The sequence below is a fragment of the Collinsella sp. AF37-9 genome (genome assembly GCF_003475115.1).
Lineage (GTDB): Bacteria > Actinomycetota > Coriobacteriia > Coriobacteriales > Coriobacteriaceae > Collinsella.
The window spans coordinates 1-43,271 of record NZ_QROQ01000022.1 but is presented as its reverse complement, the minus strand read 5'-3'; the positions used below and the strand labels follow the sequence as shown (position 1 = coordinate 43,271).

The window sequence follows — 43,271 nt, the reverse complement described above, 5'->3', positions numbered from 1 at the left end:
CGGCCCGCGCTGCATGAGCATGCCCTTCTGGCGCGAGGACCTCTAAGTCTTTCCGTTTCCGGTGCGGTCCCCCTACAACCGCACCGGCTTCGCTCGTTAAACGGGCAACACTAATACTTACGTAATTCATTTCTTCGAAAGGAATCGAACCATGGGTGTTAACCTCTCCGGCCGTAGCTTCCTCAAGCTTCTCGACCTCACCACCGAGGAGATCGAGTACCTGCTCAAGCTCTCCAAGAACTTCAAGGACATGAAGCGCGCTGGTGTTCCGCACCGCTATCTCGAGGGCAAGAACATCGTTCTGCTCTTCCAGAAGACCTCCACTCGTACCCGCTGCGCCTTCGAGGTCGGCGGCATGGATCTGGGCATGGGCGTCACCTACCTCGATCCTGGTTCGTCGCAGATGGGCAAGAAGGAGTCCATCGAGGACACCGCCCGCGTTCTCGGCCGCATGTATGACGGCATCGAGTTCCGCGGCTTTGCCCAGGACGACGTCGAGGAGCTCGCTGCTAAGTCCGGCGTGCCCGTCTGGAACGGCCTGACCACCGAGTGGCACCCCACCCAGATGCTCGCCGATATCCTGACCGTCCAGGAGAACTTCAACTACGACATCAAGGGCAAGACCCTCGTCTTCATGGGCGACTGCAAGAACAACGTCGCTCGCTCCCTCATGGTTGTCTGCTCCAAGCTCGGCATGAACTTCGTGGCCTGCGGCCCCGAGGAGTGCATGCCCGCTGACGACGTCATCGAGGCCTGCAAGCCCATCGCCGAGGCCAACGGCTGCACCATCAAGCTGACCACCGACGTCAAGGACGGCGTCACCGGTGCCGACGTCATCTACACCGACGTGTGGGTCTCCATGGGCGAGCCCGACGAGGTCTGGGCCGAGCGCATCGCTCAGCTCACCCCGTATCGTGTTACCTCCGAGGTCATGGCTATGGCCAACCCGGGTGCCATCTTCCTGCACTGCCTGCCCAGCTTCCACGACACCAACACCACGATTGGCGCCGAGAAGTGCGAGCAGTTCGGCATCACCGAGCAGGAGGTCACCGACGAGGTCTTCGAGAGCCCCGCTTCCAAGGTCTTCGACGAGGCCGAGAACCGCATGCACACCATCAAGGCTGTCATGTACGCTACGCTCAAGTAAGAGCTTCTAGCATCTCGCTCGGGGTGCATTGCTGCGCACCCCGAGCGCTTTTGTCTGGTAAAAATCTCGCACTGAGCGACATGCACGGCACGGAAGAGCCGCTTCGGGCGAGATCAGTAAATGATTTATGAAGGGGGGATGAGAACTATGACTGAGACCGCTAAGAAAAAGCGCGGTATGCCTTCATCGTTCACCATTCTTCTTGCTCTGCTGGCAATCGTCGCGGTTGTTACCGTTATCGTCTCCGGTACGTCCGGTGGCGAGGTTACCGCTGCCCGCCTGAGCGATTTCTGCACCGCCCCGGTCAAGGGCTTCGCTGACGCTCTGCCCGTCTGCCTCTTCGTTATGATCCTCGGCGGCTTCCTCGGCATGATGACCGAGACCGGCGCCCTGGACAACGGCATTGCCGTTCTGGTGCAGAAGCTTAAGGGCAACGAGATCATGCTCGTTCCCGTGCTGATGCTCATCTTCTCCCTCGGTGGTACCACCTATGGTATGTGCGAGGAGACCGTTCCCTTCTACGCCCTGCTCGCCGCTACTATGATGGCTGCTGGCTTCGACCCCATGGTCGGCGCCGCCACCGTCCTGCTCGGCGCTGGCTGCGGCTGCCTCGGCTCCACGGTTAACCCGTTCGCCGTCGGCGCTGCCGTCGACGCTCTGACCGGTGTTGGCATTGAGGTCAACCAGTCCATCATCATCGGCCTCGGTGCCGTCCTGTGGATTGTTACCACCGCCATGTCCATCTTCTTCGTCATGAGCTATGCCAAGAAGGTCAAGGCCGACAAGGGTTCCACCATCCTTTCGATGCAGGAGCTCAAGGACGCCGAAGAGGCTCACGGCAAGGCTGCTTCCGAGGTTAACAAGGAGGTTAAGCTCACCGGTCGTCAGAAGGGTGTTCTGATCGCCTTTGCCTTCACCTTCGTCGTCATGATCGTCGGCTTCATCCCGCTGGCCGACCTCAACGAGGGCGTCGCCAACTTCTTCGATGCTGGCGCTGTCTATGACGCCGACGGTAACGCCATCGTTCAGGGCTGGTCTGCCCTGATCACCGGCCTGCCCATTGGCCAGTGGTACTTCGACGAGGCTTCCACCTGGTTCTTCCTCATGGCTATCCTGATCGGTATCATCGGTGGCCTGTCCGAGAAGCAGATCGTCAACACCTTCATCACCGGCGCTGCCGACATGATGTCCGTTGTCCTCGTCATCGCTCTCGCCCGTGGTATCTCCGTCCTCATGGCTAGCACCGGCCTCGACGTCTACGTCCTCGATGCTGCCGCCAATGCTCTGGCTGGCCTGTCCGGCGTGATCTTCGCTCCCATGAGCTTCCTGGTCTACTTTGGCCTGTCCTTCCTGATCCCCTCGACCTCCGGTATGGCTACTGTCTCCATGCCCATCATGGGACCGCTGGCTGTTAAGCTCGGCTTCTCGCCCGAGGTCATGGTCATGATTTTCTCCGCCGCCATCGGTGTCGTGAACCTGTTCACCCCGACCTCCGGCGCCATCATGGGCGGTCTCGCCCTGGCCAAGATCGAGTGGACGACCTGGCTCAAGTTTGCCCTTAAGCTCATCGTCGCTCTCTCCGTCGTCTGCGCCGTCATCCTGACCGTCGCCTGCGTGCTGCTCTAAGTACCCAATGGGTACCCCACGGAAACCTTGACGATCCTGTAGAGGATCACCTGGTCATCGTCTGTCCGGTGGGGTAAACCCACCGGTAGACTCCTACCTTTAGCCCCCTCCCGTTCCGTGCGCGGGAGGGGGCGCTCTTGTGTTCCGGCGTTTTACCAAACGCCGGAACCACTCGACGCTGCAAGCCCGCCAGAGCGGCAATCTGACGTTCAATCGTCGGGCATGGCCAAAAGGCCTATGCCCTCCTCTTTCACGTCACCTTGCTCGCTCTGGCGGGCTTTCGCTGACTTTTGCCCCACCTGCGGCGCTGCCATTGTTGCTGCAGGGGGACAGCTTGCTCGCTCTGGTGCCTGTTCGCTGTCCGTTCTCTGCCCGCAACGTTTCTGCTGTTGGTGCAAAGGGGTCAGATTACTTTGCGCCAAAAGGGGAAGTTGCGGTGGAATAGTTCCTGTTTGGCCGTCTTGAGGGGTTAAACGGGAACTATTCCACCGCAACTTATCGATGGCGTGTTTGGTTGGTGCCCGTTGGCTGCTTGGGTGTTGGGAAGGGTCTGCTCCGTTATAATCGCCTAGAACATTAAATGGAAACGGGACGGGAGCCATATATGCGCCAGGGTTTCGACAATGCGAAGTATATCGAGCTGCAGGCTGCTCACATTAAGGAGCGCATCTCGCAGTTTGGTGGCAAGCTCTATTTGGAGTTTGGCGGTAAGCTGTTCGATGACTATCATGCGAGCCGCGTGCTGCCGGGTTTTGAACCGGACAGCAAGTTCCGCATGCTCAAGAGCATCGCCGATGATGTCGAGGTTATCATCGCGATCAACGCGAACCACATCGAGAAAAACAAGGCTCGTGGTGACCTTGGTATTACCTATGACGAGGATGTGCTGCGCCTGGTTGACCTGTTCCGCGGCAACGGCTTTGCCGTCGCGGCTGTGGTCATCACCCAGTACGCTGGCCAGCCTGCTGCCGATGTGTTCCGCAACCGCCTGAACGCGCTCGGCATTCCCGCCAAGCTGCACTATCCCATCGAGGGGTATCCGCACGATGTCGATCTGATCGTGTCCGACGATGGCTACGGCAAGAACGAGTTTGTCGAGACCACGCGTCCGCTCGTTGTCGTGACGGCACCCGGCCCCGGCTCGGGCAAGCTTGCCACCTGCCTGTCTCAGCTCTATCACGAGCACAAGCATGGCACGGCCGCCGGCTATGCCAAATTCGAGACCTTCCCGGTTTGGAATCTGCCCCTTACGCATCCGGTCAATATTGCCTACGAGGCCGCCACGGCTGACCTCGACGACGCCAATATCATCGATTCGTTCCACCTTGAGGCCTACAACAAGACCACGGTCAACTACAACCGCGACGTCGAGGCCTTCCCGGTAGTTCGTGCCCTGATGGAAAAGATCCTGGGCAAGAGTCCCTACCAGAGCCCTACGGACATGGGCGTCAATATGGTTGGCTTTGCCATCACCGATGACGATGCCTGCCGCGACGCTTCCAAGATGGAGATCGTCCGCCGCTACTTTACCGCGGTCGAAAATGTGCGCCGTACCGGCGTGGGCGATGAACAAGTCGACCGTCTCAAGATTATTATGAAGAAAGCTGGCATCGATAAGAACTACTCACCGGCGCGCTCGGCGGCCCTCACCAGGGAGCAACTGACGGGTGGTCCCGTGGGTGCCATGGTCATGCCCGATGGCTCCGTGGTGACCGGTAAGACCTCCACGCGCCTGGGCGCCGCAAGTTCGCTCATTATGAATGCACTTAAGCATGTCTCGGGCGTCGACCTTGAGCTCGAGGTCATTAGCGATGAGGCGATCGAGCCCATCAGCAAGCTCAAGACGCATTTCCTGGGCAGCAAAAACCCGCGCCTCCACACCGACGAGACGCTTATGGCGCTGTCGATCACCTCGGCCACGAGTGAGACGGCCGCTCGCGTCCTTTCAGGCCTGGAGCAGCTGCGCGGTTGCGATGCCTTCTTTAGCGTGATTATCTCGCCGACGGACGAGACGGTACTGCGCAAACTGGGTATCAACGTGTGCTGCGAGCCCAAGTTTGAGCGCCGCGGTTTCTTCCATCGCTAAGTTTGAAGCACCGCGGTAATTGCATTGCATTTTGGCCGTATCGGGTTAGCGCCCGGTACGGCTTTTTGATCAATAAAGCGCCTATTTCGGCGAAAAATAGCCGTTTACCTGCCTAGAAACAATTTGAGCGGTATACAATAACCGTAACTGTTTCATCCTTAGCGGGATGCCGCATGATGGATATTACCTGCCATCGTGAGGTGTGTCGGTCGCGCACGGCGCGTTAGATGCTCGTGCTCGGTTTGAGGAGGCTGCTATGGCGGGCAAGGGTCGTGCGAGTGTCAACGATATGAAGCGTGTCGAGGTGCTGGTGTTGATGGAGATCGACCAGCAAACCGAAGACAATGGCGGGCCGTATGGTTTCTCGCGCAAAACGCTTGCCGAGCGCGTGGGGGTTTCGCCGTATCGTGCCCGCGCCGCAATCGATCGCTTGGATTCCGAAGGCATGATTGATGTCGTCTCGCGTTATAGCGACGACGGCGGTCAGCTTGCAAATGGCATTTGCCTCACCGAACGTGGCGAGTGGTATCTTGAGGGCGTCCGTACCGGCATGCTCGTTCAAGAAATGCTTGAGGACGAGGTTGCTGATCGATAGCAGCGTGTAACCCTTGCCATAACAGCGCCGCCTGGGAAACCGGGCGGCGTTTTGTTTCAAGATTGAGAAATGCAATCGCACGCGAGAAAAATTGCGAACGGTCCGCGGCGCGAGTATTACAATGAAGACCCGTAAGATGTGGATAAACAACTTCTACGGGAAGCGCAGGTAACTCAATATGACCAAGCATGTGTTCGTGACCGGTGGCGTAGTTTCGTCCCTGGGCAAGGGTATTACCGCGGCCTCGCTGGGCCGTCTGCTCAAGTCGCGTGGCTACAAAGTAACGATGCAAAAGGCCGACCCGTATCTGAACGTCGACCCCGGCACCATGAGCCCGTTCCAGCATGGTGAGGTCTTCGTTACCGAGGATGGTTACGAGTCCGACCTGGACCTGGGTCATTACGAGCGCTTTATTGATGAGAACCTGACCCGCGATTCCAACTTTACGACTGGTGCCATCTACAAAAGCCTAATCGCCCGTGAGCGTCGCGGCGACTTTTTGGGCGGTACCGTGCAGGTGATTCCCCACGTCACCAATGCCATTAAGGACAAGTTCCGCCGCATCGAGGAGCAGACCGGCTCCGATGTAGTCATCACCGAGCTGGGCGGCACGATCGGCGACATCGAGTCCCAACCGTTTGTCGAGGCCATCCGTCAGTACCGCAAGGAGGCCGGCCCCGAGAACGTCTGCTACATCCACGTGTCGCTCGTTCCCTATATCGCCGCCGCCCACGAGGTCAAGACCAAGCCCACGCAGCATTCCGTCAAGGAGCTCCGCAGCTTTGGCATCCAGCCCGATATTATCGTGCTGCGCTCCGACCACCATATCGATGACGCTATCCGCGGAAAGATCGCAAGCTTCTGCGACGTCGACACCGATTGCGTCTTTACCAACGAGGACTGCGCGAGCATTTACGATGTTCCGCAGCTGCTTGCCGAGCAGGACTTTGACCTGCGCATTTGCGAGCGCCTGGGTCTGGATCCGCGTGAGCGCGACATGAGCGAGTGGAACGAGTTCCTGCGCAAACAGAATCACGCCAACCATCACGCCGACAAGGTGAAGATCGCCGTCGTGGGTAAGTACACGCAGCTGCCCGATGCGTACCTGTCGGTTATCGAGGCCCTGCACCATGCGGGCGTCTTCTACGATCGCCATGTGGACGTCCAGCTAGTCGACGGCGAGAGCCTCGATGGGCAGAATGTCTCCGAGGTTCTAGGCGACGCCTCGGGCATCCTGGTCCCCGGCGGCTTTGGCAAGCGCGCCCTGGAGGGCAAGATCCTCGCGGCCGAGTTTGCCCGTGAGCACAAGATTCCGTATCTGGGCATTTGCCTGGGTATGCAGGTGGCCGTGTGCGAGTTCGCCCGCAATGTCGTCGGCCTCGCCGGCGCCAGCTCCTCTGAGTTCGATCCGGATGGCCCGTATAGCGTCATCGACCTGATGAGCTCGCAGGAGGACGTGACCGAGAAGGGCGGCACCATGCGTCTGGGTGCCTATCCGTGCAAGCTTGCTGCCGATACCCTTGCTCGCGAGGCATATGGCGAGGAACTCGTCTACGAGCGTCACCGTCACCGCTTTGAGTTCAACAACGCCTTCCGCGACCAGCTCGAGGACGCCGGTTTGGTTATCTCGGGTCTGTCGCCCGACGAGCGCCTGGTCGAGATGGTCGAGCTGCCGCGCGACGTGCATCCGTGGTATGTGGCAACCCAGGCTCATCCCGAGTTCAAGAGCCGCCCGACCAACCCGCAGCCGCTGTTCCGCGAGTTCGTACGCGCTTCGATTGGCCAGCATGAGGGTGTCGACCGTCTGCAGGTGACGCCCATGAACCTCGCTACGGACTAAGGGTGCCGGCGAATAAGGAACATACCGAAGCTACTCCCTCGTCGCTCGCCGTGGCGGCGGGGGAGTATCTCGATTACCTCGCGGTCGAGCGGGGCTTGGCGCGCAACACGATTGCGGCCTATCGTCGTGACCTGACGACGTACTGCGCCTATCTGGAGCGGGTGGGTATTGTGTCTTTTGAAGAGGTGACCCGTCAGATCGTGGAGGGCTTTGTCGCCGATCGCCGCGACGGAGGCTATTCCGACGCCTCGGTGGAGCGTGCGCTTGCTGCCGTGAAGGGCCTGCATGCCTTTTTGGTGCGCGATGGGGCCGTGGCCCAAAACCCGACGGCGGCGTTGCGCCTGCCTAAAAAGGCTGAGCGTTTGCCGGAGTATCTATCGGTGGAGGATGTCTCGGCACTGCTCGATCAAGACTTTCCCGAGGGCGAGATGGGACTGCGCGACCATGCCATCTTGGAAGTGCTCTACGGATGCGGTTTGCGTGTGAGTGAGCTGGTTGGGCTCGATGTGGGCGATATCCATATTGACGATGGCTTTGTACTCGTTCGCGGTAAGGGCTCAAAGGAACGCCTGTCCCCACTGGTGGGAAGCGCGGCGCGAGCTCTGACGCTCTATGTAACTGAGGGACGTTCTCGCTTGGCGGCCCATGCCCGCGGAACCGAGACCTCGGCGGTCTTTTTAAATAAGAACGGACGTCGCCTGTCGCGCCAGGCCGTGCATGCGATATGCGAGCGGTATGGGCGCCAGGTGGGGCTGGTGGGGCTCCACCCCCATACCTTGCGCCACTCCTTTGCCACCCACATGCTCGCGGGCGGTGCCGACCTGCGTGTGCTGCAGGAGATTTTGGGCCATGCCGATATTTCGACCACGCAGGTCTACACGCATGTCGACCGAACGCAACTGACCGAGGTCTATCTGGCGGCGCATCCGCTAGCACATCGCTAGCACATCGCTGACCTGCATATTTATAAATACTAAAGGGGACGGGCCCCAGATTGCCGAGACGCACTTTTGCGCGCATGGGCAATCTGGGGCTCGTCCCATTTTTCGCTAGACACCGACGCGGCGGTGGGCCGTGTGTACCGTGGGTGGGGGAGTTTGGGGGCGATGTGAACGGCGTGTAAAGGGACGTAAAAATCGCCTCAAGGTCAACTTGAAGGTTGAGGTTCGCGGGCGTGGTTCTACAGGTGGCATCTCGCCTTTGCTGCAAACACAACATATTGTGTTTTCGAACATATGCTCGGGGGTGTTTTACAACATATTGGGGGTGGAATGATGGGGAGGGGTGGGGGAAGGGGTGGGGAAAGGTGTTGAAAAATGGGGTGGTTCCCCATATTATTGATGACGTCGACAGGCGGGGTGGTTCCCCGCGTACGTGCCATCTGAGTAACCGAGGGGAGGGCGCACATGGGAATGACTGGTGCATACGAGCGCAATCTCGATGCAAAAGGTCGTCTGTCCCTGCCTGCACCCCTTCGCGAGGAGCTTGGAGAGCACGTTCGCGTGTTCAAAGCCCTGGATGTCGATGCTCTGTACGTGTTCTCTGCCGAGGCCTTCGATAAGTGGGTCGAAGGACTCTTCGCGGGTCGTGAGGGCCACGAGGGTTTTAACCCGCGTGACATTAACGACCAGAAGCTCATGAGGGCGATCAACAAGCGCACCACGTCGATGGATGTGGACAGCGCCGGTCGTATCGGTCTTTCCGAGTCTCTCCGCAAGCAGGCGAACCTCGACCGCGAGGTCACGGTTGTGGGCAACTACGACCACCTTGAGGTTTGGGATCGCGCCGCGGCCGATGAGGACGATGACGATGAGGCCCTGCTGGACCTCTTCTTCTCGTAAGGGCAAGGCACGGGTAACGGATGGAGCGTGGGATCTTGACACAAGAATATCGGCATGAACCTGTCATGCTCGGCGAAGTGCTTGAGTCGCTGCAGCTAAAGAGCGGCTCCGTCGTCTGCGACTGCACCCTTGGCGGTGCCGGCCATTCGGTAAAGATGGCCGCGCAGGTGGGGGAGACCGGCCTTTTGCTCGGCGTCGATCAGGACGACATGGCCCTCGAGGCCGCTGGCGCCCGTCTGGACCGCGAGGTTCCCGGCGTTCCGCACCAGCTGCTGAAGGGCAACTTCGGAGACTTGGACGAGCTGCTTTGCTCGGCCGAGGTGCCCGGGGTCGATGGCTTCCTGTTCGATTTGGGCGTTTCGTCACCGCAACTCGATATCCCTGGCAGGGGCTTTTCGTATAACGAGGACGCCCCATTGGACATGCGGATGGATCCGGGTAATAACACCTTAAACGCAGCTGAGGTCATCAACACCTATAACGAACACGACCTCGCCCGGATTCTACGCGTCTACGGCGAAGAGAAGTTCGCCTCGCAGATCGCGCGCGAGATCGTGCGCCGCCGCGAGCAAGAACCGATCGAAACCACCGGCCAATTTGTCGAGATCATCAAGGCGGGTATCCCGGCTGCCGCTCGTCGGCATGGCGGACACCCGGCCAAGAAAAGTTTCCAGGCCATTCGCATCGAGGTCAATCACGAACTCGATGTGCTCGAACGAGGGCTTGATGCCGCCACCAGGTGGCTCAACCCGGGCGGACGTATCTGCGTCATCTCGTATCACTCGCTCGAGGACCGTATCGTAAAGAACCACTTTAAGGAGATGAGCCAGGGGTGCACGTGTCCGCCGGAGATTCCGGTGTGCGTGTGCGGCAACGTGCCGATACTCAAGGTCATCACCCGCAAACCCCTGGTTGCCCAGCCTGATGAGGTTGAGCGCAACCCTCGGGCGAGATCAGCCAAAATCCGCGTGGCGCAGCGTCTGTAGGCGCGACCGCGCGATATTGGACCTCCCGCTCGCACCATAAACGAAGCTTAAACACACTACCAACGTACTCGGGATGGGAGGCGGCATATCATGGGCTACAACACTTCAAGCGCAGCACTCGCCTATGATATGAACGCCATGCCCGCCTATCGTGAGACGCCGCAGGCCCCCGTTGCTCCCCGTGAGCAGCGCACGCCGCGCTTTGATGTCTACACGGGCGCGGGCCGTCAGGCAAACCAGGCGGTAAGCCCGGTTTTCATGAGCGTTCTTAAAACGTTTTGCATCATTGCGGCTATCTTCATGACGATCGGCGTCGCCCGCGTGGCGCTCGCCGGCGTTACGGCCCAGGTGCTCAACAGCAATGCCGAGCTTACCAGCACGCTCGAAAAGGCGACCGATGAGAGCTCCGACCTGGAGGTCATGCATTCGGTCTATGGTGCCGACACGCGCATTCGCGACCTTGCGGGCGCTTATGGCATGGTGGAGCCCAGCGAGAGCGTTACACTTGACTTTTCGCAGGATGCAGCCGCGGGCGCCAACGCGACCGCGACCGCTCAGTAGCAAGACGGTAGCTGAGTATGACAAATGACTATCGCCGCGGTTCCGATGGGGGCCGCGGTTCTGGACGTCCCTCGTCGCGGGGACGTTCTGGTTATCAAGGAACGGGTCGGCAATCTTACAACGCCGGGCGGTCCCGTGGCAACGACCCGGCGTCGCGACTTCGCGGCTCGGGCGGCCCTCAAGTGCATAACACCAGGTCGCGCAAGAGTTCGTCGACCGAATGGCTCACAGGCGCGCCTCTGCCTCGCCGCAAAGCCGTCATGGGCTTCATCGGGCTTGGCTTGGGCTTGGGCGTCTTTCGCCTTGCCGACTATCAAATTGTCGAAGCCGATAAACTGCGCGAGCGTGCCGATGCGCGCCGCCTGCTTGCGCAGACCCTCTATGCCAAACGCGGCACCATCTACGACCGCAACGGCAACGTGTTGGCGTCGTCGGTCGAATGTCGCAACATCGCCGTGAACCCGCAGCTTGTCGAGGATGTTGACAAGACGGTGTCGGCGCTGGTCAAGGCAACTGGAATCGATAAAAAGACCTGCCGCAAGCTCGTTGAGTCCGATGGAACCTGGGTGTATATCAAGCGCCAGGTGGACGAAGACGATGTTGCGGCGCTGGAGAAGAAGAACCTGCCCGGCGTGCTTTTTGAGCAGGCCATGAAGCGTGTATATCCATACGGCAATCTGGCATCGCAGGTGCTGGGTGTAGTGAATGTAGACAACGACGGCTTGACGGGTCTCGAAAAGCAATACAACAAGCTTCTGACCGGCACGAACGGTTCTCTCGTACGCGAGCGCGCGAGGGACGGCAGCTATATCGCGGGCGGTGCCTATAAAAAGGTGGCTGCGGTCGACGGCGTTGATATCGTGACGACGCTCGACGTCAATATCCAGCGTGCGGCCGAGGATGCCCTGGCAGAGGCAGTTGAGAAGACTAAGGCCAAGAACGGCTCGGCGCTGGTCACCGATCCTACGACAGGAGAGATCTTGGCAGCCTGCTCGTATCCGACCTACGACCAGACCGATTTGGAAAACGCCAAGACCGAGGATATGAACCTGCGCCTGGTTACCGACGCCTACGAGCCCGGCTCGGTCTTTAAGACGCTCGTGGCGGGCGCCGGCTTCGACTTGGGCGTCGTGCGATCGAGTACGTCGTTTGAGGTGCCGGCGAGCATCAAGGTGGGCGACGATACCGTCACCGATGCCGACAAGCGCGACTATGCCATGACCATGGATGTGCGCGAGATGATGCGCCGTTCGTCCAACGTGGGCTTTGTCCTGGTGGGGCGCAAGATCGGTGCCGACGACTTTGCCGCCTATGTGGACAAGTGGGGCATCGGTCACAGCTCTGGTGTAGATTTTCCGGGCGAGAGCCTGGGCATCGTCAAGGAGCGTGACCAGTATGACGGCGCCACGCTGGGCTCAATGAGCTTTGGACAGGCGCTGTCTGTCTCGCCGATTGAGATCGCACGTGCCGTGGGCGGCATCGCTAACGGCGGCGTGATGATGACCCCGCACTTCTATAAGTCCAGCAAAGGCGACGAGAAGGACTGGGGCGAAGGCGAGCGTGCGATTTCTGAGGATGCAGCATCCCAGGTGACATCGTGCATGCAGACGGTCGTGTCTGAAGGCACGGGCGTTGGCGGCGCAGTTGACGGCTATGACGTGGCGGGCAAGACCGGCACGGCCGAACGTGCCGACGAGAACGGCGGCTACCTCAAGGAGAACTACATGTCGTCCTTTATGGGCTTTGCGCCGGCACAATCACCCAAGGTGCTGTGCTATATCACGCTCGACGGAACGCCGAGCGGCTCAGATGCCGCTGCGGTGCCGTTCCAGTCCATTATGGCCAACGCGCTCGACGTGCTGGGCATCCCGCGCACGAAGTAGGGGGTTACAATCTTTGGGGCATGGTTTGTTGTCCCATATGAGGGGTGTTCACATGCCCTGCACCACGCATGCGCGGCGCTGGGATACAATACGCCGATAGCATTATTAGGTTTACAGGGGAGCTGCAATGATAGAGATCGCCGTCAACAACCTCGCGGCCGCAACAGGGGCCCGAACCGTGACGGGAGAAGTCGATCGGGTATGCCGCGGGTGCGTTATCGACTCGCGCCAGGTCGAGGAAGGGACGATTTTCGTCGCCTTTCCCGGTGAAAACGTCGACGGCAATGATTTTGCTTCCCGTGCCGTCCAGTCGGGTGCCGGCGCCGTCGTGATGACGCGTGAGCCCGATGCCGAGTTGGTCTCGCTGGCGCAGGACAAGGGATGCGCCATCCTGCTGACCGATGATCCCGAGGAGTTTCTGCTGCGTTTGGCGCACGCGTATCGCCTGGAGCTTGGCTGCCTGGTCGTTGGCATTACCGGTTCCATCGGCAAGACGACGACCAAGGACGTGCTCGCCGCTGTACTCGCCAAGCGCTATCGTGTCTGGGCCACCAAGGGCAATTTCAATAACCTGATCGGCATGCCGCTCACGGTGCTTTCCGCCCCGGCCGGTACCGAGGTCCTGGTGCTCGAGATGGGCATGAACCATTTCCACGAGATCGAGCGCCTGTCCCAGTCCGCCAATCCCAACCTTGCCATCGTGAGCAAGATCGGCACCTCTCACATCGGCATTTTGGGCAGCCGCGAGAACATCGCCCGCGCTAAGGCCGAGATTGTCCAGGGTATGTGCGCCGCCGGCGACTTCTTGCCGCTGCTGGTTTTGGGCGGTGAGGACGACTTTACGCCGTTCATTCGCGATACGTTCGCCCAGCCTGCTGGTATCGATGTGATGCTGGCCGGCGTCTCGGACGATGATGAGGTCCGCGCCCGCGAAGTTCGTGTTGATGACGAGGGCCGTCCGGTCTTTACGCTCGATTTTGGTCAGGGCGAGACAATCGATACCATGCTTGCTATCCCCGGCGTGCAGTCCGTTCCAAATGCCGTTAAGGCCGCCGCGGTTGCCTATCGCCTGGGCGTGACGCCCGAGCAGATCGATGCTGCCTTTAGGGGCCTCACAATCACCGGTCACCGCCAGGAGATCAAGCGCGCCAAGAGCGGTGCACGCATCATCGATGACTCCTATAACGCCAGCGCCGAATCGATGGCAGCCGGTCTCGATCTGCTGTGCTCGCTTTCGTGCACGGGGTCTCGCATGGCGATCCTGGGCGAGATGGGCGAGATGGGCGATGAGGCTCCTCGCATGCATGAGCTCGTGGGCGCCTATGCCGCCGCCAAGAAGCTCGACATGCTGGCGTGCGTGGGTGGTGAGCTGGCCCAGCTTATGGCCGATGCCGCGCGCATGATGGGCATGGACGAGGACCGCATCCAGGTGTTCTCCGATTATCAGCAGGTGCTCGACCGCATGGGCGGCGCGCTTGAAAAACATGATGTTGTACTGGTCAAGGGTTCCCGCTTTGTTGAGCTCGACCGCTTTGTGGAAGGTGTGTGCTAGCCCATGTTCGGCAATCCCTCGTATCCAACGTATCAGGCTTTTTTGGGGCTTGGCATCGCCGCCGCCATTGCGCTGCTGCTCATGCCGTGGTGGATCAAGCTGCTCAAGGTCGAGGGTATCGGCCAGCAGGTTCGTGCCGACGGCCCCAAGCGTCATTTGGTTAAGCAGGGAACGCCCACCATGGGTGGCGTTGTCATCCTCATCGCGATCTCGCTGACCTGCCTGCTGATGGGCAAGCTCACCACCGAGCTCGTGCTCGTGCTGCTCGCCACGCTGGCGACCGGCGTGCTGGGTCTGATCGACGACCTGACCTCCGTTACGCATGGGCGCTCGCTCGGTCTGACGCCTCATGCCAAGATGATCGGCCTAACCATTATCTGTGTCACCTTTACGGTACTTGCCGTCAACTGGTGCGGCGTCGCCCCCGAGATTCGTTTTCCCGGTGGGTTGACGATCGACCTTGGCGTGCTTTCGACCACCATCTGCGGCTATTCGTTCCCGTGGCTCTATATTGTCTTTTGCTGGCTGATGATTGCCGGTCTTTCTAATGCCGTGAACCTGACCGATGGCCTTGACGGTCTTGCTGGCGGCACCTCCATGATCGCCATGCTCGCCATGGCTGCCATGGCGTTTTTGCACGGAGACGTGAACCTGTCCATCTTCTGTACCGCGTGTGCCGGTGCCTGCTTGGGCTTTCTGTGGTTCAACTGCTATCCGGCGAGCATCTTTATGGGCGATACCGGCTCGCTTGCTCTGGGCGCCGCGTTTGCCTGCACGTCCATCATGACCAACACCGAGGTCGTCTCCCTCATCATCGGCGGCCTGTTTATCGTTGAGACCCTGTCGGTCATGATTCAGGTTGTCTACTTCCATTTTACGCACAAGCGCGTCTTCCTTATGGCGCCCATCCATCATCATTTCGAAAAGAAGGGCTGGGCCGAGACCAAGGTCGTCATCCGTTTTTGGATTATCGCTGCGGCCTTTGGTGCCGTTGGCCTTGCTCTGTTCTTCCAGTTGGGATAGTGGTCTTTCATGCCTCTTGCTGATGTCTTTAGCCTGCTCGTTTTGGGTCAGGGCAAATCCGGTCTCGATGTCGCCCGCTGGGCGCTGGCACATCCCGAGCGCGTAAGCGCCGTTACCGTGTATGGCGGCGGCACCTCTGAGCCCAATGACGCCACGCGTGCGCTCGAGGCTGCTGGTGCGTCGTTTGTCTATGGGACCGAACAGGTCGAGGGCGCCTATGACGTATGCGTGACGTGCCCGGGCATCTCGGAGTTCTCGGGCTTCTTTAAGGCCGGGCGCGAACATGCCGCTCAGATTATGGGTGAGCCAGAGTTTGCCTATCGCCTGTCGCCCGATAACTGGATTGCCATCACGGGCACCAACGGTAAGACGACCACCACGTCGCTGACTGATTATCTGCTCAAGGCTGCCGGCGAGGCCAGCGTAGCTGTCGGCAACATCGGCGAGCCGCCGGTCAACGAGATTGACGGCCGAGCCCACAACGAGTGGTTTGTGGCTGAGCTCTCGAGCTATCAGATTGCTACGACCACCGAGCTCCACCCTCGCGTGGCAGTGCTGCTCAACATCACTCCCGACCACTTGGGCTGGCATAAGAGCCATAAGAACTATGCGCTTGCCAAGATCAAGCTGTTTGACAATATGGGCGATGACGATCTGGTGGTTGTCGACGTCGAAGACGCTGGCATTCACGAGTTCGATGAGTACATCTATACGCCGGGTCGCCGCATCTGCAAGGTCGCTTTTGACGAGCCCGAGGGTGCAGACGCCGCCTTTGTGCGCGACGGCAAAATGGTCGTGCGCCTGAAGGGCGTCGAGACCCAGCTTGTCGCCACGTCCGAGCTCAAGATCTCGGGCCATCACAATGTCATCAATGCCTTATGTGCCGCCACGGCTGCTCTGGCCGTCGGTGCCGATGTCGATGGTGTCCGCCGCGGTCTGGCCTCGTTCCAGCCGCTCGAGCATCGCGTGGAGCCGTGCGGCGAGATTGACGGTGTGCGCTACGTCAACGATTCCAAGGCGACCAACACCGACGCGGTCGAGAAGGCGCTGACGGCATTTCCCGATGACGACGTGATCTTGCTGCTCGGCGGCCACGATAAGGGCACGCCGCTCACGGACTTCGCGCGCGTTGTTATGGATAACGTGCGCTCGGTCGTCTGCTTTGGCGATGCGCGCGAGCGCTTCACCGCCGCTATGGACGAGGCCGATGTCGATGGCGATGTGGATATCGCCCAGGCGGATGACCTACGCGATGCCGTGGACGTTGCCCGTTCGCTGTCGAGCCGTGGCGACGTGATCTTACTTTCTCCTGCCTGCTCTTCGTTCGATGAGTTCTCGGGCTATGAGGAGCGCGGCCGCGTGTTTAAGGACTACGTGGCTCAGCTTGCCGCTGCAGCGAAATCGCAAATGGAATAGGGGTTGCCGGTGAGAGAGGAGAGCCCCCGACAAGGTATGAGGAGGCCCGACTCGGACCGTGCTTCCTCGCGGCGCAGCACACCGCGTTCCGGTCGTGGCAGGCAGTCGTTTAGCGAACGCTATATTGCCGGCGTTCCCGCCCGCATCATGCGCCCCCGTCTGATATTTATGGCCTGCCTGTTTACTTTGGTGTGCTTTGGTCTGCTGATGGTGTACTCGGCGTCTTCGGTCGAGGCGCTGCACGAGAATGGCTCGGCGACGTTTTTCCTGGGTCGACAGGCCGCGTTTGCCGTGGTTGGTGTTCTGGCGCTGATTGCCATCGTGCGCGTTTTGCCGGACAGCTGGTTTGGGGAGGATGTGCTTAGGATCTTCCTTATCGGCATGATAGGGCTACTGTTTCTGGTGTTCTTGGTGGGCAGCGGCAGCCGTGGCGCCACGCGCTGGCTCAACATCGCCGGTATTCAGTTCCAGCCTTCCGAGTTTTTAAAGCCATTTGCCATTGCGTATTCGGCCATCATGCTTGATCGCTTCTTTTCGCCCGGTGGCAACATCAACGAATTCCTTCGCAAGATGGGCATCTACCTGGGTATTTCGCTCTTTCTGATCTTTATCCAGCCCGATTTCGGTACTGTCCTGATCATCCTGTTGACCCTCATGTGCATGGCGTTGTTTGCGGGTCTCGACCCCAGATTTATCATCGGCGTGCTAATCTTCGGCATTCTCGTGATCGTGATTGCACTTGTCGCAGAGCCGTACCGTATGGTGCGTATTCAGGTTGCCTTGAACCCTTGGGCTGACGAGTATGGTGACGGCTATCAGGCCACGCTTGCCATCATGGCCTTTGCCTCGGGCGGTCTGTTCGGCCGTGGCATCGGCAACTCAACCATGAAGTACTCGTATCTGCCCGAGGCGCACAATGACTACATCCTGGCCATCATTGGCGAGGAAGTCGGCTTTGTCGGAACCGTGCTGTTCTTCTTGGTGTTTGCGATGCTGATCTACTCGGCGTTTCGCATTGCCGAGCAGGCGACCGATCGTCGGGGCGCGCTTATGGCGTCTGGCTCCGCGGTCATTCTCGCGGTGCAGTTTTTGATTAACGCGCTGGGCATCCTCAACGTGTTTCCCATGACGGGCAAACCGTTGCCGTTTATTAGCTACGGCGGTTCATCGATTATTGTGTCGCTTATGCTTGCCGGTCTGATCCTGCGCGTTTCGTACGAGAGCGCCCGTCGCGATGAGTACGACCGTCGCCGCGAGAGCTTTGCCGTTATGGATGAGAGTACCGCCGGCGTAGCCCATGTGCGCGGTGAACGACCTTCGCGTAGCGGCTTTACCGTTCTGGATGGTTCTACATCCGAGCCGGCAGCTCGTCCACGTCCGCGGACGGCTCCGCAAGGTCGTCCTCAGCGCCCCAGCCCTCGCAGCGCGGGCGGCGGATATAATCGAATCGATTTGAACTCGGACCCGTCGGCTCGTCTACGCACCGACGACCAGGGACCGCGTGTACGAAGGGACTACCATGACCGATAAGATGACCGTTGCTATTGCAGCCGGCGGCACGGCGGGACACATCAACCCCGCGCTCGCCTTGGCCGAAGAGCTGCGTGATCGTGGCCACCACGTTGTGTTCGTGGGCCAGTCACGCAAGCTCGAGGGTCGTCTGGTCCCCGAGGCTGGGTTTGATTTTGTGCCCATTACGGTCACGGGCTTCGACCGCTCCCGTCCTTGGACGGCGCTGACCTCCCTGTGGCGTGTCAACAAGGCCAAGCGTGCGCTCACCAGTCATTTCTCAAAGGTCGGCAAGCCCGATGCCGCCATCGGTTTTGGTGCCTATGTCGAGGTTCCGCTGCTGGGGTGGTGCAAGGGCGCAGGCGTTCCGTATCTGCTACATGAGCAGAACTCTGTTCCGGGCCTGGCCAACAAGATGATGAACTCCCACGCCGCTCGCGTGTGCATCTCGGTGCCGGCAGCGCGCTCGGTCTTTGAGCGCGAAGGTGACCCTGACCACGTGCTCATGACCGGCAACCCCGTACGTCGCTCGGTGATCGAGGGCGATCGCGCTCGTGGCCGCAAGGCACTTGGCGTTCCCGAGGACGCTACGCTGCTGCTCGTCTTTGGCGGTTCACTTGGCGCCCAGCACCTCAACGAGCGCGTGACTTCGCTCAAAAACGAGCTGCTTTCGCGCAAGAACCTCTATGTGTTGCATTCGACGGGTGCCGACGGCTTTGAGGAGACCGAGCGCGCTTTGGCGCTGACGCCCGAGGAGGCGAAGCGTTACCGCGTCCAGCCTTACATCGACAACATGGGCGATATGCTGGCTGCTGCCGATTTGGTGCTCTCGCGTTCGGGTGCATCGAGCGTGGCCGAGATCGCTGCGCTCGCCGTGCCCTCGATACTCGTGCCGTATCCGCATGCGACGGCCGACCACCAAACCACCAATGCCCGTTATCTGGTCGACGCCGGGGCCGGCGTGCTCTGTGCCGATGCCGATATCGACGGTTCTGCCTTTGCCGATGAGCTGCTGCACCTGGTCGATGACGCGGCAGAGCGCGACGTCATGCGTCAGGCGGCGCGTGGTCTGGCTCAGGATAGGGCCGCCGCTCTTCTGGCCGATGCGGTAGAGGGTTTGCGTTAGTTAGACGGGATATCGTCGGTCGCCCTCGCGCTGATGCGGTAGGTGCGGTACAGTTAACGGGTTACAGGCAGTGTTTACGCAAGGAGTACACGAGCACATGGCTGATTCCCAGACTGCAACCTCCGCGCCCGAGTTTAAGAGCGCCCACTTTATCGGTATCGGCGGCGCCGGCATGAGCGGCATCGCCCTCGTTCTGCACGAGCGCGGTTATGCCGTTACCGGCTCCGACCTTAAGACGTCACGTTATATCCGCCAGCTTACACGCGCTGGTGTGAAGGTGCATGTGGGCCATGAGGCAGCCACGATCGACGAGGTCAAGCCCGACGTGGTTGTTGTCTCCACCGCTATTCCGGAGTCCAACCCTGAACTCGTGCGCGCTCGCGAGCTTGGTATTCCCGTGTGGCCCCGTGCCAAGATGCTCTCTGCTTTGGGCCACGGCTACACTACCGTCGCTGTTGCCGGCACGCATGGCAAGACCACCACGTCTTCGATGTGCGCCACCATGCTCGACCGCATGGGTCTGGATCCGAGCTTCTTGATCGGCGGCATCGTCGAGGGCTATGACACGAACGGCAAGAACGGCTCGGGAGACTACTTTGTCGCCGAGGCCGACGAGTCCGACAGCTCCTTCCTGTTCCTGAACCCCAACGTGGTCATTGTGACCAACGTCGAGGCCGACCACCTCGATCACTACTCGGGTATCGAGGAGATCGAGGCAACTTTCGCCAAATTCATGAGCCTGGTGGGCGAGGACGGCACCGTCATCGTCTGCGGCGAGGACCCGCATCTGGTCGAGCTCGCCAAGTCGACGGGCCGTCACGTGCTTTCCTACGGCTTTGCCGAGAGCAACGCCATCGTCTGCGTGCACCCGGATGTCAAGGGCATCCAGAGTGACTTTATCGTTCGCTTTGAGGACGGCACTGAGCACGCTGTGGAGATCAAGAGCAATCCCGGTCGCCACAACATGCTCAACGCCACGGCCGTGCTCACCGTCGCCCATGTCCTGGGCCTTGACATCGACGCCGCCGCCAAGGCGCTCTCGAGCTTTGAGGGCGTCCGCCGTCGCTTTACCCACGTGGGCGATATCGATGGCATCACCGTGGTCGATGATTACGGCCATCACCCCACCGAGATCAAGGCGACGCTTGCCGCCGCTTCGTCGCTGGGCTACAAGCACGTCGACGTCGTGTTCCAGCCGCACCGCTATTCGCGTCTGCAGGCCCTGTGCGACGACTTTGCCGATGCATTTGCCAATGCCGATAAACTGCTGCTGATTGATGTGTTCTCGGCTGGCGAGATGCCCATTCCGGGTGTCACCTCTAAGATGCTCGCCGATACCGTGCGCGCCAAGCATCCTGGCAAGGAGGTCGTGTACTGCTCCAGCCGTCTTGAGCTCAATCAGGAGCTCGAGCAGATGGTGGGCGAGGGCGACCTGCTGCTCACCATGGGTGCCGGCGACGTTACGACCGTCGGTCCCGAGTTCATTGAGTATCTGACTGCCAAGAAAGACGCTTAAGTCTAATGGGTCTGTTTAACGCCGTCATGGCGCTCTCGGGCATGATCGACACGGATGTGATCGAGGACGAGCGCCTTGCGCGTCATACGAGCTATCGTATCGGCGGCAAGGCCGACCTCTTTGTGACGTGCCATAGCTATCATGCCCTCCGCCGCGCCGTGGCGGTGCTCGATCGCGAGCAGGTGCCGTGGGTCATCATCGGCAAGGGCTCCAATCTGCTGGTTGCCGATGGCGGTTATCGCGGTGCCGTCATTTCGCTCGGACGTGAGTTTCAGCGCACGGTTGTTGCCGATGACGGTTGTACGCTGACGGTCGGTGCGGGCGTGATGTTTGCGCGCCTGGTCAACGATGCCCTGTCGCGTAGCCTCTCGGGCCTTGAGTTTGCCGTTGGCATTCCTGGTTCGGTCGGCGGTGCGATATCTATGAATGCCGGCACACGGACCGAGTGGATTGGCTCGCTGGTTGAGGATGTCGTAACGTTTGACCCGGCATCCGGTATCAAGCATTATGCGGGGTCCGAGATCACTTGGGGCTACCGCGAATGTAGCCTTCCCCGCAATGAGATCATCCTCGAGTGCGTGTTCAAGCTTAAACCGGCGCCCAAGGCCGACATTCGCGAGCGCATGGAGCGGTACCTGACGAGGCGCAAGCGTACGCAGCCCATGGGTCGCGCATCCTGCGGGTCTGTCTTTCGCAACCCGCCCGATGCGAGTGTGGGCAAGCTTATCGAGGATTGTGGATTAAAGGGTTTTTCGATTGGCGGCGCGGAAGTTTCGCCCGTTCACGCTAATTTTATCGTTAATAACGGAACTGCCTCGGCCGATGACGTTGCCGCGGTTATTAGACATGTGCACGGAAAGGTGAGGGAGGCGTATGGCATCGAGCTCAGACCGGAAGTTAAATTCCTCGGCTTCTAGAGCATCGAAACCCACCTTCCGCCGCGCCGGAGGGCGTTCCGGCGCGCCTGCCAAACCTCAACGCAATACCGTCGCGCACTCTAAGTCTGTCGGGCATGCTCGACAGACCAGTCGTCCGGTCGTCGGCTCGCAGCTCGGTAATCGTCCGGCCGCAAAAAAGTCCTCGCGTCCCTCGACGACGTCAAAGCCTGTTATGGGCGCCAAGCCTGCCCGTCCCATGGCAGCTCCCAAGCCCTCGACGGGAACTAAAGCGGCGCGTCCAGGTCGCACGCTGGGCGCATCGAAACCGCGCTCGCTGACATCGGTGCCGGCTACCGCCAAGAAGCCTTCGAGTAAAAAAGGTTTCAACCCGTTATCTTCACTTGGAGCGATGGCAAATAAAACATCAGACGCCGCTTCTGTCGTTACAGGCAAAGGCAAAATCGTGGGCGGCGTTCTGGCCGTCTTGGCCGTGCTCGTCGTCGTTGCCATCGTGGTGATCAACTCTGGACTGTTTACTGCCACTGATATTCAGATTCAAGGCAGCGAGCATGTGACGAAGCACGATGCTATCCAGCTGATCGACTTGCCCGAGGGAACGTCGCTTTTTAACGTCGATCCCGACCAGATTACCGAGGATCTCAAGCAGAACCCGTGGGTTTCGGGCGTGGATGTCCAACGCCAGTTTCCCCATACGCTTATCATCACGCCGACGGAGCGTAAAGTTATCGCCATTGCGTATATCAGCTCCGACGACCTTGCCTGGGCTATCGGAGACGATGACACCTGGATCGCCCCGCTGTCGACGTCGGTCGAAGTGGACGACCAGGGCAACGTCATCACGACAGGGCAGGGCTCAAATACCTTGACCGGAATCGATGCCGCGCTGGCGCTCGCCAAGCATTATGGCGCGGTGTTGTTGACTGATGTCTCGGCGGATGTCGCTCCGGTTTCCGGCCAGGCGGTGAACTCCAAAGCCGTTAAGGCCGGCCTGGATTATGTGCGTGGTTTTTCGAGCGAGTTCTTGGGACAAGTCAAGGATATTTCCACGCCTTCGGTCGAAGCCATCTCGGCAAACCTCAATAACGGCATTGAGGTGTCGCTGGGCGATTCGGACGATATCGCCAAGAAGGAACGCGTAGTCACCAAGTTGCTTTCGCAGGTAGAGGGCGTAACGTATATCAATGTGCGCTCTCCGGGCAACTACACATTTAGGAATGCTCCGACCTCGTAGCGCTGGTTGATGCTTTGTTGAGGGGCCATACCACGCCGTTTATCTGGTTTGTTTGGTTTTCACGGTCAATTATTTGACTGATACGTTCATAATGTGCAAACATAATACAGTTTACCTTTGCATTTACTTTCAACCTGAAGGTTAATGTGCGCAGGGGTCGACCCATGCTATGGCTATAACCTTTGTTCGGAGGACCGACATGCACGAGACAGAGATCAACAACTACCTTGCCGTCATTAAGGTGGTCGGCGTCGGCGGCGGCGGTACCAACGCGGTCAATCGAATGATCGAAGAGGGCATCCGCGGCGTCGAGTTTGTTGCCATCAACACCGATGCTCAGGCACTCGCGATCTCTGATGCCGATATCAAGGTGCACATCGGCACCGACCTTACCCGCGGCCTGGGCGCCGGCGCCAATCCCGAGGTTGGCCGCAAGGCTGCCGATGAGTCCCGCGACGACATCGCCGAGGCGCTCGCTGGCGCCGACATGGTGTTTATCACCTGCGGCGAGGGCGGCGGCACCGGTACCGGCGCTGCTCCCATCGTTGCCGATATCGCGATGAACGAGGTCGGCGCACTGACCGTCGCCGTCGTGACCAAGCCCTTCACCTTCGAGGGCCGCAAGCGTAAGAAGAGCGCCGAGGAGGGCATCAAGACCCTCTCCGATTGCGTCGACACCATGATCGTCATTCCTAACGATAAGCTGCTCGACATCGCCGAGAAGAAGACCACCATGCTCGAGGCCTTCGCGATTGCCGATGGCGTCCTTTCCCAGGGCACCCAGGGCATCACCGACCTCATCACCGTCCCCGGTATCATCAACCTGGACTTCGCCGATGTTAAGACCATCATGAAGCAGGCCGGTACCGCCATGATGGGTATCGGTACCTCTTCTGGGGATACTCGTGCCGTCGACGCTGCCCAGCAGGCCATCTCCAGCCCGCTGCTCGAGAGCTCCATCGATGGTGCCACGCGCGTGCTGCTCTCCATCGCCGGTTCCAAGGACCTGGGCATCCAGGAGATCAGCGACGCCGCCGACGTTGTCGCCAACGCCGTCGACCCCGAGGCCAACATCATCTTCGGTACCGTTGTCGACGAGTCCCTGGGCGATCAGGTGCGTATCACCGTCATCGCTACGGGCTTCTCCGACTCCAACGTCAACCGTCAGGATGAGCTCTTTGCTGCTCAGCAGTCTCAGAGCAAGGCCGCTGCCTCCGCTGAGCCGCAGCGCACCGCTCCGGCTGCCAGCCCGGCTCAGGCCGCTCCGACCCGCAACGTCGGTGGTACCGAGCTGCCCAACTTTGGCAACGACCAGTTCGAGCTTCCCGACTTCCTGAAGCGCGGTAGCTTCTAGTTCGTTTTTCTCAACGACCTGCACGGGGTGTGTCCATTTGGATGCGCCCCGTTTTGTTTCTCGTTTGTAAACGAAAGCCTCCAATCTCCTTACGTTCCCTTTACGTTTGGTCCCTACCGCTGCGGGTATCCTTTTAAGGAAGTATGACAGCCGTATAAACGCGGACTGCGCGGCGACGCCGCGGTACTTGTGTTATTAGGAGGCTTTAGTATGGCAGCACGTGCGGACAGGGTTTCGCGTGTCGACCATGATGGAGTTACGTTGGTGGAGGGCGCGACATCCGATGTCCGCTTTGCCTTTACCGAGCGCACCGGTGGTGTTTCCGAAGATGCGTACTCCTCGCTCAACCTGGGCTCGCATGTAGGCGATGACCCCTTTGCAGTTCAAGAAAATCGTCGTCGAGCGCTCGAAGCTATGGGCGCCACTGAGTGCGAGCATAATCTGCTCGTGCCCAATCAGGTACATGGTGACCATATCGTTACGGTGACTTCGAACGGCGCCGACGATCTTGAGGCTGTTCGCGAGCAGATTGCCGAGGGCTGCGATGCCATCGTCTGTACGGCGTATAACGTGCCCGTGCTGCTCTGCTTTGCCGACTGCGTTCCCGTGGTGCTGGTGGCCCCCGGCGGATTTGCCGTGGTGCACTCCGGTTGGAAGGGCACGATTGCACGTATTTCTGCCAAGGCGTGCCAGGCGCTTTGCGATGCTGCCGGCTGCGATGCGAGCGACGTTTCCGCCTATATCGGGCCCCATATCCTGGGTGACGAGTACGAGGTTTCCCAGGAGCTCATGGATCGCTTTGCCGCCGAGTTCTCTTGCATCGATGCGAGTACCTCTCGCATGCTCGATCTTTCCGCTGCCATTTGCGAGGCGCTGGTAGATGTCGGTGTCGACGCGGATAATATCGTGGATACCCAGCTTTCGACCGTGCGTCAGAACGACCGCTTTTATTCCTACCGTAACGAGGACGGCACCTGTGGGCGCTATGCCGCGATCGGCGTGATGCTATGAGAAAGATCGTATCGGTCCTGAGCGCCGCTGTGCTTACGCTTACGCTGTGCGCCTGTTCTTCGGGATCTTCTACCTCTTCCATTACCGTGGCCGGCTCCACGACCTGCCTTCCTATCGCCGAAATTGCGGCAGAGGGCTTTAAGGAGGAGACCGGCATCGACGTGCTCGTTTCCGGTTTGGGCTCTTCCGCTGGCATCGAAGCCGTCAGCGCTGGCACGGCCGATATCGCCAGCTCCTCCCGTGGACTCAATGCCGACGAACAGGATCTGGGCCTGACTCCCATCGTCATTGCCCACGACGGTATCGCGGTCATCGTGAACGAAGACAACCCCGTCGATAACCTCTCGACCGAGCAGCTCCGCGATATCTATGCCGGCAAGATCACCAACTGGAAAGAAGTCGGTGGCGAGGACCTGAGGATTCAGGTTATCAACCGAGATGAGGCGTCTGGCACGCGTGAAGCCTTCCGCACCATCGTGATGGACGGCACCCCGTTCGATCGCCGCTCCGCCGTTCTTTCGGGCACGGGCCAGGTGCGCGACGTGGTATCTCGTTCGAGCGGGGCTATCGGCTACATTTCGCTGGGCTTCGTCGATAGCCTCAACGCCAAGACCTCGGTCAAGGCCGTCTCGGTCAATCATGTTGAGGCGTCCGAGAAGACGGTCGCGAGCGGCGGCTATCCCATCTCACGCGACCTTTACTTCTTTGTGAAGGGTGCGCCTTCGCAGCAGGCGCAGGATTACATCGACTATGTGACGTCCGAAAAGATGGACAAGCAGATTCGCGAGGCGGGCTTTATCCCCGTCACCAACGACGAGAAGGGGAGTGAGTAGCATGGAAGCACAGGAAAACTCCCAGACCGAGCAGAATGGTCAGGCGCCCAAGAAGCGCGAGCTGGCGCTCGTATCGCGCAGCACCTATATCAAGGAGAAGGCGCTGCAGTGGATCTTCTTTGCCTGCGCGTTCTTGGCGGTTGTTACCGTCATCCTGATTTTTGTCTTTACCACGTACTCGGCGCTGCCCGTCTTTACCGACATCGGTCTGGCGGACTTCTTTAGCTTTACGTGGGCGCCCTCTGAGGGTCACTACGGCATCGTGTCGCTGCTTGCCGGCTCGGGTCTGGTGACCGTCGGTGCGCTCGCCATGGGCGTGCCCCTAGGCGTGGGCACGGCCGTGTATCTGGTCGAGATCGCCAGCAAGCGCGTGCGCAAGCTCATCAGCCCTGCCGTTGACCTGTTGGCCGGCATCCCTTCTATCATCTATGGCTTCTTTGGCATGATCATCATCCGCCCGTTTATCGCACAACTGACCGGCGGTCTTGGTTTTGGCGCGCTGACGGCGTGGTTCGTGCTCGCCATTATGATCGTGCCCACCATCACGACGCTTACCATCGATGCTCTCAATTCCATTCCCATGGGCATTCGCGAGGCATCGTATGCCATGGGCGCCACCAAGTGGCAGACTATCTATAAGGTCGTGTTACCTGCCGCCAAGCTGGGTATCGTGGATGCCATCGTGCTGGGTATGGGCCGTGCCATCGGCGAGACCATGGCCGTGCTCATGGTCGTGGGTAACGCCCCGGTTATTCCCGACAGCATTGCGAGCCCCATCTCGACGCTCACGAGCCAGATTGCGCTCGACATGAGCTATTCCTCGGGTCTGCATCGCTCGGCGCTGTTCGGCATGGGCGTGGTCCTGTTTATCATTTCCGCCACGCTGGTGGGCATCGTCCGCCTGGTTTCCAAGAAGAAGAGGGGGTAGGCTATGTCCGATTCCGTTGACACGACGGTCGATACGACCTCGTCGCGCGAGCGCATCAAGCGTGCCCTTTCCCACGGCAAGAAGGGCCGCATCAACAAGGACCTGTCCAACAAGATCATGCTTGGCGTGTTCCGTGCCGCGGCATACATCACCACGCTGGTGCTGGTCGCTATCATCGCCTACGTGGTCATCAACGGCCTGCCACACATCTCGCTCGACTTTATCTTCGGTTGGCCCCAGGGCGTCAACGCCGAGGGCGGTATTTGGCCCACGATCGTCTCGACCGTCTATGTGACGGCGCTCGCCATGCTTATCTGCACGCCGATCGCTGTGCTGGCAGCCGTCTATCTGGCCGAGTACGCCAAGCAGGGCAAGGTCGTCGAGCTCATTCGCTACGCTGCTGACGCTTTGGCCTCGGTGCCCTCCATCGTTATGGGCCTGTTTGGCTACGCCTTGTTTGTCGAGGCCATGGGCCTGGGCCTTTCGATGGTCTCGGCCGCTCTGGCGCTCGCGCTCTTGATGCTTCCCATCGTCATGCGCACCACCGAAGAGGCCATTCGCGCCGTCCCGCGCTATATCCGTTGGGGCGCGTACGGCCTGGGCGCCACCAAGTGGCAGGTTGTCTCCAAGATTGTGCTTCCTTCTGCCTTTGGCCGTATTGCCACGGGCATCGTCCTCGCCATCGGCCGCGCCATTGGCGAGACCGCGGTGGTGCTCTACACCATGGGCCAGGCCATCAATCTACCTATTTCGCCGCTCGATTCCGGCCGCCCCATGACGGTTCACCTGTACCTGCTTGCCAACGACGGCATCAACATGAACGCAGCCTACGGCACCGCGCTCTTGCTGATGGTGATCATTCTGGCCTTCAACCTGTTTGCGCGCTTCCTGTCGCGCAAGCGTCGCTAGTTAAGGAGTCCCATGTCCGTTTATCAGTCCGCTCCCACGCTGGAGCAAGCGGCCATTACGGCCAAGGATTTCAACTTTTGGTACGGTGACTTTCATGCGCTGACGGGGCTTGACCTCAACATCGCCAAAAACGCCATCACCGCCTTCATTGGCCCTTCGGGCTGCGGCAAGTCGACGTTTTTGCGCTGCATCAACCGCATGAATGATCTGATCGAGGGTACGCGCGTCGGGGGCACCATGACGCTCGACGGCAATGATATCTATGCCGAGGGCGTCGACCCGGTCGACCTCCGTCGTCGCGTGGGCATGATCTTTCAGCAGCCCAACCCGTTTCCCAAATCCATCTACGAGAATGTCGCCTTTGGCCCTCGTCTGCAGGGCGTGACTAGCAAAAGCGACCTCGATGACATCGTGGAAGAATCGCTCAAGCGCGCCAACCTCTGGAAAGAGGTATCCAATCAGCTCAACAAGGATGGTTTGGCGCTCTCGGGCGGTCAGCAGCAGCGTCTGTGCATCGCGCGCGTGCTTGCGGTGCAACCCGATGTCCTCCTGATGGACGAGCCCTGCTCCGCCATCGATCCCACATCCGTCTCTAAGGTCGAGGATCTGATGGCCGAGCTGGCGCCCGAGATGACGATCATCATCGTCACGCATTCAATGCAGCAGGCAGCTCGTATCAGCGACTGCACCGCATTCTTCTTGCAGGAAGTTGCCGGCGAGCCCGCCACGCTCATCGAGTATGGTCAAACCGACGCAATCTTCACCAGCCCGGTGGACTCGCGGACGGAAGACTATATCACCGGCCGCTTTGGCTAATCGGTGCGACTAGTCCCAAGCCGATCGGACCTGGTCCGGTGCGTATTCACTGTGCGGGCGGCATGACCGCACCCAACTGATTGGAGTGAACCATGCGCAAACTGTTTTCCCGTCAGCTCATCGAGGCCCGTCACGAGATGCTGAGCATCTACGAGGCCGTCGATCTGGCCCTCCACGATGCCGTGAAGGCCTATGTGACCGACGACCGCAAGCTCGCCACCAAGACCAAGAAGCGCACGCTTTCGATTGACGCACGCTGCGCCAACCTGGAGGCCGTCTGCTACAACCTGATCGCCACGCAGTCACCGGTCGCCTCCGACTTCCGCCTGCTTCAGACGATCATCTACGTCGACTTTAACCTGCAGCGCATGACCGATAAAGTCCGTCAGATCTGCCGTGCCACGCGTCATATGATCAAGGCCGACATCTCGCTGCCCAAGGAGCTTGTCGGCACGGTCGAGGCCGAGGCTGAGGCCGTCTACCAGGTGCTGGGCTCTTCGCTTTCTGCGCTCGTCACCAATGACATGTCCATCATCTGCAACCTGGCCGTCGAGGACGAGCCAGTGCACGCCGCCTACGAGAAGTTCTTTCGCACCTTTAACCGTATGGATACGGGCGACTTTATGGACGACGACAGCAACTATGACGACCTGCGCCGCGCCATCATGGTTTCGCGCTACCTCGATCGCATTGCTTCGATTTCCATCGATGCCGCTTGCCGTCTGACTTTCCTGTTGACTGGTCAGCGTATGAACGCCGGCGATATCGCCCGTGTGGACGAGGATGAGCTCGAGAGCATGCGCGTGCCTTCGGGCGAGGGTGTTATCATGAGGCCCGCCGTCGACGCGCGCTACGTTGCCAAGGTGCCCGCCAACGAGGTCAGCGAGGGTCTTCGCTACCTGCTCGATCATCTTGAGGACGAGGACGATGGCGAGGACGACGAGGAGTAAGTAGCCCCGTTCGTCGAAAGATTGTAAATACCTAAGTGAGCGCGGCCTTGCACATGCGGGGCCGCGCTCTTGCGTTAGCATGGGACTACTTGTTTGGCTGTCAGCGGAGGCGATTGGCAATGGATAACTATTTGGATTTGATGCGCGCTCGCCGCGAGCAGATTCTGGAACGTTTTTATGCGGCGCTCGATCGCGCGGGCCGCCCCCACGACGCCGCGCGCCTCATTGCCGTGTCCAAGACCGTTGGTGTCGATGAGACTGTTGCTGCCATCCAGGCGGGGTATCGCCATTTTGCCGAGAACCGCCCGCAGGAGCTGGTTCGCAAGCTCACGGGTCTGGCGGAGCATCCGGAGCTGCCCGAGGTGCGCTTCGATATGATCGGCAACCTGCAGACCAATAAGATCAATGCGGTGCTGGGCTCAGCCGAGCTGATTCACTCGGTGGGTTCGCTGCATCTGGCACAGGCGATCTCGAGCCGTGCTGTCCGCAAGATTGAGGCAGGCGAGCTCGCCGGCCCCCAGCGTGTGCTCATCGAGGTCAATGTGAGTGGTGAGGAGTCGAAGGGAGGCTTTTCGCCCGATGAGATTCGCGCCGCCGCGGGTGAGCTTGCGGAACTTGAGGGAATTTGCGTACAGGGGCTTATGACTATGGCGCCCCGGGGGAATAAGGATGTGGCACGCCGCACCTTTGCGGGGCTTCGTGAGCTGAGGGATGAGCTGGAGGCTGCGCATCCCGATTTGAACCTGCCTGAGCTTTCCTGCGGCATGAGCGAGGACTTTGAGCCTGCCCTTGAGGAGGGCTCTACGCTCGTTCGCCTGGGCAGGGTAGTATTTAGCCCGGAGTTTGCAGTAAAATAAGGCTCTGAAGTGCGCACTGATTATCGGGGCGCCTGCACTAAACCGCGAGAGGACACAACCATGGGCTTCCTTGACGAGATTAAAAATAAGATGCACCTGGGCGGCCAGCAGGGTTACGACCAGGGTTATGGCCAGGACGACGACTACGGCTACGATGACGGCTATGACGATAGTTATCAGGGCAACGGCTACGGCGGTGCTTCGGGCGAGGGCTTCTACACCCAAGACGAGCCGAGCAACGGCCTGCTTGGTCAGACGCGCCGCGGTGAAGCTGAGTCGGTTGCCGTGTATACGCGCTCCGGTCAGCTGGTCGGCGATGACTCCCGCCATGCCACGACGTATAACCCGCCTTCGCGCTCGCAGGACAGTGTTGCGAGCGGTTATCGTCCTGGTGCCTATGACACGCCGTCGAGCTACGCCGAGAACACCCGCGCCCGTGCCGCCGCTGCGCCCGCGCCTGCACCGAGTGATGCCTCGGCCTATGCGAGCAATATCATCAACGCCACGCCGCAGCTGCCGGCCTATGTCCTGCGCCCCGAGAGCTATGACGACGTGGAGACCGTGGTGCGCCGCGTTCGCACCAAGCAGCCTGTCGCACTGATTTTTGTGGGCGTACGCACCGAAGTTGCTAAGCGCGTCTTGGACTTCTCTTACGGCTTTGCCTGCGGTCTGGGTGCCACGGTCAAGGAGGTGGGCGACCGCGTGTTCATGGTGCTGCCCGCCGGTTGCGAGGTCAAAGATTCCGATCTCAAGAAGCTTCGTGCGGACGGCTACCTTAAGTAAAGACAAGACGAGGAGATTCCCATCAACATCTACACTATCGTCCAGCTGGTCAACACGCTGTTCAACTTCTATTCCACGCTTATTGTCGTCTACTGCTTTATGACGTGGATTCCCATGAAGCAGGGTGGTTTGCTTCAGGATATTGCTGCGGTGCTCGATAGCGTGTGCGGTCCGTGGCTCAACCTGTTCCGTCGTTTCATCCCGCCGATGGGCGGTATCGATTTTTCGCCGGTCGTTGCGATTATTGCGTTGCAGTTGGTGCAGAGGCTGGTTCTGCAGCTTCTTATAGGTATACTCGTATAGAACTGACTTAGTAACTTACGTCGGGCGTGTAGCGCCGAGGCGATGAAAAAGGAGACTTGTTATGGCTATTACCCCTGCAGACATCCAGGCTCAGACTTTCTCTGAGGCCAAGCGTGGCTACGATCCTGCTGAGGTCGACGTCTTCTTGGAGACGCTGTCCTCCGAGGTTGACGCTATGCTCGCTAAGATCGTCGACCTTAAGGGTCGTCTGACTGCTACCGAGCAGCAGCTTGCCGATGCACAGGCTCAGCTTGCCCAGGCTCAGGATGCCACCGCCCAGGCCGTTCCTGCCGCCCCTGTGGCTGCTCCCGCCCCTGACTTCTCCGCTCAGGAGCGCCAGATTTCCGCTGCCCTGATCGCTGCCCAGCAGACCGCTGAGACCATCGTCAACGATGCCAACGAGAACGCTGAGCGTATCCGCAACGAGGCTGACGCTAAGGCCCGCGAGGTTATCCGCCAGGCTCTGACCGAAAAGCAGGCCGAGCTCGAGGAAATCGATCGTCTCAAGGCTTCCCGTGAGGAGTTCAAGGCAGAGTATCTCAAGCTCATCCAGCACTTCATGGACGATGCCCAGAACTCCTTCCCGGCCGACCTCATGGCCTCCACGCCGGTCGGTTCTGCCGCTTCTCCTGCAGTGACTGTTCCCGCCGAGCCGCTGCCCGTCGCTGACCCGGTTGTCCCCGTGGCCGATCCCTTTGCCCCGATCGACAACTTTGCTGCCGACGACCTGGACTAACATTCGGCCTACAATTTAGTGCCTAGAAAGGACCCGCAGCTTGCGGGTCCTTTTTTATGACTGTGCCGGGGTGCGTAACATAAAAAAACCGAGCCCTGCACATAGTGGCGCAGAACTCGGCGAACGGGTGAGCGGTCAAGGGTAGATTTTAAGGTATGTCCAAAAACTACTTGAGGAGGAAGTTGGAGAGGGGAATAGTGCGGGCCTCGCGATGCTCGGGATCGGCGATGTGGTCGGCGGGATAGCCACAGACGAGCATGTGATAGGGATAGACGCCCTTGGGCAGATTGAACTGCTCCTGTGCCACCTCAGGCTTAAAATGGCATACCCAGCACGTTCCTAGGCCCTGCTCGGTGGCCTCCATCATCATCTGATCACACACGATGGACGTATCGATTTCACTGGAATTCATCTGGTCATACGGGCGTACCCAAGCATCATCGGTAACGCAGCAAATAAGGAAGATGAGCGGAGCGCCAAAGATAGACCCATCACGAGCAAACCGAGGCTGACAAGCAGCAGCCTTCTCCAACAGCTCAGGCGTATCCAGCACCATCACACGGGCTGGATGATTATTACAAGCAGAAGGAGCAATACGCCCAGCCTCAACAATGGCATCCACCACAGCCTGCTCAACAGAACGGTCCTCAAAAGAACGACAAGAATACCGACCACGAGCCAGATCCAAATAAGACATACAAGCCCTCCTAAAATTAAAAATCAAACAAACCAAAAGTAACCCAAAGAGTACCCAAAGCAGCAATCAGCCAAACGCTCATCAAGGGCCAAAGTGTCCGAACGGGTACCATAGGTCCCTTCAGCCAAACCCCCATCGCGCTACAACTATCAGCCAAAGTTCCCAATGGTGGTACGTAAGGCGAAGGGCCGGCCACGGTTTACTTTCGAACGACTCTGCAAAGCAGCCGGAGTGAGAAAGCAAACCGTGGCCGGCCCTTCGCCGCCGGGACACGTACCCCCAATTAACTGTTCTTCATGACAATCGAATCCACGACATCGGCCACATTCTCGCAGCAGTCGGCGCAGTACTCCAGGAAGGCGTACACGTCACGCCAAGCGATGACCTCGAGCGGGTCCTTGCCGTTAACGTGCAGGTTACGCATGGCGTTGATATAGAGCTCGTCGGCCTCGGACTCGATGGTGTTGATCTGGATGACGAGCTCGCGCAGCGTCTTGGACTTGCGGTAGTTAGGCAGCTCGACCATCAGGTCCTTCATGGCGCGGCAGGCGTCGGTCACCTTGTGGGCGATGACGATGGCGTCGGGATGGATGCTCTGGATGTTGGTGAAGTAGACGCGCTGCACGACGCCCTCGATACGGTCGAGCACGGTGTCGAGCGAGCAGCTCATCAGATCCAGGTCCTCGCGCTCAAGCGGGGTGATAAAGGCCGTGAGCAGGGCGTCCTCAAGCTCATGGTGCTTCTTGTCGGCCGCATGCTCGATCGCGTGCATCTTGTCGAGCATATCGTGAATCTTCGCGGGATCGAAGTTCTCGAAAATCTTGGTAAGCAGCTCGGCGGCCTGGACGGCAAGATCGGCGCAGGCGACGTAGTTGTCAAAGTAGAACGAATCGGGTTTCTTTGCCATGAGTGGGTCCTTTCGAGGCGAAGACGGGTGGGCGAAGTTTTGCGGTCCGGATGGACGCTCGGTGTGGCTAGAGGAACATCATGAACAGCTTGGCCATGACAAAGCTGATGAGTCCGCAGGCGGGGAAGGTGAAGAACCAGGTGAACATCATGTCCTTGACGACGCCGAAGTTGATGGCCGAGAGGCGTTTGACGGCACCGACGCCCATGATGGCGCAGGTCTTGATGTGCGTGGAGGACACGGGGATGCCGGTAAGGGTGGCAAGCAGCAGGTTCGCGGCGCCCGCCAGGTCGGCGGAGAAGCCCTGGTACTTTTCGAGCTTGACCATGCTCTGGCCAACGGACTTGATGATGCGCTCGCCGCCCACGCTGGTGCCGATGCCCATGGTGGCCGAGCATAGCAGCATAATCCAGATGGGGATGCCGGCATCGCCGACGCTCGTCTGGCCGCTGGCAAAGGCCACGCCTAAAAAGAGCACGCCGATGAACTTCTGTCCATCCTGCGCGCCGTGCATAAAGCTCATGGCCGCAGCGCTCGCGATCTGAGCGTATTTAAAGAAGACATTGGCACGTCGCCTGTTGGCGGCGGCGAAAAGAATCGAGACGAGCTTGCACAGGACCCAGCCCATGACAAAGCCCAGGCCGATGGAGAGCGCCAGGCCGTAGATGACCTTCATCCACTCGTGGACGTTGACGCTGCTCGCACCGCCGAGGGCGATGGCGGCACCGGTCAGGCCGGCGATAAGGCTGTGGCTTTGCGAGGTGGGGATGCCAAAACGCGACGCTGTGGCGCCGTAGACGACGATGGAGAACAGCGCCGCGCACAGGCAGGCGAGCGCCATGGTACTGTTTCCGCCAAAGTCGACAATATGGGAGATGGTGTTGGCGACGCTCGCGTTAAAGTGCGTCATGATGAGCACGCCGAGGAAGTTGAATGCGGCACTCATGAGAATGGCGGCGCGGGCGGGCATGCAACGCGTAGTGACGCAGGTCGCGATGGCGTTGGGTGCGTCGGTCCATCCATTGACGAAGATGGCGCCGAGCGCGAGGATCACGGTGACGGCAAGGACTGGGTTCGACACAAGTTGGCCGAGGAAGGTTGAGAACGTTACGTCCATATATGGGCTTTCTCGAAGTTTGCAGGCACGTTACAGAAACATGATAAATCGTATCACCTCCTGCGGGTTTCTTTACCGAGTTCTGATGGGAGCAGTGAATTTTTTGGCACTAAAATTGAATATTATCCCTGTTGACCGCGGGTGTTCTTTTTGCTAACACGCCATGCGGACACATGCGATCGCTCCGGCACCCCAAAACCACAGCCTGTTCGCTTTACAACATGCAAACATGCGTTCGATAATAGGAGGCATGGAATATCGACAGACAGACGGCAAAACTCGGCGCGTGCACAAGCAGTATGTGGACGTCGTGGCTCGCATTCTCGCGGGCGGACAGGTTGTGCCGGTTACCGTCTGCTGGGTTGACGGTCGCTGCTTTACGATTGACGAGATTGTCTCGTCCACCGGTTTTGGCCTGACGGTTCACGGCATTCGTACGGCGACTTATAAGGTTCGTTTTGGCGGACATGCGACCGAACTGTATCTGGAAGAACAGGCACGCGAGCGACCGGATGGCTCGCAGACTCATCTGATGCGTTGGTGGGTGTGGGCGTTCGACCGAACACTCGAGAGCGAGCGCCGCAGGTAAGAACGCGTGGCGTTCGGGTACAATGGCAGGAAACTTGTCAGCTACGGCGCCGTCGCGGTGCTTTTTGAAAGGACGAAATTATGAACGATATCCAGGGCTATCAGAATGGCCCCATCGAGACCGGCGCAAGCCGTGCCAAGGAGATGTCGCCGCGCGCGTACAACCTTGTCATGTCTGCTCTGATCTTTTTGGGCTTTTGCGCCATGGGCGCCGGTGCTTACTTTACGAGCACCATGTCGTTTGCGCGCATGATGATGAGCGGCGCCGCTTTGCCGCTGGTCTTTGGCTCATTTATTTTGACCATCGTCGGCATGGTCATGATGTCGGCTGCTGCCAGCAAACAGTCCGTGGGCCTGTCACTCGTGGGCTACGTGGTCTTTGCGAGCACCTTTGGCCTGACGGCGTCGTTTGGTCTTGCCAACTACGACCTGCCTACCATTAACACCGCCTTTATCGCCACGGCCGCCATTACCTTTGTCTTTGGTGCGCTGGGCGTGACCTTCCCCAAGTTCTTCCAGCGTGTGTATGGCATTGGTTTTGGCATCCTGCTTGCCACGATTCTGGTCGAGATCGTGCTGATGTTCATGGGCGTTTCGCAGTCCATCACCGACCTGATCGTGATCGTGGTGTTCGCCGGCTTCATCGGCTACGACACCTATGTGGCAACGACGGTGCCGCCCACGCTGCCCAACGCCGCGCTCATGGCATCCAACCTGTTCGTGGACATCATCAACGTGTTCCTGCGCATTCTGAACATCCTCGGCCGTCGCGATTAAAGCGCGGCATTGCGATGCTTCCTGCCGGACACGGTAAAACGATGCGAAAGGCGGTCCTTCGGGGCCGTCTTTTTTGTGCGCGGCGGGGTATCATGGATGGGAAAAGCCGATAGCGGCAGCGACAGGAAAGGTGACCACGTATGGCAGACGTCGACAACAGGAACCGTAACCGCAGGTCCAACCGAGCGGGTCAGCCCAATCCCAAGCGCGAGGCTCGTGCCAAGGCCGCCGAGCGCCATGTGATGACTGTGTCCGAGGCCTGCGCCAAGGATATCGAGCGTTCGCTTGCTGGTGCTCGCGAGTTTGACGGCATGCCTGCCGGCTTTGTCGCGGCGATGAAGGCCAAGGCCCAAGCGGCTGCGGCTGCCGAGGAGCCGGTTGCCGAGGAGTCTGAGTCCGCCGAGGTCGAGGCCGCTGAGGTTGCGTCCGTCGAGACCGAGGTCACGGACGAGTCTGCGCCTGCCGAGGAACCCGCAGAGACCGAGTCCGCGCCTGCCGAGGAGCCCGCTCCGACCCTGCCCGAGGTCACCGTGCTTGATGCCTCCGCCACGCAGGCCATTCTGGACAACGGCCGTGGCTATGCGCAGTTCTGCGACATGGCAGTGCTCGCCTTTGCCTCGTTTACCAATCCGGGCGGTGGATATATTCAGGGTTATCTGGGCCAGGAGGCCACGCTGTGCGCCGATTCGTATCTGTACAACGTTCTCGATAAGCAGCGTAAGTGGTACGGCGAGAACCGTCGCCGCAACATCAACTGCGAGCTCTATCGTAACCGCGCCCTGGTGGTGCCTGCGGTGCGCTTCGACCGCAACCACGTGCATGCATACGCCGACGTGATCGTGGCCGCCGCGCCCAACGTTAGGCGCGCCCGCCAGGAGTATCGCGTGAGCGACGATGCTCTGCTGGATGCCCTGCGCGACCGCATTCGCTTTGTGCTCGCCATCTGCGATGAGCTTGGTCGCGAGAAGCTCGTGCTGGGTGCTTGGGGCTGCGACAACAACGGCTTTGATGCCGAGGCCGTGGCCGAGCTCTTCCGCAAGGAGCTCGCGTCGGGCGACTTCAAGGTCAAGCAGGTCTTCTTTGCCGTGCCCTCTACGCGCTGGGACGAGGACTTCGCCAAGTTCGAGCACGTGCTGGCAAACTTCCCCGAGCGCAACGAGGAGTCCTATGCTCAGGTTGCCGCCCGCACCGCAGCCGCCCGTGCCGCCGAGCAGGCTCAGGCCGCTGCCGAGGATGACGAGGATGACGACGACTGGCGCAAGTACCTGTAAACGGTGCGCGTGATGCGATATACCGAGCCGACGGGGGCTGCTCCCGTCGGCTTTTTATTGAGTGGGGAGCTTACGATGAAAAACGTTCTATGCTTTGGTGACAGCAACACCTATGGTTACGATCCGGCGGGCATGCGCGACGGTACCGCGGTGCGCTATGCGCAGGATGTGCGCTGGTGTGGCGTGGTCCAACGTGACTTAGGCGAGGGCTGGCATGTAATTGAAGAAGGCCTCAACGGCCGCACGACGGTACGCGACGACATGTGCCATCTGGACACTAACCTCAACGGTATTCGCGCGCTTCCGATGCTGCTCGAGGCCCATAAGCCGCTGGACGCCATTGTGATCATGCTGGGCACCAACGACTGTAAGACGGTCTTTAACGTGACAGCTTCCGATATCGCCCGTGGCGCCATGGCGCTGATTCGCGCCGTCCGCGCGTTTCCGTGGACCGACGCTGCGCCTTGCCCGCGCATCCTGCTGATGGCTCCTATCAAGATCAAGCCGCAGATCGCCGATGTGTATATGACCGACTTTGACGAGCATTCCGTTGAGGCATCTGAGCTTTTTGGCGAGTACTATGCGCACGTGGCCGAGCAGTTTGGCTGCGACTTTTTGAATGCCGCCGAGTTTGCCGAGCCGGGCGATATCGACTATCTGCATATGATGCCCGAAAGCCACGAGAGCTTGGGACATGCCGTGGCAGCCAAGCTCCAAGAGATGCTCGGTGAGTAGCGCGACCCCAAGCCACCGCAAAGGGGACAGGCACCTTTGCGGTGGTTTTGCCCGGGTAAACGAACGGATTGGCTGCCATATGGGCATGGACGAGCTCATCGACCTCTTTGCCGAGGGCGATGAGCTCGTCTCCAATACCGCTTTTGAGGATTTGGATCTTGCCTACGACGTGGCGAACGGCGCGACCTTCGATGGCGTTGTGTTCCGATCTTGCGAGTTCGATAGCGTTGACTGGAGCGGCTCGACGTTTCGCGACGTGGTGTTTCGCGGTTGCCGCTTTATCCGCTGCAACATGGAAGGCTGCTGGCTCAGCCGCTGCGACTTCGTTGACTGCTCGGCACCGGGACTCAACTTGCTCAAGGCGCGCCTGTCGAGCGTGTCGTTTGGATCGTGCGATTTGAGCTATGCGAACCTTTCGGAGGGACGCATTGGCCCTATGACAGCATGCGATACACGTCTGAGAGAGGCTGCGTTTCAGGGTGCCAAGCTGGGTCAGATACGCCTGGATGGCTGTGACCTGACGCGTGTTGATGTGTTCAAGACGTCGCTTTCCGGCGTTGATGTGTCGCGCTGTACATTTGCAGCGCCCGTTGTTTCGGGCGATTACCATGAGTTGCGTGGCTTGACGGTCAATGCCGAGCAGGCGCTGGCACTCTCGGGTTTGTTGGGAATTCAACTCGCCGACGAATAGGCGCTCTGGTCCTTTGCTCGACCGCTATCTAAAATCAAACCGTCGCAACATTTAATGATTTTTCGCGTTTGCACGATTTTCATCGAATGTTGCGACGGTTTTTGGTGCAAGGTAGCCTGTCTCTTTTTGGCAGGTTACTGGCTATTTAGTACTGCCACATGTGGTTGACAGGGCCGGAGCCTTTGCCCATGTTCAGGCCGGCGGCGAGAGCGCCGGTCAGGTAGGCCTTGCCGGCGTTGATGGCGTCGGCAAGTTCCATGCCCTGGGCCAGCGCGCAAGCGATGGCGGATGAGAGCGTACAGCCGGTGCCGTGCGTGTTGCTGGTCTCAATGCGCTTGTGGCGAAACCACGTAGTGAGCGGATCGCCCAGGTGGTTGCCCTCGTCATCGAGGGGCGCAGGCTCGGCCAGTACGTCGTTGGCCTCGTTGACAAAATGACCGCCCTTAACCAAGGCTGCGCAGCCAAAGCGGCGGGTGAGGAGCATAGCGGCATTTTGTTGCGTGCGCTCGGAATCGACCTCGTAGTCGAGCAGCGTCATGGCCTCGGGAATGTTGGGCGTGATGACCGTTGCCAACGGGAACAGGCGGCGGGTGAGTGCCTCGGAGGCATCCTCGGCAATCAAGCGCGCGCCCGAGGTGGCGACCATGACGGGGTCGACGACCACGTTGGTTGCGTTCCAAGCGCTCAAGCGGTCTGCGATGACTTCGATAATCTCGGCAGAGGAGACCATGCCAATCTTGACGGAACTCGGGCGGATATCGTCAAAGACAGCGTCAATTTGCGCGGCTACGATATCTGGCGAGATATCCTGCACGGCGGTGACGCCCAGTGTGTTTTGCGCTGTGATGGCGGTGATGGCCGTCTCGGCATACAGGCGGTGCGCCGTGATGGTCTTGATGTCGGCCTGAATGCCGGCACCGCCGCTGGAATCGGATCCCGCGATGGATAGAACGGCGGGTACCTTGCTGCGATCCATGTTCGCTCCCTCGTTCGGTCGGATTCAAATGGGTCTTCAATCCGCATTATAAAGATGCCCGGGCCGGCTGTATGCCGATCCCGGGCGGGCGGTGCAATCTTTACGTAAATATAAACAAATGTTCACATGTCAACAATTGACGAGCACCTTGTTGCCGATTGTGGCTCCAATGACGCGTTAATCCTCCATGCCAAGATCGATCGTCGTGCCCTCGAACACCTTGTTGACGGTACGGACGGCGCACATCTTGCCACACATGGTGCAGGTGCCCTCGGTGGCGGCGGGGGATTCCTCGTAGCGCTTCTTACCGGTGACCGGATCGAGAGCACACTTCCACATGGCATCCCAGTCGAGCTTGCGACGTGCCTGGCCCATCTTGTCATCCATGTCGCGGGCGTGCGGCACCTTCTTGGCGATATCGGCGGCGTGCGCGGCAATCTTGGTGGCCATGAGGCCATCGAGCACGTCCTGGGCGTTGGGCAGGCACAGGTGCTCGGCCGGCGTCACGTAGCACAGGAAGTCGGCACCGGAGCTGGCGGAGATGGCGCCGCCGATGGCAGCGGTGATGTGGTCGTAACCCACGCCGATATCGGTCACCAGCGGCCCGAGCACATAGAACGGGGCATTGTGGCACAGGCGCTTCTGCAGTTTCATGTTGGCGGCGATCTCGTCGAGCGCCATGTGACCCGGACCCTCGACCATGACCTGGACGCCGGCAGCCCAAGCGCGCTTGCACAGCTTGCCCAGCTCGATCATCTCAGCGGTCTCGGTGGCGTCGTTGGAGTCGTAGAGGCAGCCCGGGCGGCAGGAGTCGCCGAGCGAAATCGTCACGTCGTACTCGTGGCAGATCTCGAGCAGCTCGTCAAAGTACTCGTAGAAGGGGTTTTCGTTGCCGGTGACCTCCATCCAGCCAAACAGCAGCGAGCCGCCGCGGCTCACGATGTTCATCAAGCGGCCGGTCTCCTTAAAGGTCTTGGTGACCGACTTGTTGATGCCGCAGTGGATGGTCATAAAGTCCACGCCGTCCTCGGCGTGCGCGCGCACGACCTCGAACAGGTCATCCTTGGTAAGCTTGACCAGCGGCTTTTCCATGTAGCCGATGGCGTCGTACATGGGGACGGTGCCCACCATGAGCGGCGTCTCGTCGATGAGCTGCTGGCGGAACTGGCGCGTCTTGCCCGAGTTGGAAAGGTCCATGATGGCGTCGGCGCCAAAGTCCTCGGCGATCTTGACCTTCTTCCATTCCTCGGCGGCATCGGCTTTATCGCCCGAGATGCCCAGGTTGACGTTGACCTTAGTAGACAGGCCCTCGCCGACACCAAAGGCGCGCATGCCTTTTTTGATGTGCACGATGTTGGCGGGAATGGCGATGCGGCCGTCGGCCACGCGCTCGCGGATGTACTCGGGGTCGCGATGCTCTCGCTCGGCGACTTCCTTCATCTGCGGCGTGATCTGCCCGGCGCGGGCGAAGTCGATTTGCGTGACGAGCTTGGGCTCGGTCTGTGTGCTCATTGGCACGGCTCCCTTCGTTGGCATTACCCATATCAGGTTTGCGGGTCAGGGCGGGCGCGCCCAGTCTCAGCCTGCCGTCTTGTCCTGCAAGCTCCCCGTTTATGTAATGGGCTCAAGTATAGCTCGAATGGGTACGATTGGCCTAACGAGCGTGCCTGTGGGGAGGCGAACATGGAAGACAAGCATCTATATCAAGAGACGCAATGGGATGTATCGGCCGAGGAAAGCCGTGCGCACCATGGCCTTGTCGCGATTGGTTTTGCGGTGCTTGCCGTGCTGGTGATTGCCTTTTGTATCTGGACGTTTGGCGGTCACGGCGGCGCTGCATGGGAGTTCGAGGCCGACGATGCCCTGCCGATCATGACAGTGAAGGTTACGGGCGGCAATACCGTTGCCGCGCCGGGCGACTATTGGTATCCGCGCGACGAGTTTGTGCAGCTGCAGTTGAGCGGCGGGTCTATTCCGGGCGAAGAAATCGAACGCGTGACGTATGATGCGGCGCTCAAAACGCTGACGGTGAAGCTCAAGAATCAGGGCGACGTGCCTACGACTATGGATATCGCGCTGACGGAATGGCGCTTGGAGCCCCCATCGGGTGTTGCGGTGTCCGAGGTAGAGCACGTTAAGATTACCTACCAAAATGGCTCGACAAACGAAGTTGCCAAAGCCGACGGCTTGGCGGAATAGACGCCGTGCCTAGGCAGCACATTCAAAAGTAGCGGTGGTCCTACAAGGTCTGTTCGTTCAGGAAGACCAAAGTGTTCTTATTTGAAAGCTCGGGAAAGTGACGATAACCAACGTCAAACGCGGTGAGCCCGCTTACATCCTCGAGCTTGTTTTCTGCCATCCAGCGCACCATGGAACCACGTGCCTTTTTGCTGGCGGTCGACCGTTGGATGGGCTTCCCGTTGCGGATACCCTCGCCAAAGAGGCATGTGACGGCCGTGGCGTCGCCCGCGAGGTGGGGCAGAACGGTTTTGGCATACTCTACGCTGGCGAGGTTGACGATCGTAGCGTTGGAGCCCGCCGGAGCGATGGCCCGCGCGAGCTTGTCGTTCCAAAACGCGTAGAGGTCTCGGGCATCGTCAACGGCGAGCTTCGCGCCCATCTCCAGCCGATACGGTTCGACGGCATGAAAGGGACGAACGCACCCGTAGAGGCCGGAGAGGATCCACAGATGGTCTTGCAGCCAGGCAAGCTGCGCGGAATCCATCACCTCGGGTGCCATGCTCTGGTATTGAATCCCGTGATAGGACATGACGGCAGGGGAGAGGTGACGGGCGAGTACGGGATTGTCGAGATCGCCGCTTTTCAGGATGGGCCCGAACTCATGCAGGGTGTTGAGGCAAGGTCCCAGCAGTTTGTCACTCACGTTCCACAGCGCCTGCAGGCCGCCGCTGCCTTCATTCCGCTCGATATCTAGCAGTGCGCGGTGGAGGCGAGCCGTCTCGCGCACAAAGGGTGGGATGCCCAGGACTTCAAAAGCATCTTGGGCCGCGCGCATCTGCTTGGCGGGCGAAATGATGACCTGCAGCATGGACTCTCCTCTGCCAAAAAGGAAGTTGCGGTGGAATACGGTCTGTTTTGGCCGTTTATGGGCCAGTTTAGTCCGTATTTCACCGCAACTGACGAAGGGTTGGTGGCGCGCGCAGACGTGGTGTAAGAGCGTCCCGAGGTCCGTCG

General features: G+C 59.7%; 41 protein-coding genes and 1 riboswitch. Of the genes, 35 read left to right on the top strand and 6 right to left on the bottom strand.

What is annotated here, in order from left to right:
• Nucleotides 1-151 precede the first annotated feature (151 nt).
• The 29 genes from argF to DW024_RS07270 all read left to right on the top strand — a co-directional run bounded on the left by argF (nt 152) and on the right by DW024_RS07270 (nt 32,317).
• Entirely contained in the window at nt 152-1,147 is a 996-nt protein-coding gene (gene argF, locus DW024_RS07410; protein WP_006234279.1) for an ornithine carbamoyltransferase, read from the top strand.
• Nucleotides 1,148-1,285: 138 nt separating this feature from the next.
• Nucleotides 1,286-2,773 (top strand): YfcC family protein, encoded by a 1,488-nt coding sequence (locus DW024_RS07405; RefSeq protein ID WP_369834740.1) that lies wholly within the window; start codon nt 1,286-1,288, stop codon nt 2,771-2,773.
• Nucleotides 2,774-3,377: 604 nt separating this feature from the next.
• Nucleotides 3,378-4,859 (top strand): DUF1846 domain-containing protein, encoded by a 1,482-nt coding sequence (locus DW024_RS07400; protein ID WP_006234276.1) that lies wholly within the window; start codon nt 3,378-3,380, stop codon nt 4,857-4,859.
• A gap of 256 nt (nt 4,860-5,115) precedes the next feature.
• Nucleotides 5,116-5,454, top strand: coding sequence for a hypothetical protein (locus tag DW024_RS07395; RefSeq protein WP_040358312.1), 339 nt, complete (start codon nt 5,116-5,118; stop codon nt 5,452-5,454).
• Nucleotides 5,455-5,632: 178 nt separating this feature from the next.
• The gene (locus DW024_RS07390; RefSeq protein ID WP_118377360.1) at nt 5,633-7,294 is read left to right on the top strand and encodes a CTP synthase; all 1,662 of its coding nucleotides are present in this window, start codon (nt 5,633-5,635) and stop codon (nt 7,292-7,294) included.
• A 2-nt stretch (nt 7,295-7,296) separates the two neighbouring features.
• Nucleotides 7,297-8,238, top strand: a complete 942-nt coding sequence (gene xerD, locus DW024_RS07385; protein WP_199576947.1) for a site-specific tyrosine recombinase XerD — start codon at nt 7,297-7,299, stop codon at nt 8,236-8,238.
• A gap of 462 nt (nt 8,239-8,700) precedes the next feature.
• Nucleotides 8,701-9,135: a division/cell wall cluster transcriptional repressor MraZ gene (locus tag DW024_RS07380; RefSeq protein ID WP_006234269.1), complete on the top strand. Its 435-nt coding sequence runs from the start codon at nt 8,701-8,703 to the stop codon at nt 9,133-9,135.
• A 20-nt stretch (nt 9,136-9,155) separates the two neighbouring features.
• Complete coding sequence (gene rsmH, locus DW024_RS07375) at nt 9,156-10,121, top strand: 16S rRNA (cytosine(1402)-N(4))-methyltransferase RsmH (RefSeq protein ID WP_117584231.1); 966 nt, start codon at nt 9,156-9,158, stop codon at nt 10,119-10,121.
• 90 nt (nt 10,122-10,211) lie between these two features.
• Nucleotides 10,212-10,682 carry a hypothetical protein gene (locus tag DW024_RS07370; RefSeq protein ID WP_118377358.1) on the top strand — a complete coding sequence of 157 codons (471 nt, stop codon included), beginning with the start codon at nt 10,212-10,214 and terminating at the stop codon, nt 10,680-10,682.
• Between the two features lie 260 nt (nt 10,683-10,942).
• A complete protein-coding gene (locus tag DW024_RS07365) occupies nt 10,943-12,565 on the top strand; it encodes a penicillin-binding protein 2 (protein ID WP_118377357.1) in 1,623 nt (540 codons plus the stop codon).
• 127 nt (nt 12,566-12,692) lie between these two features.
• A complete protein-coding gene (murF, locus tag DW024_RS07360; RefSeq protein ID WP_117806416.1) occupies nt 12,693-14,117 on the top strand; it encodes a UDP-N-acetylmuramoyl-tripeptide--D-alanyl-D-alanine ligase in 1,425 nt (474 codons plus the stop codon).
• Between the two features lie 3 nt (nt 14,118-14,120).
• A complete protein-coding gene (gene mraY / locus DW024_RS07355; RefSeq protein ID WP_117637516.1) occupies nt 14,121-15,140 on the top strand; it encodes a phospho-N-acetylmuramoyl-pentapeptide-transferase in 1,020 nt (339 codons plus the stop codon).
• 9 nt (nt 15,141-15,149) lie between these two features.
• Entirely contained in the window at nt 15,150-16,556 is a 1,407-nt protein-coding gene (gene murD, locus DW024_RS07350) for a UDP-N-acetylmuramoyl-L-alanine--D-glutamate ligase (protein WP_118328438.1), read from the top strand.
• A 36-nt stretch (nt 16,557-16,592) separates the two neighbouring features.
• Nucleotides 16,593-18,086, top strand: coding sequence for a putative lipid II flippase FtsW (ftsW, locus tag DW024_RS07345; RefSeq protein WP_118065197.1), 1,494 nt, complete (start codon nt 16,593-16,595; stop codon nt 18,084-18,086).
• On the top strand, nt 18,076-19,191 hold the full coding sequence (gene murG, locus DW024_RS07340) for an undecaprenyldiphospho-muramoylpentapeptide beta-N-acetylglucosaminyltransferase (protein WP_118065199.1): 1,116 nt from the start codon (nt 18,076-18,078) through the stop codon (nt 19,189-19,191). Before ftsW ends, murG begins: the two co-directional genes overlap by 11 nt.
• 97 nt (nt 19,192-19,288) lie before the next feature.
• Entirely contained in the window at nt 19,289-20,707 is a 1,419-nt protein-coding gene (gene murC, locus DW024_RS07335) for a UDP-N-acetylmuramate--L-alanine ligase (RefSeq protein WP_118377356.1), read from the top strand.
• A gap of 5 nt (nt 20,708-20,712) precedes the next feature.
• Nucleotides 20,713-21,624 carry a UDP-N-acetylmuramate dehydrogenase gene (murB, locus tag DW024_RS07330; protein WP_117564655.1) on the top strand — a complete coding sequence of 304 codons (912 nt, stop codon included), beginning with the start codon at nt 20,713-20,715 and terminating at the stop codon, nt 21,622-21,624.
• Between the two features lie 370 nt (nt 21,625-21,994).
• The gene (locus DW024_RS07325) at nt 21,995-22,837 is read left to right on the top strand and encodes a cell division protein FtsQ/DivIB (protein WP_055251672.1); all 843 of its coding nucleotides are present in this window, start codon (nt 21,995-21,997) and stop codon (nt 22,835-22,837) included.
• Nucleotides 22,838-23,036: 199 nt separating this feature from the next.
• On the top strand, nt 23,037-24,191 hold the full coding sequence (gene ftsZ, locus DW024_RS07320; protein ID WP_055251674.1) for a cell division protein FtsZ: 1,155 nt from the start codon (nt 23,037-23,039) through the stop codon (nt 24,189-24,191).
• 210 nt (nt 24,192-24,401) lie between these two features.
• A complete protein-coding gene (locus DW024_RS07315) occupies nt 24,402-25,202 on the top strand; it encodes a polyphenol oxidase family protein (RefSeq protein WP_118065201.1) in 801 nt (266 codons plus the stop codon).
• Nucleotides 25,199-26,035 carry a phosphate ABC transporter substrate-binding protein gene (locus DW024_RS07310; protein ID WP_118377355.1) on the top strand — a complete coding sequence of 279 codons (837 nt, stop codon included), beginning with the start codon at nt 25,199-25,201 and terminating at the stop codon, nt 26,033-26,035. The genes DW024_RS07315 and DW024_RS07310 overlap by 4 nt, the downstream gene beginning before the upstream one ends.
• Before the next feature lies 1 nt (nt 26,036).
• Nucleotides 26,037-26,963 carry a phosphate ABC transporter permease subunit PstC gene (gene pstC, locus DW024_RS07305; protein WP_117564650.1) on the top strand — a complete coding sequence of 309 codons (927 nt, stop codon included), beginning with the start codon at nt 26,037-26,039 and terminating at the stop codon, nt 26,961-26,963.
• Nucleotides 26,964-26,966: 3 nt separating this feature from the next.
• Nucleotides 26,967-27,872 (top strand): phosphate ABC transporter permease PstA, encoded by a 906-nt coding sequence (gene pstA, locus DW024_RS07300; protein ID WP_006234250.1) that lies wholly within the window; start codon nt 26,967-26,969, stop codon nt 27,870-27,872.
• Between the two features lie 12 nt (nt 27,873-27,884).
• On the top strand, nt 27,885-28,688 hold the full coding sequence (gene pstB, locus DW024_RS07295) for a phosphate ABC transporter ATP-binding protein PstB (protein ID WP_118377354.1): 804 nt from the start codon (nt 27,885-27,887) through the stop codon (nt 28,686-28,688).
• A gap of 92 nt (nt 28,689-28,780) precedes the next feature.
• Nucleotides 28,781-29,638 carry a PhoU domain-containing protein gene (locus DW024_RS07290; protein WP_118065205.1) on the top strand — a complete coding sequence of 286 codons (858 nt, stop codon included), beginning with the start codon at nt 28,781-28,783 and terminating at the stop codon, nt 29,636-29,638.
• A 119-nt stretch (nt 29,639-29,757) separates the two neighbouring features.
• On the top strand, nt 29,758-30,495 hold the full coding sequence (locus DW024_RS07285) for a YggS family pyridoxal phosphate-dependent enzyme (protein WP_089571590.1): 738 nt from the start codon (nt 29,758-29,760) through the stop codon (nt 30,493-30,495).
• A gap of 60 nt (nt 30,496-30,555) precedes the next feature.
• Nucleotides 30,556-31,278 (top strand): cell division protein SepF, encoded by a 723-nt coding sequence (locus tag DW024_RS07280; RefSeq protein ID WP_089571591.1) that lies wholly within the window; start codon nt 30,556-30,558, stop codon nt 31,276-31,278.
• Between the two features lie 15 nt (nt 31,279-31,293).
• Entirely contained in the window at nt 31,294-31,581 is a 288-nt protein-coding gene (locus tag DW024_RS07275) for a YggT family protein (protein WP_040358293.1), read from the top strand.
• 61 nt (nt 31,582-31,642) lie between these two features.
• Entirely contained in the window at nt 31,643-32,317 is a 675-nt protein-coding gene (locus DW024_RS07270) for a DivIVA domain-containing protein (RefSeq protein WP_006234242.1), read from the top strand.
• Between the two features lie 166 nt (nt 32,318-32,483).
• On the opposite strand, the gene DW024_RS07265 is transcribed toward DW024_RS07270, so the two are convergent.
• The 3 genes from DW024_RS07265 to DW024_RS07255 form a co-directional block, all read right to left on the bottom strand.
• The gene (locus tag DW024_RS07265; RefSeq protein ID WP_118065206.1) at nt 32,484-33,014 is read right to left on the bottom strand and encodes a nitroreductase family protein; all 531 of its coding nucleotides are present in this window, start codon (nt 33,012-33,014) and stop codon (nt 32,484-32,486) included.
• 283 nt (nt 33,015-33,297) lie between these two features.
• The gene (locus tag DW024_RS07260; protein WP_055251695.1) at nt 33,298-33,921 is read right to left on the bottom strand and encodes a DUF47 domain-containing protein; all 624 of its coding nucleotides are present in this window, start codon (nt 33,919-33,921) and stop codon (nt 33,298-33,300) included.
• A gap of 67 nt (nt 33,922-33,988) precedes the next feature.
• Nucleotides 33,989-35,038 (bottom strand): inorganic phosphate transporter, encoded by a 1,050-nt coding sequence (locus DW024_RS07255; RefSeq protein WP_117584218.1) that lies wholly within the window; start codon nt 35,036-35,038, stop codon nt 33,989-33,991.
• A 250-nt stretch (nt 35,039-35,288) separates the two neighbouring features.
• Between DW024_RS07255 and DW024_RS07250 the strand changes: the two genes are divergently transcribed.
• The 5 genes from DW024_RS07250 to DW024_RS07230 all read left to right on the top strand — a co-directional run bounded on the left by DW024_RS07250 (nt 35,289) and on the right by DW024_RS07230 (nt 39,100).
• The gene (locus DW024_RS07250; protein WP_118377353.1) at nt 35,289-35,627 is read left to right on the top strand and encodes a hypothetical protein; all 339 of its coding nucleotides are present in this window, start codon (nt 35,289-35,291) and stop codon (nt 35,625-35,627) included.
• A gap of 80 nt (nt 35,628-35,707) precedes the next feature.
• Nucleotides 35,708-36,403, top strand: coding sequence for a Bax inhibitor-1 family protein (locus tag DW024_RS07245; RefSeq protein ID WP_118377352.1), 696 nt, complete (start codon nt 35,708-35,710; stop codon nt 36,401-36,403).
• Between the two features lie 140 nt (nt 36,404-36,543).
• On the top strand, nt 36,544-37,674 hold the full coding sequence (locus tag DW024_RS07240; protein ID WP_118065210.1) for a TIGR02452 family protein: 1,131 nt from the start codon (nt 36,544-36,546) through the stop codon (nt 37,672-37,674).
• 75 nt (nt 37,675-37,749) lie between these two features.
• Nucleotides 37,750-38,409, top strand: a complete 660-nt coding sequence (locus DW024_RS07235; RefSeq protein WP_158563834.1) for an SGNH/GDSL hydrolase family protein — start codon at nt 37,750-37,752, stop codon at nt 38,407-38,409.
• 79 nt (nt 38,410-38,488) lie between these two features.
• Entirely contained in the window at nt 38,489-39,100 is a 612-nt protein-coding gene (locus DW024_RS07230; RefSeq protein WP_082435543.1) for a pentapeptide repeat-containing protein, read from the top strand.
• Between the two features lie 145 nt (nt 39,101-39,245).
• Here the strand turns inward: DW024_RS07230 and thiD are convergent, their stop codons facing one another.
• Both thiD and thiC read right to left on the bottom strand, forming a co-directional pair.
• Nucleotides 39,246-40,076, bottom strand: coding sequence for a bifunctional hydroxymethylpyrimidine kinase/phosphomethylpyrimidine kinase (gene thiD / locus DW024_RS07225; protein ID WP_118065214.1), 831 nt, complete (start codon nt 40,074-40,076; stop codon nt 39,246-39,248).
• A gap of 177 nt (nt 40,077-40,253) precedes the next feature.
• The gene (thiC, locus tag DW024_RS07220; RefSeq protein ID WP_099431544.1) at nt 40,254-41,588 is read right to left on the bottom strand and encodes a phosphomethylpyrimidine synthase ThiC; all 1,335 of its coding nucleotides are present in this window, start codon (nt 41,586-41,588) and stop codon (nt 40,254-40,256) included.
• Nucleotides 41,581-41,696, bottom strand: a riboswitch (TPP riboswitch). (Overlaps the previous gene by 8 nt.)
• A gap of 63 nt (nt 41,697-41,759) precedes the next feature.
• On the opposite strand from thiC, the gene DW024_RS07215 reads away from it, so the two are divergent.
• Nucleotides 41,760-42,275 carry a hypothetical protein gene (locus DW024_RS07215; RefSeq protein ID WP_118377351.1) on the top strand — a complete coding sequence of 172 codons (516 nt, stop codon included), beginning with the start codon at nt 41,760-41,762 and terminating at the stop codon, nt 42,273-42,275.
• Between the two features lie 40 nt (nt 42,276-42,315).
• Here the strand turns inward: DW024_RS07215 and DW024_RS07210 are convergent, their stop codons facing one another.
• Complete coding sequence (locus tag DW024_RS07210; RefSeq protein ID WP_118065218.1) at nt 42,316-43,125, bottom strand: YaaA family protein; 810 nt, start codon at nt 43,123-43,125, stop codon at nt 42,316-42,318.
• Nucleotides 43,126-43,271: the final 146 nt, after the last annotated feature.

Excerpts from the sequence above, each read along its gene's own strand:
- argF (WP_006234279.1), top strand. The coding sequence starts at position 152 with ATGGGTGTTAACCTCTCCGGCCGTAGCTTCCTCAAGCTTCTCGACCTC.
- DW024_RS07405 (WP_369834740.1), top strand. The coding sequence starts at position 1,286 with ATGAGAACTATGACTGAGACCGCTAAGAAAAAGCGCGGTATGCCTTCA.
- DW024_RS07400 (WP_006234276.1), top strand. The coding sequence starts at position 3,378 with ATGCGCCAGGGTTTCGACAATGCGAAGTATATCGAGCTGCAGGCTGCT.
- DW024_RS07395 (WP_040358312.1), top strand. The coding sequence starts at position 5,116 with ATGGCGGGCAAGGGTCGTGCGAGTGTCAACGATATGAAGCGTGTCGAG.
- DW024_RS07390 (WP_118377360.1), top strand. The coding sequence starts at position 5,633 with ATGACCAAGCATGTGTTCGTGACCGGTGGCGTAGTTTCGTCCCTGGGC.
- DW024_RS07380 (WP_006234269.1), top strand. The coding sequence starts at position 8,701 with ATGGGAATGACTGGTGCATACGAGCGCAATCTCGATGCAAAAGGTCGT.
- rsmH (WP_117584231.1), top strand. The coding sequence starts at position 9,156 with ATGGAGCGTGGGATCTTGACACAAGAATATCGGCATGAACCTGTCATG.
- DW024_RS07370 (WP_118377358.1), top strand. The coding sequence starts at position 10,212 with ATGGGCTACAACACTTCAAGCGCAGCACTCGCCTATGATATGAACGCC.
- DW024_RS07365 (WP_118377357.1), top strand. The coding sequence starts at position 10,943 with ATGGGCTTCATCGGGCTTGGCTTGGGCTTGGGCGTCTTTCGCCTTGCC.
- murF (WP_117806416.1), top strand. The coding sequence starts at position 12,693 with ATGATAGAGATCGCCGTCAACAACCTCGCGGCCGCAACAGGGGCCCGA.
- mraY (WP_117637516.1), top strand. The coding sequence starts at position 14,121 with ATGTTCGGCAATCCCTCGTATCCAACGTATCAGGCTTTTTTGGGGCTT.
- murD (WP_118328438.1), top strand. The coding sequence starts at position 15,150 with ATGCCTCTTGCTGATGTCTTTAGCCTGCTCGTTTTGGGTCAGGGCAAA.
- ftsW (WP_118065197.1), top strand. The coding sequence starts at position 16,593 with ATGAGGAGGCCCGACTCGGACCGTGCTTCCTCGCGGCGCAGCACACCG.
- murG (WP_118065199.1), top strand. The coding sequence starts at position 18,076 with ATGACCGATAAGATGACCGTTGCTATTGCAGCCGGCGGCACGGCGGGA.
- murC (WP_118377356.1), top strand. The coding sequence starts at position 19,289 with ATGGCTGATTCCCAGACTGCAACCTCCGCGCCCGAGTTTAAGAGCGCC.
- murB (WP_117564655.1), top strand. The coding sequence starts at position 20,713 with ATGGGTCTGTTTAACGCCGTCATGGCGCTCTCGGGCATGATCGACACG.
- DW024_RS07325 (WP_055251672.1), top strand. The coding sequence starts at position 21,995 with ATGGCAAATAAAACATCAGACGCCGCTTCTGTCGTTACAGGCAAAGGC.
- ftsZ (WP_055251674.1), top strand. The coding sequence starts at position 23,037 with ATGCACGAGACAGAGATCAACAACTACCTTGCCGTCATTAAGGTGGTC.
- DW024_RS07315 (WP_118065201.1), top strand. The coding sequence starts at position 24,402 with ATGGCAGCACGTGCGGACAGGGTTTCGCGTGTCGACCATGATGGAGTT.
- DW024_RS07310 (WP_118377355.1), top strand. The coding sequence starts at position 25,199 with ATGAGAAAGATCGTATCGGTCCTGAGCGCCGCTGTGCTTACGCTTACG.
- pstC (WP_117564650.1), top strand. The coding sequence starts at position 26,037 with ATGGAAGCACAGGAAAACTCCCAGACCGAGCAGAATGGTCAGGCGCCC.
- pstA (WP_006234250.1), top strand. The coding sequence starts at position 26,967 with ATGTCCGATTCCGTTGACACGACGGTCGATACGACCTCGTCGCGCGAG.
- pstB (WP_118377354.1), top strand. The coding sequence starts at position 27,885 with ATGTCCGTTTATCAGTCCGCTCCCACGCTGGAGCAAGCGGCCATTACG.
- DW024_RS07290 (WP_118065205.1), top strand. The coding sequence starts at position 28,781 with ATGCGCAAACTGTTTTCCCGTCAGCTCATCGAGGCCCGTCACGAGATG.
- DW024_RS07285 (WP_089571590.1), top strand. The coding sequence starts at position 29,758 with ATGGATAACTATTTGGATTTGATGCGCGCTCGCCGCGAGCAGATTCTG.
- DW024_RS07280 (WP_089571591.1), top strand. The coding sequence starts at position 30,556 with ATGGGCTTCCTTGACGAGATTAAAAATAAGATGCACCTGGGCGGCCAG.
- DW024_RS07270 (WP_006234242.1), top strand. The coding sequence starts at position 31,643 with ATGGCTATTACCCCTGCAGACATCCAGGCTCAGACTTTCTCTGAGGCC.
- DW024_RS07265 (WP_118065206.1), bottom strand. The coding sequence starts at position 33,014 with ATGTCTTATTTGGATCTGGCTCGTGGTCGGTATTCTTGTCGTTCTTTT.
- DW024_RS07260 (WP_055251695.1), bottom strand. The coding sequence starts at position 33,921 with ATGGCAAAGAAACCCGATTCGTTCTACTTTGACAACTACGTCGCCTGC.
- DW024_RS07255 (WP_117584218.1), bottom strand. The coding sequence starts at position 35,038 with ATGGACGTAACGTTCTCAACCTTCCTCGGCCAACTTGTGTCGAACCCA.
- DW024_RS07250 (WP_118377353.1), top strand. The coding sequence starts at position 35,289 with ATGGAATATCGACAGACAGACGGCAAAACTCGGCGCGTGCACAAGCAG.
- DW024_RS07245 (WP_118377352.1), top strand. The coding sequence starts at position 35,708 with ATGAACGATATCCAGGGCTATCAGAATGGCCCCATCGAGACCGGCGCA.
- DW024_RS07240 (WP_118065210.1), top strand. The coding sequence starts at position 36,544 with ATGGCAGACGTCGACAACAGGAACCGTAACCGCAGGTCCAACCGAGCG.
- DW024_RS07235 (WP_158563834.1), top strand. The coding sequence starts at position 37,750 with ATGAAAAACGTTCTATGCTTTGGTGACAGCAACACCTATGGTTACGAT.
- DW024_RS07230 (WP_082435543.1), top strand. The coding sequence starts at position 38,489 with ATGGGCATGGACGAGCTCATCGACCTCTTTGCCGAGGGCGATGAGCTC.
- thiD (WP_118065214.1), bottom strand. The coding sequence starts at position 40,076 with ATGGATCGCAGCAAGGTACCCGCCGTTCTATCCATCGCGGGATCCGAT.
- thiC (WP_099431544.1), bottom strand. The coding sequence starts at position 41,588 with ATGAGCACACAGACCGAGCCCAAGCTCGTCACGCAAATCGACTTCGCC.
- DW024_RS07215 (WP_118377351.1), top strand. The coding sequence starts at position 41,760 with ATGGAAGACAAGCATCTATATCAAGAGACGCAATGGGATGTATCGGCC.
- DW024_RS07210 (WP_118065218.1), bottom strand. The coding sequence starts at position 43,125 with ATGCTGCAGGTCATCATTTCGCCCGCCAAGCAGATGCGCGCGGCCCAA.